Genomic DNA, 57,137 nt, shown 5'->3' with positions numbered 1-57,137 from the left:
TGCTCGCAGTCGGCTTGGTTATCTTTGCCGGGGCCTCTATCTGGGCGGCGTACGCAGGCGATGCAGGCCAGCTGATTGCCGCCCGGGCTGCGATGGGAGTCGGCGCCGCACTGATCATGCCTGCCAACTTTGCCATCCTGTTGTGGACCTTCACCGGCCCCACGCGGGCAACCGCAATCGCCATTTCTTCGACATCCACCGGTGTCGGAATGGCAGCGGGCCCGGTGTTGGCGGGACTCCTGCTCAGCCATTTCTGGTGGGGTTCGGTATTTCTCGTCAACGTCCCCATTGCCGTGCTGGCATTGGCTGGGATCGTCCTGTTGGTTCCCAATTTCCGCAGCCCTACCGTGCGGCCGCTGGACCCGGCCGGGATGTTGCTGTCGATCAGCGGACTCGCGGCGTTGACCTACGGCCTGATTCGCGCGGGGCAGGTGGACGCCTGGAGTCGTTCGGACGTCTGGGCGCCGATCGCGGTCGGGCTTGTCTTGCTGGCCGCTTTCGTGCTCGTCGAATTGAGAGTCAAGGAGCCAAGTTTCGATCCGCGGATGCTTGCGCAGCGGATGTTCGGTGGTGGCAACGTGTCCATGGCGTTGCTGCTCTTTTCTGTGGCTGCCGTCACTTTCTACAATGCGTTCTATATGCAGGGTGCATTGGGCTACTCGCCGATGAAGGCCGGCTTGGCCAATGTTCCGACCGCGATCGGCGCTGTCGTAGGGGCGCCCCTGGGCGCACGTCTGGTCAGCCGATGGTCGCTGCGCCCTGTCGCCGTGCCGGCGCTCACTGTGGCGGCGTTCAGCTTTGGCGCGGTCGGACTTCTCGATCTGCACACCCCACTCGTCTGGATCGAGATCCTGTTGTTGGCGCAGGGCCTTTCCGTCGGCATGGTGATGGCCCCGGTGACCGGAGCACTGCTCAGCAGCCTGTCGCTGGAACGGTCCGGTGCCGGGTCGGCCGTCACCAACACGGCGCGGCAGGTCGGCAGTGTGATCGGGATTGCGGTGGGCGGCACGATCATGTCGATCGCATATCGAGGCGCGATCGAACCCTCGCTGAGCGATGTCCCGGAGGCGCTACAGGACAGCTCCCGGGTTTCCGCAGAACAGGCTCGGCATGTCGCCGCCACTCTCGACCGGCCCACTCTTGCGCAGGCTGCCGATCATGCGTTCATCCACGCCATGCACGTCGGCGCGATCTGGATCATGCTCATCGCACTCTTCGCAGTAGCCGTGCTGGTGTTTGCCTTGCGTCCGGTCGGAAGGCTCAAGGGGTCGCCACAGAAGCCTGACGACGGTCGAGGAGTTAGCCGCTCCGCGGCTGGGGCCGCCCCCCGTGCCGGGACCGATAAAGAATCCACGAATGCGGGCGCTGACATCGACAGCCCCTGACACGATGGGAATCGGGCAAAAGCTTCCAGGTCTCCTGCTTGATAGTCGAGCCACGTACCTGCTCGACCGTCATATGTTCGCGTGGTGGACCTGGTCTGGGCATCATCGTGCGGTGGGGGGCGTCCCACCGCATGGTGATACCCAGAGCGTTGCCTTGCTTTTCCCGACATCGGAATCTGGCGGGTTCGAGGTGTCCGACGTCGACTGCGCGCTGATCGAGCCGGACAAGCTCGCCGGCGCGCTCCTCGACTCGCCCGGTAAGTCGGTCGATGCTTGGCGCGGATTGCGGATTGCGGATTGCGGATTGCGGATTGCGGATTGCGGATTGCGGGCGGCGATGCGGCCCTGCCGATCGCCGGGCATGGTCGCGCAGCATCGCTTGGAAGTCGGGGCGTACGACGCCGCGCTTCGAGGCCGATAGATCGTTGTCGGTCCAGCGGTGGAGGATCACCGCTCCGTGGCGGGCCGCATGCTTGTCGTTACGCCGGTGCTGGTTGGCCACGCCCTTGCCCGCCGCCCACGACGGCGTGGCCGCCTTCTTGCGGTTGTGCTTGCGCCAGTCGTCCGACGGCCCGTCTCATCCGCCGGAGCGGGGTCGAGACTGTCTTGATTGCCTTCTGTGCACCTTGTTACTCCTGGCTCGGCCCCTGGATGTCCGGGCCGGACGCTCCGGATCGTGCGACGATGTCGCTATGAATCGACTGGCTGACGAGCAGTCGCCCTACCTACTCCAGCACGCCTCCAATCCAGTGGACTGGTGGCCATGGGGAGAGGAGGCGATGACGGAAGCTAAGCGGCGGGACGTACCCATCCTCTTGAGTGTGGGCTATGCGTCCTGCCACTTATAGCTTCTGCTAATTCACTGGTGCCACGTGATGGCGCACGAAAGCTTCGAGGACCCGGCCACCGCCGCGCTGCTCAACGACCACTTCGTGGCCGTCAAGGTCGACCGGGAGGAGCGCCCGGACGTCGACGCCGTCTACATGGAGGCCGTGCAGGCCGCCACCGGCCAGGGCGGCTGGCCCATGACCGTCTTCCTGACCCCCGACGCCGAGCCGTTCTACTTCGGGACGTACTTCCCGCCGGAGCCCCGCCACGGCATGCCGTCCTTCGGGCAGATCCTGGAGGGGGTGCGCAGCGCCTGGGCCGACCGGCGCGACGAGGTCGGCGAGGTCGCCGGCCGGATCGTCGCCGACCTGGCCGGCCGCTCGCTCAGCGCTTCGCTGCCCGCCGACCGGCGCCCGCCGCGCGCCGAGGAGCTGCACACCGCCCTGATGGGCCTGACCCGCGATTTCGACGCGGCGCACGGCGGATTCGGCGGCGCGCCCAAGTTCCCGCCGCCCATGGTGCTGGAGTTCCTGCTCCGCCACCATGCGCGCACCGCTTCCGCCGGGGCCCTGGAGATGGTGCAGGCGACGTGCGCGGCGATGGCCCGCGGCGGGATCTACGACCAGCTCGGCGGGGGCTTCGCGCGCTACGCGGTGGACGCCACATGGACCGTGCCGCACTTCGAGAAGATGCTCTACGACAACGCCCTGCTGTGCCGGACCTACGCCCACCTGTGGCGGTCCACCGGCTCGGAGGAGGCCCGCCGTACCGCCGTCGAAACCGCCGACTTCCTGGTCCGTGAACTCCGCACCGACCAGGGCGGTTTCGCCTCCGCACTGGACGCGGACAGCGACGACGGCACCGGCCGGCACGTCGAGGGTGCCTACTACGTGTGGACGCCCGGGCAGCTGCGGGCCGTACTGGGCGAGGAGGACGCGGAGTTCGCCGCCGCCCATTTCGGTGTCACCGAGGAAGGCACCTTCGAGGAGGGCGCCTCGGTCCTGCAACTCCCGGACACCGAGGGCCTGGTGGACGCCGAACGGGTGGCCTCCGTCCGGCAGCGGCTGCTCGCGGCGCGCGAAGAGCGGCCGCGCCCCGGCCGGGACGACAAGGTCGTCGCCTGCTGGAACGGGCTGGCCATCGCCGCGCTCGCCGAGACCGGCGCCTATTTCGACCGCCCGGACCTGATCCAGGCCGCCACCGACGCCGCCGATCTGCTCGTCCGCGTCCACATGGACGGGCAGGCCCGGCTGCACCGCACCTCCCGCGACGGCACACCCGGCGCCAACTCCGGTGTCCTGGAGGACTACGCCGATGTCGCGGAGGGTTTCCTCACCCTCGCCTCGGTCACCGGGGAGGGTGTCTGGGTGGAGTTCGCGGGCTTCCTCCTGGACACCGTGCTGCTCCAGTTCACCACCGAGGACGGCGCGCTCTACGACACCGCGGCCGACGCCGAGGCGCTGATCCGCCGCCCCCAGGACCCGACCGACAATGCGACGCCCTCCGGGTGGACCGCTGCGGCCGGCGCCCTGCTGTCGTACGCGGCGCTGACCGGCAGCGGCCTCCACCGGGACGCCGCGGAGCGGGCGTTGGGCATCGTCACCGCGCTCGCCGGCCGGGCCCCGCGCTTCATCGGATGGGGCCTCGCGGTCGCCGAGGCCGCGCTGGACGGGCCGCGCGAGGTCGCGGTCGTCGGCCCGCCGGGCGATCCGGCCACTACTGCGCTGCACCACGCCGCGCTGCTCGGCACCGCCCCGGGGGCGGTCGTCGCCATGGGCGCCCCCGGCTCGGACGAGGTGCCGCTCCTCCAGGACCGCCCCCTGGTCGACGGCAAACCCGCCGCGTACGTCTGCCGCCACTTCACCTGCGAACGGCCGACCACGGACCCGGCGGAGCTGACGGCAGGGCTCCAGGGGTAGGCGCGCAGGGCCTGTCCGGTGTGGATCAGTGGATCAGCGGGCACCGGACGGGCCGCTGGGCGGGAGGCGCCCGGGGCGCGGCCGGCACGGCCGCCGTCCCGCGGTTCCGGCCTCCGCCCCTCTGCCCCCGCGGCAGTTCGCAGGCCGGGGGTCGGGGGCCGGGGGTCGGGGGCCGCTTCGTACGTCCCGCCACCAGGCGCGGGGTGGAACGACCCTGCCGCGCGCGTCACCGCTCTAGCCTCGGGTCATGACACAGCGCACACACCGTGAAGTTCACCTGGCCGGCCGGCCCCGGGGGCCGCTCACCGAGGACCTCTTCGAGATCGTGGAGGTGCCGGTCCCGGAACCCGGTCCCGGCCAGGTGCTGGTACGCAACACCGTCATGGGTGTCGCCGCCGTGATGCGCACGCTGATGGAGGAGACCAGCGTGGTGCCGATGCCCTCCTACCAGATCGGCGAGCCGCTGTACGGGGCCGCCGTCGGCGAGGTGGTGGCCGCCCCGGGGACCGACTTCACCCCCGGCGACCTGGTGGAACACCACGTCGGCTGGCGCGAGTACGCCCTGCTGGACGCCGACCGGGCGCACCGGCTCGACGCCGGTCTGCTGCCCGACCCGGCCGCCTACCTCTCGCAGGGCCCCACCGCCTGGATGGGCGTGGTGCGCGGCGCCGAAGTGCGCCCCGGGGACACGGTGTTCATCACCGGAGCGGCGGGCGGCGTGGGCTCCCTGGCGGGCCAGATCGCCCGGCTGCGCGGTGCGGCCCGGATCATCGGCAGTACGGGATCGCCGGAGAAGGCGGACCGGCTGATCAAGGAATTCGGCTATGACGCGGTGGTGATCCGTGGCGCGGGCCCCATTGAGGAGCAATTGCGCAAGGCCGCCCCGGAGGGCCTCGACGCGGTCTTCGACAATGTCGGCGGCGAACAGCTCCGGGCCGCCCTCGCCGTCGCCAACCGGCGCGCCCGGGTCGCCCTCGTAGGAGCCCTGTCCGCCCAGCTCTCCCCCGGGGGCGCGAGCACCATCGAGCTCGACACCCTCTCGCTGCTCGCCCGCAGCATCACCCTGCGGGGCGTCGCCCTGTACGAGCACCTGGACCTGATCCCGGAGTGGAACCAGCGGTTCGGCGAGGGGCTGCGCGACGGCTCCCTCACCTTCCCGCACGCCCGGCTGCAGGGCATCGAGCAGGCGCCACGGGCACTGCGCGAGCTGACCGAGGGGCGCCATCTGGGCGCCGTGGTCGTCCAGTTGTGAGCTGACGGCAGCGCGCCGCCGTGCGGGGTGATTCCCCCGCCGCTGTCGGTGGCCGGTTGTAGCCTGCCGGAGTGACGACCTTGCTCGGGTATCGCTCCCTCGTCCAGGAAGCCGCGGCGCTGCGGGCCGGCACGGACGATGCGGTCGCCGCGGTGCACCGTTCGTGTGACCGTATCGATGCCGTCGACCCGCGGGTGCGGGCCTTCGTGCCCGAAGCCGGGCGGCGTACGCGGCTCCTGGAGGCGGCGCGCAAGAGGGCGGCCGCCGGTGCGCGCGAGGCCGCCGGCCGGCTCGCCCTGTACGGCGTACCCGTGGGCATCAAGGACATCGTGCACGCCGACGGACTGCCCACCCGCGCGGGCTCGGCGCTGCCGCCCGAGGTGCTCGGCGGGCGGCAGGCCACCGTCGTCGACCGGCTGTGCGCCGCCGGTGCGCTGATCGCGGGCAAGACCGTGACCGCGGAGTTCGCGGTCACCGCGCCGGGCCCCACCCGCAATCCGCACCATCTCGCGCATACGCCCGGCGGTTCGAGCAGCGGGTCGGCGGCCGCCGTCGCCGCCGGGATGGTGCCGCTGGCCATCGGGACGCAGACCGTCGGCTCGATGATCCGGCCCGCGGCGTACTGCGGAGTGGTCGGCTTCAAGCCGACCTACGGGCGGATACCCGTGGACGGCGTGATCCCCAACGCCGCGAGTTTCGACACCCTCGGCTGCTACGCCACGGACGTCGCCGGTATCGCCCTGGCGGCATCGGTGCTGGTCGACGGGTGGCGGGCGCAGCAGCCGGCGGGGCCAAGCCCGCGCCCCGTACTGGGCGTTCCGGTCGGCCCCTATCTGGAGCGCGCCGGTGACGAGGCGCTGGGTGCCTTCACCGCGCAGCGGGAGGTGTTGCGGGCCGCCGGGTACGCCGTCCACGAGGTGCCGGTGATGGACGACTTCGAGCAGATCGTGGCGCAACTGTTCACGATGAACCGCTACGAGGTCGCCCGGGCCCACGCCGACTGGTTCGCACGCTTCGGGGACGTCTACCGTCCGGAGACCACGGCGGCCATCCGGCAGGGTCACACGATCGGCGACACCGACTACGCAGCGGCCCGCCAACGGCGCAAGGCCTTCCGCGCACGCCTCGCGACGGACCGCGCCACGGCCGGCATCGACCTGTGGATCGCCCCGTCCGCCACCGGCCCCGCCCCCGCCGACCTCACCACCACCGGCACCTCGATCATGTGCCTGCCTTGGAGCAACGCCGGCCTCCCGGCACTCAGTCTGCCCGCGGGGCATGCGGCGAACGGCTTGCCGCTCGGCCTCCAACTCATCGGCAATTTCGGCGCGGACGAGGAACTGCTGACCGCGGCGGCCGGAATCGAGGACGTGCTGAACGCCGCGTCGAACGCCCGCTCGGGATCGAGAACGTCCTGAACGCCGCGCCGAACGCCCCGACCGGGAATGAGGGCGTCCTGAACCCCGCGTCGACCGCCCTGCCCCGCGCCCCCGGCCCTACAGCGTGAGCCCCCGCGCCAGTACGTCCATCGTCCGGTGGACCAGTGCCTCCAGATCGGTCTCCGGGCCGCCCTCGACCCAGGCCAGCATCGCCTCCTGGAGCGCGGCCAGGATGGCGGCACCGATCACCCGCAGCTCCAGGTCGCCGTCCGGGCGGCCGGAGCGTTCCGCCAACACCGCGGCGAGCATTTCGGCGTCCCGCGCTGTGTTCTCCGCCGTACGGCCCCGGATCGCGGGCACCTCACGGATCAGCCGGACCCGCTGGACGAGTTCGCTGCGCTCCTCCGCGGTGAGCCGGCGCAGCGCCTCGACGGTGACCTGACGCATCGACTCGACCATCGGCTCGTCCGCGGGACGGGCCCGCAGCCCGGCCTCCAGCACGGCGTCGTACTCGTCCGTGAGCACGATGTCTTCCTTGGTGGGGAAGTACCGGAAGACCGTGCTCGGTGAGACATCGGCGGCCTCGGCGATCCGGTCGACCGGCGTCGCGTCGTAGCCCTGCTCCGCGAACAGCCGGTAGGCGGCCCGCCGGATCGCCTGCCGGGTCTGGAGCTTCTTCCGCTCCCGCAGCCCGAGCTTCGGCGTCCCGGACGGTGTGGCGGCGGCAGAGGTACGTGCGGAGACCATGGGCAGCATTGTCAGGCATCGGGCGTCCCCGAAACCACGGCCGTGCCCGTGTGCGCGCCGCGCCCCGTACGCGGGTTGGGCAAGAAGGAGGCCGTCAGCAGTGCCGCAATCAGGGCCGCGACACCGCACATCACCAGGGCCAGGCTCATGCCGTGCACGAAGGCGCCGTTCGCGGAGGCGGCCACTTGCGGGGCGCCGATCCGGCCGGCCACCAGGTGGGCGGCCACGACCGAGTCCCCGGCCGCGTCGGCGGCCCACGCAGGCAGCCCCGTGGTGTCGAGCCGCGTGCCGTACGCACCGGCAAGCACACTGCCCAGCAGCGCCACGCCGAGCGCGCCGCCGAACTGCCGCACGGTCATCAGCAGTCCGGAGCCGCTGCCCGCCCGCTCCGGAGGCAGCGCGCCCAGTGCGGCGTCCATGGCCGGGACCATCGTGAAGCCGAATCCGACCCCCGCGAGGGACAGCCACAGGGCGGTGTGGCCGTAGCCGTCGTGCACCTGAGTGGTGGCACCGAGGAAGGCCGCACCGGCCAGGGTGACCAGGCCGCCGGCGATGACGGGGCGCGGACCGATGCATCCGGCGAGCGCGCCGCTGCCCTTGGCCGCGATCAGCAGGCCGGCCATCATCGGCAGCATCCGCAGCCCGGTACCGAAGGCGTCGTATCCCCGAACGGCCTGCAAATACGGCGGGAGAAGGAACATCAGGCCGGAGAGCACCAGGGTGCCGAGCGAGGCCGCGACGGTGTTCCACAGAAAGCTGCGGCCCCGCAGCAGTCGCAGATCGAGCATCGGCCGGTCCAGAACGCGGCCGCGCAGCGCCAGACCGGTGAGCAGGGCGGCGGATGCGGCCAGTGTGGTCACCACGAGCGGGGCACCCCAACCCCGGCCGGGGGCCTCGATGATGCCGAATACCAGCGTGCCGAGCCCCGTGGCGGTGAGCACCGCCGAGAGCGCATCGACCTTCGGGGACGTCGGGTCGCTGGTTTCGGGCAGCAGAAACAGACAGGCGGCGACGCCGATCAGGACCAGCGGAACGTTCACGAAGAAGACCGCACCCCACCAGAAGTGATCCAGCAGCCAGCCGCCGACGAGCGGCCCCAGCGGCATACCGAGCGCCGACGCGGCGGAGATCGCGCCGACCGCTGCGGACCGTTCGGAGGGCGGGAACAGGGAGGGCAGTACGGATATCGCCAGCGGCATGATCAGCGCCGCGCCGGTCCCCATCACCGCGCGAGCGACGATAACGAGTTCGGGGCCGGCGGCGAGGGTGCCGAACAGCGAGCCGGCGAGGAAGATCCCGAGACCGGCGATCAGCATCCGGCGCCGGCCGAACCTGTCGCCGAGCAGCCCGGCCGGGAGCATCAGGGCCGCGAACACCACGGTGTAGGCGTCGGCGATCCACTGTTGCAGGCCGGTGTCGGCGCCGAGTTGGGCGGCCATCGTCGGCAGCGCCACATTGAGGATCGTCGTGTCGAAACCGAGCACCAGCATGGCGGTGATCAGCGCGCCGAGGGCCCACCAGCGCCGGGGGTCGGGTGACGCGGAAGCCGGTAAGGGCGGGGTGGGCGCGGCCGGGGGGACTGGCCGGTCGGTCTGCGATGTCATGGCACACCTCTGGGAGACAGCGGTCCGTGTGGACACAGCGAAGCCGACAGTCAGCTTCAAGTGAGAGTTACTCTCAAAAGAATGTGACTGTCAATCATTGCCGCACTGTCGATTGTCAGTGGCGTGTGTCACGCTGCGGGTGATGATGGTTACTGTCGGTGATGGCAGGTGGCGAGGATGTGCGAGATGTTCGGGAGACGGGGGCGGTAGCCCGGGGGCGGAACGGCACATGGCCGCGACCTCGAAGTCGCGGCCACGGGGATGTGGGGGAGGGTTCCGGCCGCGCGGGCCGGGGGTGTTTCAGGTGTGGGGAGGGGCTGTCAGGCGTGTGTATAAGCCACCAGTGAGATGCCGACGTAGTGCACGACGAAGGCGGCCAGGGTGAGGGAGTGGAAGACCTCGTGGAAGCCGAACCACTGGGGGGAGGGGTTGGGGCGCTTGATGCCGTAGATGACGCCGCCGGCGCTGTAGAGGAGTCCGCCGACGATGACGAGTACGAGGACGGCGATGCCGCCGGTGCGCAGGAAGTCGGGCAGGAAGAAGACGGCGGCCCAGCCCATGGCGATGTAGCAGGGGGTGTACAGCCAGCGGGGGGCGCCGACCCAGAAGACCCGGAAAAGGATGCCGGCCAGGGCGGCCGCCCAGACCGCCCAGAGCAGGGTCTCGCCGCGGGATCCCGGTACGAGCAGCATCGTCAGCGGCGTATATGTGCCCGCGATGATCAGGAAGATATTGGCGTGATCGAGCCGGCGGAGTATGCCGTCGGCCCGTGGGCCCCAATTGCCGCGGTGGTAAAGGGCGCTGACGCCGAACAGCAGGCAGGCGGACATCGTGTAGATGCCGCAGGCCAGGCGGCCCCGGGGGCTGTTGGCGAGGGCGGTGAGGACGATGCCGGAGAGCAGGACGGCGGGGAACATTCCGGCGTGCAGCCAGCCGCGCAGCTTGGGTTTGAGAGGGGTGGCCGCGGCGGTGACAGCCGCGATCGCGGGCGGCGCGGAGGGGGGACGGCTCTCGGCGGCGTCGGGCGCGGAAGTCATGGCCGTAATGCTACCTACGCGACCGTAAGTTACGGATTCGTACCGGAGTGGTGACGGTCACCACAGCGCCCTCTGGACAGAACTCTATCCGGGTCGGATGATCAAATGAGTGCGGTCGGCACCGGATGAGCGGTCACGAAGCATCCGGGTCGCGGCCCCCAAGGGGCAAACAACCAAAAGAAGCGGATGTTCCCGACAAATCGGGTAGACATCCGTCCAGACCCTCATCTAGGAGCGATCGTGGCGCGCGACAACGCGGCTCCCACCATTCCGACCCGTCACCAGGGACTCATCGCCTGGGTCGACGAGATCGCAGCGATCACCCAGCCCGACCGGGTCGTCTGGTGTGACGGCTCGGAGGCGGAGTACGAGCGGCTGTGCGAGGAGCTCGTCGACAAGGGAACGTTCACCAAGCTCGACCCGATCAAGCGCCCCAACTCGTACTACGCCGCCTCCGACCCGTCGGACGTGGCGCGCGTCGAGGACCGCACCTTCATCTGCTCCGAGAAGGAGGAGGACGCCGGCCCGACCAATCACTGGAAGGCCCCCGCCGAGATGCGGGAGATCTTCACCGGTGACAAGGGCATCTTCCGCGGCTCGATGAAGGGCCGGACGATGTACGTCGTCCCGTTCTGCATGGGCCCGCTCGGCTCCCCGCTCTCCGCGCTCGGCGTGGAGATCACCGACTCCGCCTACGTCGCGGTCTCCATGCGCACCATGACGCGCATGGGCCGGCCGGTGCTCGACGAGCTCGGCGAGGACGGTTTCTTCGTCAAGGCGGTGCACACCCTCGGCGCTCCGCTGGCCGAGGGCGAGGCCGACGTTCCGTGGCCGTGCAACTCCACCAAGTACATCTCGCACTTCCCCGAGGCCCGCGAGATCTGGTCCTACGGCTCGGGCTACGGCGGCAACGCCCTGCTCGGCAAGAAATGTTACGCGCTGCGTATCGCCTCGGTGATGGCGCGTGACGAGGGCTGGCTGGCCGAGCACATGCTGATCCTCAAGCTGACCCCGCCGCAGGGTGAGGCGAAGTACGTCGCCGCTGCCTTCCCGTCCGCTTGTGGCAAGACCAACCTCGCCATGCTGGAGCCCACGATCTCCGGCTGGACGGTCGAGACCATCGGCGACGACATCGCCTGGATGCGCTTCGGCGAGGACGGCCGCCTCTACGCGATCAACCCCGAGGCCGGTTTCTTCGGTGTCGCGCCCGGCACCGGCGAGCACACCAACGCCAACGCCATGAAGACGATGTGGGGCAACTCCGTCTTCACCAATGTCGCGCTGACCGACGACGGCGACGTGTGGTGGGAGGGCATGACGGAGGAGAAGCCCGCCCATCTGACCGACTGGAAGGGCAACGACTGGACGCCGGAGTCCGAGACCCCGGCCGCCCACCCCAACGCCCGCTTCACCGTCCCGGCCGGCCAGTGCCCGATCATCGCGCCCGAGTGGGAGGACCCCAAGGGCGTGCCGATCTCGGCCATCCTCTTCGGCGGCCGCCGCGCCAGTGCCGTGCCGCTGGTGACCGAGTCGCTGACCTGGCAGCACGGCGTCTTCCTCGGCGCCAACGTCGCCAGCGAGAAGACCGCCGCGGCCGAGGGCAAGGTCGGCGAGCTGCGCCGCGACCCGTTCGCCATGCTGCCGTTCTGCGGCTACAACATGGGCGACTACATGGGGCATTGGGTCAAGGTCGGTGCTGACAAGGAGCAGTCCAAGCTGCCGAAGATCTACTACGTCAACTGGTTCCGCAAGGACGACAAGGGCCGCTTCGTGTGGCCGGGCTTCGGCGAGAACGGCCGGGTGCTCAAGTGGATCGTCGAGCGGCTGGAGGGCACGGCCGAGGGTGTCGAGACGCCCATCGGCGTGCTGCCCACCAAGGAGGCGCTGGACACCGAGGGCCTCGGCCTCGACGACGCCGACCTCGACTTCCTGCTGACCGTCGACAAGGACGTGTGGCGCGAGGAGGCGGCGCTGATCCCCGAGCACCTCAACACCTTCGGTGATCACACGCCGAAGGAGCTGTGGGACGAGTACCGGGCGCTGGTGCAGCGGCTGGGCTAGGCACGGCACCGCACCGCGTAACGTCCGGCCGGGGCCCTGCACCTGTGGTGTGGGGCCTCGGCTCATGTTTCGTGTGGGGCCCTGGCTCGTGTGGGCCCCCGCTCGCGCGGAGCGTCGGCTCGTGCGTGGCGTCCGCTCGGGCGACTTCGGGCCGGCCGCCGGTTGGGCCTACCGCCGGTTGGCCCGGTGGAGTGAGCCGGGGCTCCGGCCGGTTCGTACGGTGCGCGGTCAGTTCGTACGGCGTGTGCTCAGGCCGTGGCGAGATCCCGGAGGGGTGCGGCGTGCGCCGCCACCCGCTCCGCCGCCAGGGCCATCACCGCGGTGTCGTTCCGGGTCGTGGCGACCGCGAGGGCGTTCCCGGCGAGGGTGTGGGCGCGCTGGTGGAGGGCGCCGGTCCGGGGCGCGGCGGCGCCGTCGGTGGGCTCGGCGCGCAGCGGGTAGTGGCCGCCGCTCAGCCGCGCGACCTGCTCGGCGATGCGCTCGGCGGCGGCGGCCAGCGCGGCGCCGTCCGGCGCGGGAGCGTCCGCCGCGCCGCCGTCCGCCCGCGTCGCCAGCGCATGGAGCTCATCGGTGACGGTGAGCAGCGCGGTCAACTGGCCGGCGAGCCGGATGTCCAGCTCCTCCTCGCGGGAGCGGTGCGGGATCTCCGGGGCGGCGGCCATGGTGTGGACCGACTTGGTGCGGATCGGTTCGTACATGGGACGGCCTCCTGAAAGCGTCAGGAGACCATCCTAGCTTGGACTGTGTCTAAAGTTGAGATCCGTATAGAAATCGCGGCGGGTCAATACTGTCCGTAACCGTCGAGGAAGGAGCCGATCCGGGTGACGGCATCCGTCAGCTCGTCCTTGCCGGGCAGGGTGACCAGGCGGAAGTGATCCGGCTCGGGCCAGTTGAAGCCGGTGCCGTGGACGATCATGATCTTCTCGGCGCGGAGCAGATCGAGCACCATCTGCCGGTCGTCCTTGACCTTGTAGACCTTGGGGTCCAAGCGCGGGAAGGCGTACAGCGCGCCCTTCGGCTTGACGCAGCTGACGCCGGGGATCTGGGTGAGCAGCTCGTACGCCGTGTCGCGCTGCTCCAGCAGCCGGCCGCCGGGCAGCACCAGCTCGTTGATCGACTGGCGGCCGCCGAGCGCGGTGGCCACCGCATGCTGGGCCGGCATGTTGGCGCACAGCCGCATATTGGCCAGGATCGTCAGCCCCTCGATGTACGAGGCGGCATGCGCCTTCGGGCCGCAGACCGCCATCCAGCCGCTGCGGTAGCCGGCCACCCGATAGGACTTCGACAGCCCGTTGAAGGTCAGGGTCAGCAGATCGGGGGCCAGGGCGGCGAACGGGGTGTGGGTGACGCCGTCGTAGAGGATCTTGTCGTAGATCTCGTCGGCGCAGACGATCAGGTTGTGCCGGCGGGCGATCTCCGCGATGCCCCGGAGCAGCTCGTCGTCGTAGACGGCGCCCGTGGGGTTGTTGGGGTTGATGACGACGATCGCCTTGGTGCGGTCGGTGACCTTGCGCTCGATATCGGCGAGGTCCGGCATCCAGTCCGCCTGCTCGTCACAGCGGTAGTGCACGGCCGTGCCGCCGGAGAGCGAGACCGAGGCCGTCCACAGCGGGTAGTCCGGGGCCGGGACCAGCACCTCGTCGCCGTCGTCCAGCAGCGCCTGCATCGACATCTGGATCAGCTCGGAGACGCCGTTGCCGAGGTAGATGTCGTCGACGGAGAGCTCAATGCCCTTGGTCTGGTAGTGCTGCATCACCGCGCGGCGGGCGGACAGCAGGCCCTTCGCGTCGCCGTAGCCGTGGGCGCTGCCGACCGTGCGGAGGATGTCCTCCAGGATTTCCGGCGGGCACTCGAAGCCGAACGCCGCGGGGTTGCCGGTGTTGAGCTTGAGGATGCGGTGACCCGCCGCCTCCAGCCGCATGGCCTCCTCGAGCACCGGGCCACGGATCTCGTAGCAGACGTTGGCGAGCTTCGTTGACTGGATCACCTGCATGTCCGCCACCTTACGGGCGCGTATCCGCGGCCGCTCGGTGTTTTTCCCCACGTTGACCCACGGGGCGGGTGGCTTGCCGCACGCTCAGTGACGTTGGCGGGCGGAGTGGGGGCGACGATTTCCGTGGGGGCGCCGATGCGGTGGGCGCCGGGGTTTTCCACAGGGGGCCACGAGCGGGGCCGCCCGGCGGTACGCTCCGGGCCGTTGCACCGCCGGTGCGCCCGCGCCGGCCACCGCGCACCGAGCACCGCGCACCGAGTACGCCGACGAGCTGACACCGGGGGCCCAAGGATGGCGACCACTCCCACTGGATCGGGACGCGCGGACCTCCCCTTACCCGCGCCGCCCGCTGCCACCACCCCCACCCCGTCCGGCAGCCCGGCCCCCAGCACCCCCGCTCCCACCCCACCCACCCGCTTTGCGCTGCTCAACGACGAACCCGTCACCGACTCCGCGGCGGATCTGCTGGGCACCGGACGGGCCGCGCGGCAGCTCGCCGGGCTGCTGGTCGCCTCCCGGGCCTCCACCCCGTTCACGCTCGCCGTCGACGCCGGCTGGGGGATGGGCAAGAGCACCCTGATGCGGCTGGTCGACGCCGAGCTGGCGCAGGCCCCCGAGGTGCACACCGTCTGGTTCAACGCCTGGACCTCGACCGCCACCGACGCACTGGAGGGGCTGATCAAGTCCGTCCTGATGCGGTTCGACCGGCGGGTGCTGCGGCGCGGGCTGCAGCGCCTCTCCGAGCGGCGGGCGCTGCTGCGGGCCGCCCGGGCCCTGACGACTCTCGCCGCCGGGCCGCTCGGGGTGGCCGGTCTGGTCGACGAGCTGTGGAAGAGCCTGTCCGTCGACTCCCAGGCCCGCAACGAGATGCGCGGGGCGATCGGCGACCTGGTGCAGGAGTGGTCGCAGACTGACGGGCTGCGGCCGCGCCGGCTGCTGGTCGTCTTCATCGACGACCTCGACCGCTGCGAGGAGGAGGTGGTGCTCAAGGTCTGCGAGGCGGTGAAGGTCTCGCTGGACGTGCCGGGGCTGGCGTTCGTCATCGGCTGCGACCGCTCGGCGCTGGCCCCGAACGGGCTGCTGCGTGATCTGTCGCCCGCCGCCTCGGCGTTCATGGAGAAGATCTTCCAGACCAGCTACCGCATTCCGGTGGCCGACCAGCAGGGCGTACGGGAGTACATCGGGCGGTGCGCCCGGAGCGCCGGTATCGATCACATCCTGGACGAGCGGCTGACCACGCTGCTCGCGGAGCGCTCGGCCCGCAATCCGCGCCGTATCAAGCGGCTGGTCAACGGCTTCGTGCTGGAGGCGACGCTCAACCCGATGTGGGACGACTTCCCGCCCGAGGCCGTGGTCCGCACGCTGCTGTTGCAGTACTTCTACCCCGACTTCTACCGGATGGTGGCCGGTGCCCCGGGGGCCGGTACGGGCGATGTGATCGCCGAGTTCCGCACGTACCGGCAGGTGCGCCGGCTGCTGCGGACGCCGGATCCGCTCCCGGCGGCAGAGCTGCCCGCGGTCACCCGTTTCCTGCGCGAACACGACCTGCCCGAACAGGACATGGAACCGCGGGAGCAGACCCTGAGCCGGCTGGAGCGCCAACTGCCCAGCGGCTTCCCGGAGATGGTCACCGACCAGGAGTTCACCTCGCTGCTCGACGGTCTGGTGGCGCTGGACCGGTCCGCGGAGCTGCTGCGGCGATTACGTGAGGGGGCGGAGCTCCCGGCCGACGTCCAGCCGGAGCCCGCCCCGTACGTCGCCACGGCCGCGTCCCACGTGCCGTCGCCGGGGTTCGACCCGTACGTCTCCACGGCCGGGTCCCGCGTGTCGTCATCGGGGTACGGTGCGCCGCCGGCGGCGCGGACCGAGGCGCCCGGTGCGCTGCTGCGGGGGGTGAACATCCTGTGGGTGGACGACTGCCCGAGTAACAACGTGCCCCTGGCCGGGCGGCTGCGGGCGGCGGGCGCGGTGGTGCGGAACGCCGAGGACTCGGAGGCCGCGGACGCCGCCCTCGCCGTCGAGCCGCCGACGCTGATCGTCTCCGACATCGACCGGGGCAGCAACCCGCGGGAGGGCCTGGAGCACATCGGACGGGTGCGGCGCGAGGGCCGCTTCACCGGGCCGGTCATCTTCTACACCGGCCGGGTCACCCCCGAACGCCGCTCTGTGGCGGACGAGTTGCAGGCCCATCTGACCAACAGCGCCGCTGAGGTCGAGCGGCTGGTCCTGCGGCATGCCGGGCCGGATCCGCGGTTCGGCTGACCCTCAGCCCCGGCCCGGTGCCGTCCGCCGCACCGACCGCCCCGCCAGCACCTGCGTCCGCCGGCCGTCCTCGATCACGAACCGGCCGTCGATCAGGACGTGCGGAATGCCCCGGGGCAGGGTGCGCGGGGCGTCGAAGGTGGCCCCGGCGGCGACCGTTTCGGGGTCGAAGAGGACCAGATCGGCGCGGTAACCCGCGCGGACCAGGCCGCGGTCGGCGAGCCGCAGCCGGGCGGCCGGCCGGCCCGTCAGATGGGCGACGCACTCCTCCAGCGACAGCACCCCCAGCTCCCGGACGTAGGTGCCGAGGTAGCGGGGGAAGGTGCCGTACGCACGCGGATGCGGCTTGCGGCCCTGGAGGATGCCGTCGCTGCCGCCGGTGTGCACCCGATGGCGCATGATGCGGCGGACGTTGTCCTCGTGGCCGACGTGCTGAAGGATCGTCGGGCCCAGCCGGTCGTCGAGCAGCAGCCGCCGGGCGGTGGCCCAGGGCTCCTCGCCGCGCTCCGCCGCGCTGCGGGCGACGGTCTTGCCGATGAAGCCGGCCAGCGCCGGGTCGCACACACCGGAGATCTCGACGGTGTCCCAGGAGATCGGTACGCCATGACAGCCGTCCGCACCCTCCACCTCCATGGCATGGCGGATGCGGGCGGCCGTCGCCTCGTCCCGCAGACGGGCCAGGACCGCCTCGGGGCCGCCCTCGCCCGCCCAGCTCGGCAGCATCGCGGCCAGGGTCGTACAGCCGGGGGTGTAGGGGTAGCTGTCGAGGGAGAGGTCCGCGCCGGCGTCCAGCGCGTCGTCCAGCAGAGCGAGCAGCTCGGGCGCGCGGCCCTCGTTGACGCCGAAGTTCAGGGTGGCGTGGGCGAGATGCAGCGCACAGCCGGCCTCGCGGGTCAGGGCGATCATCTCCGCGTACGCGGCCAGGGCGCCGGCGCCGTACGAGCGGTGGTGCGGGCAGTAGTAGCCGCCGTAGCGGGCCACCACCCGGCACAGCTCGGTGAGTTCCGCGTCACGCGCGTACATGCCGGGGGTGTAGGTCAGCCCGGAGGACATCCCGGCCGCGCCCTGTGCGAGGCCCTCGGCGACCAGCTGTTTCATCCGCGCCAGCTCACCGGCGGTGGCCTCCCGGTCGTCCCAGCCGACCGCGAGCATCCGTACGGTGCCCTGCGGGACGAGGTACGCGGCGTTGACCGCGACGCCCTCGCCGCCGAAGCCGTGGTCGAGGCGGTCGAGGTACTCGCCGACCGTGCGCCAGTCGAAGCCGACGGAGGTGTCCCCGGGACCGCCGCCGTTCCAGCCGGTGATCTGGACGCGGACCTCGGCGAGGGTGCGGTCGTCGACCGGTGCGTACGACAGGCCGTCCTGGCCGAGGACTTCGAGGGTGACGCCCTGGGCGGCCTTCGCCTCGTGCCCGGGGTCCCGCAGGAGCGCGAGGTCGCTGTGGGCGTGCATGTCGATGAAGCCGGGGGCCAGGGCGAGGCCGTGGCCGTCCACCAGGCGGGTGCCGCCCGGGCGCCGTCCGCCGCCGGTCTCGCGGTGGATCTCGGCGATCCGGCCGCCGGCCAGGGCGACATCGGCGCGGTAGGACGGGCCGCCGGACCCGTCGACGACGCGGACGTCGCGGAACACGGTGTCCATGGCGGGCCGCCTTTCCGGTTCCGGGCCGCGGGGTGGAGGAGAACTAGAAGAAGGTGCGGACGAAGTCCGTGACCGTGCCGTCCTGCTCGACGAGCGGGATCAGCTGCCACTTCTCGAAGATGGTGCAGGGGTGCGACAGCCCGAGCGCCACCCAGTCGCCGACCTCCAGATCGCCGGCGCGCTCGGTGGTCACCCAGGCGTGCTGGTCGGACAGCTTGGTGAGGCTGAGGCCGTCCGCCGGGCGCTCGCTGCCGTCCCGGCCGGACCGTACGACGTGGGGCTGCGGCAGACCCAGGTCGTACGCCGCGTCGCGCTTGCCCGCGTTGAGGAAGGCCTGCTCGGACGAGGGGCGGGAGACGACCTGTGCCCACAGCCGGAAGGCGGGGTGCAGGGCGCCCTCCTCCGGGATGCGGTTGAACGGGGTGAGGCGGCGGTAGTGGGCGTCGTCGTGCGAGACGTACGCGCCCGAGCGCAGCAGCTTGAGGACCGGCGCCGACAGTTCGGGGATCTCCGCGAACACCTCGGCGACGGCGTCGAACCAGGCGCTGCCGCCGGCGCTGACGACGATCTGGCCGAGGTCGGCGAACCGGCCCGCCTTGTCGAACTCCACGGTCAGCGCGACCAGTCGGCGCAGCCACGCGGTCACCAGCTCCCCGGTGGCGTCGGGCACCTCGGCCTCGTAGCCGGCCATGCCGACCAGGCGCAGGGTGTCCGCTCCCGCGAGGGCGTCGGCGAGTTCCAGGCACTCGGCGTCGGTACGGACGCCGGTACGCGCGCCCTCTCCGGCGCCCAGCTCGATGACCACGTCCACCGGGCGGGTGGCGCCGGCCTCCCGCAGTGCGCGGTCCATCAGCTCGATGCCGCGCAGCGAGTCGACGTAGCAGATCAGGTGGAAGTCGGGGTCGGCGGCGAGTTCGGCGGCGAGCCAGCGCAGCGCGACCGGGTCCACGACCTGGTTGGCAAGGAAGATCTTCTGGATGCCGTAGGCGCGGTAGACGCGGACCTGGTGGGGGACGGCCGCGGTGATGCCCCAGGCGCCGTACTCCAGCTGGCGGGCGAAGAGCTGCGGGGCCATGCAGGTCTTGCCGTGCGGGGCGAAGGCGAGGCCGTGCCGCTCGGCGTAGGTCTCCATCAGGGCGAGGTTGTGCTCGACCGCCTCGGCGGAGAGGGCGAGTACGGGGGTGGTGAAGCCGCCGTCGAAGAGGTTGCGGCGCTCGGCGGCCAGCTCACCGACGGTCAGGCCTTCGGCGTCCGGGGGGAGCGACTTGAAGCGGTGGTCGACCCGCTCCTGGGCGAGTTCCTGCAGTCCCTGCGCGAGCCGTTCGCCCGACATGCGGCCTCCTCGAAAAATTGTGTTGCACCCTCTGCAACGCTCATTGCGCATATCGCTGGCTGCTGTCTAACATCCGGGCCAGCGCCCGGTCAATGGTGACAAAACGCGGTGCGGAAGGGCCGTGAAGCACCGCGCGGCACACCGTCCGGGCACGCACCCCAGCGAAGGAGCGCGAGCCATCGTGACCAGGCCTCCGAACGCCGACGGCGCCCCCGCCCCGGCCGGCGCCCCCGCCCGGGACGCCGAGGTCGTCTGCCTCGGCGAGTCGATGGTCACCTTCCTGCCCCGCGCCCCCGGCCGGCTCGCCGAGGTCCCTGCCTTCGACCGCGCGATCGGCGGCGCCGAATCCAATGTGGCCTGCACCCTCGCCCGTAGTGGACACACCGCCCGCTGGGTCTCCCGGGTCGGCACCGACGGCTTCGGCGACCATCTCCTGGCCGCCGTCGCCGGCTGCGGCGTCGACACCTCCCATGTCCAGCGCGACCCGCTGCGCCCCACCGGCATCTACTTCCGTACCGCCGGCGAGCGCCCCACCGGCCTCGACGGCGAGGCCACCGACCGTGGCGAAGTCCTCTACCACCGCGCCGGCTCCGCCGCCTCCGCCATGACACCCGGCCTCCTCGACCCCGCGGCGCTGCACCGCGCCCGCATCCTCCACCTCACCGGCATCACCGCCGCCCTGTCCGACGGCTGCCTCGGCGTCCTGCGCACCCTCACCCGCCGCACCCCGGACCGCCCGCTGGTCTCCTTCGACGTCAACTACCGCGCCGACCTGTGGCGCGAGCCCGCCCAGGGCCCCGGGCTCCTGCTCGGCCTCGCCCGCGGCTGCGACCTGGTCTTCGTCGGCGAGGACGAGGCCGCGGCCGCCTGGGACCTGCACGGCCCCCGCGCCGTGCGCGCCGCACTGCCCGAGCCCGCCACCCTCGTCGTCAAGCACGGCGCGGCCGGCGCCACCGCCTTCGACCGGCAGGCCGACGGCACCGACACCGTCACCTTCGCCCCCGCGCTCCGGGTCGAGGTCGTCGCACCGGTCGGCGCCGGTGACGCCTTCGCCGCCGGCTTCCTCTCCGGCACCCTGCGCGCGCTGCCCGTCTTCACCCGCCTCCGGCTCGGCCATCTGACGGCCGCCGCCGCCCTCACCGTCCCCGGCGACCTCGGTACCCCGCCCGCCCGGGCCATCGCCGACCGCCTCGCCGCCCTCGGCCCCGACGACTGGGGCACCCTGCGACTCGGCCCCGGCTGGACGGCCGACGGGGCGCACCGCACGACGGGCACCGTGAACGACCCAGGAACGCCGAACCTGCCGGGGGCCGGCCGGGCGAGCACCGCCGCACGGCACGCCCCCGACCGCCACCGGGACAGTGAGGTACGCACATGAGCCAGACCGTCGACCGCGCACTGAGCATCCTCCCGCTGCTCGCGGAGGGCCCGGCCAACCTCGAACAGGTCGCGGCCCGGCTCGGCGTGCACAAATCCACCGCCCTGCGCCTGTTGCGCACCCTGCACGAGCACGGCATGGTCTACCGCCAGGCCGACCAGCGCTACCGCCTCGGCGCCCGCCTCTTCGCGCTCGCCCAGCAGGCCGCCGAGCACCTCGACGTACGGGAGATCGCCCACCCCCACCTCGTCGCGCTCAACGAGTCCTGCGGACACACCGTCCACCTCGCCGTCCTGGAGGAGAACGAGGTCCTCTACATCGACAAGGTCGAGAGCCGCTACCCGGTCCGGATGTACTCCCGGATCGGCAAGCCCGTCGCGATCACCGTCGCCGCGGTCGCCAAGCTGCTCCTCGCCGACCTGCCCGGACCCGAGCGCCGCGCCCTCGCGGAGAAGCTCGACTACCCCCGCTACACGCCCCGTTCGACGCCCGACGCCACGGCCTTCCTCGCCGAACTGGCCACCGTCCGCGAACAGGGCTGGGCCACCGACCTCGGTGGCCACGAGGAGTCCATCAACTGCATCGGTGCGCCCGTCCGCGGCACGGACGGACGCGTGGTCGCCGCGATGTCGGTCTCCGCGCCGAACGTCGTGGTCACCGCCGAGGAACTCCTCACGCTGCTCCCCCTGGTACGCCGCACCGCCGACGCCATCAGCCGGGAGTACTCCGGAACCGCCGTTCCCCCGCCATCCGCCGGCCCCGTACAGGAAGCCTGACCACCATGACCGAGAAGACCGCGCTCACCCCGGCCACCCACACCACCCCGCCCGCGAAGTTCTCGCACGGCGTCAAGAAGGGCAACATCCTCCAGGTCGCCGGCCAGGTCGGCTTCCTGCCCGCCGTCGACGGCCAGGCCCCCACCCCGGCCGGCCCCACCCTGCGCGAACAGACCCTGCAGACCCTCGCCAACGTCCAGGCCGTCCTCGAAGAAGGCGGCGCGAGCTGGGACGACGCGATGATGATCCGCGTCTACCTCACCGACGTGGCGCACTTCGCCGAGCTGAACGAGATCTACAACGCCTACTTCGAGCAGCAGGGCCTCAAGGAGGCCCCCGCCGCCCGCACCACCGTCTACGTCGGTCTGCCGCCCGGCCTGCTCATCGAGATCGACGCCCTCGCGGTGCTGAGCTGAGGCGCCGACTCCCTTGCCCCGCCTGCCGTTAGCGCCACTCGGCGCACCCCATTCGCCGCACGGCACGGCGCCCCGTACCGACGGGTCGCCGTGCCGCGGACCCCCCTGCCCGGGAACACCTGCCAGGGACCCGTGGGCCCCTGCCCGACAACGGAGTCGCCCCATGTTCCTCCCCGCCACGACCGCCCCCGCGCCACCGCCCCCGCACACCGGCGGGCTGCTCGCCCTGATACCCGGCACCGCGGGGCTGCTGACGGTCGCCGCCCTGGGCATCGCCCTGCTCCTCGTCCTGATCATCAAGGTCCGGCTGCAGCCGTTCGTGGCCCTGCTGACGGTCTCCCTCGCGGTGGGCCTGGCCGCCGGGCTCTCCGTCACCGAACTCTTCGGCACGGTGCAGAAGTCCGACGCCGTCTCGCTGATCGAGACCGGGATGGGCGGCATCCTCGGGCACGTCGCCATCATCATCGGCCTGGGCACCATGCTCGGCGCGATCCTCGAAGTCTCCGGCGGCGCCGAGGTGTTGAGCGGTCGCCTGCTCCGCCTCTTCGGCGAGCAGCGCGCACCACTCGCCATGGGCCTCACGGGCCTGATCTTCGGCATACCCGTCTTCTTCGACGTCGGCATCTTCGTCCTCGCGCCGCTGGTCTACGCGGCTGCCCGACGCAGCGGCAGGTCGATCCTGCTCTTCTGTATGCCGCTCCTCGCGGGCCTGTCCATGACCCACGCCTTCCTGCCGCCGCACCCCGGCCCGGTCGCCGCCGCCGGCCTCTTCAAGGTCGACCTGGGCTGGCTCCTCCTCATGGGCCTGGTCTGCGGCCTCCCCGCAGTCCTCGCCGCCTGGGCCTACGCGGCCTGGATCGGCAAGCGCCTCTTCGTCCCCGTCCCACAGGACATGGTGGAGGCAGCCGAGGAGGCCAGGGCCGCGGTCACCGCGGAGAAGCGCGCGACCGGCGCCGGCCCGGACGAGGACCCGGTCTCCCTCGGGACGGTCCTCCTCCTCATCGGCACCCCCCTGCTCCTCATCCTCCTGGCGACCTTCTCCTCCATCGCCCTGCCGCCTTCCACCGGCCGCTCGGTGATCGAGTTCTTCGGCCACCCCTTCGTCGCCCTGACGATCGCCCTGCTGATGTCGTACTACCTGCTGGGCATCCGCCGCGGCTGGTCCCGCACGTCCCTGGAGGCGGTCTCCACCGCCTCCCTCAAACCGGTCGGCAACATCATCCTGGTCGTCGGCGCCGGCGGCATCTTCGGCGCCGTCCTCAAGGCCAGCGGCGTCGCCACCGCCCTCTCCGACACCTTCCACCACGTCGGCCTCCCGGCGATCGTCCTCGCCTACCTCCTCTCCCTCCTCCTCCGCGTCGCCCAGGGCTCGGCCACGGTCGCCATCGTCACCACGGCCGGCATCGTCGTCCCCCTCGTCGAGGGCCAGGGCATGTCGCAGGCCCATCTGGCGCTGATCATCATGGCGATCTCGGCCGGGTCGATCTTCGCCTCGCATGTGAACGACGGGGGCTTTTGGATGGTCAGCAAGTACTTCGGCATCACGGAACGCGACACGCTCAAGTCCTGGACGGTGCTGGAGTCGGTGCTGTCGGTCGCGGGGTTCGCGGTGGCGGGGGTCGTCGGGATCTTCGTGTAGCGCTGCGGTAGCCGGACGGGTCGCCCGACACCGCACCGGGCGACCCCTCGGCTCACGCCGCCTGTCCGTACGCCCGAGCTCCCGCGTGCGGCAGTACGGCCCACAACCGCGTCCCGCCACCGGGCTCCGGCGACTCCCCGAAACCCCAGTCGCCGTCGCAGGTATGCATCACACAGGCCAGCAGCAGGAGCACGGACCGCCGCCTGCCGTCGCAGGCCGCCGCGAGACGGCGGTGGGCATGGCGCGGGTGCCCGTCGTACAGGCTGATGCGCAGCGCGTCGTCGCGATAGCGCAGTGACAGGTAGACGCTGTCGGACGGCGTGAACAGACAGGCGCAGGCGGCCAGTTCACCGATCACCTGGATGGCGGCGGCGGTCACCTCGTGCAGGCCGTGCGCCTCCAGGATCGTACGGGCGGCCGAGCGCGCCACGGCCGGATGGTGGCCATGGCACAGCCCGGCCGGGGCTGGTGGGAGAAGTACCGGGGCAGCCTCCCTGTCGGGCTGCTGGACATCGCCGAGTTCGAGTGGCACGCCGCACGCATGCGCACCGCGCATACGGTGCACATTCCGGGTCTGCTGCAGACCAGCGACCACGCCACCACGATCTTTCGCGTGGGCGTCCCTCCCATGCCGAAGCACGAGATCGCGCTGCGGGTTGCCCACCGGATGGAACGCCAGCAGGTGCTGGACGGCGACGATCCGTGCGGATACGTAGGCATCATCCATGAGGCCGCACTGCGGATGCAGTTCGGGGGCCGGGCGGTCGCCCTCGCCCAGTTGAAGCACCTCATGGTCATGTCCGAGCGCGACAACGTGACCCTGCGCGTCATCCCCTTCGAAGCCGGAGAGTTTCCGGGTGCCGGGCAGACTGTGGTCTACGCGGAAGGCGTGGTGCCGCAACTCGATACCGTGCAGGTCGACAGCACGCATGGGCCGGAGTTCCTGCACCTGGATGTGCAGTTGACCCGCTACCGGTCCCAGATGGACGGAATGGAACGGGTTAGCCTCTCCCCCGAACGCTCGCGCGACTTCATCCAGGTCATCGCGCGCCAACTGTGAGGGGCACTCCATGGCAGACATCCGCTGGGAAGAGCCGTTCTGCGCCGAGGGCTCGGCCTGCTTCCGCCTCGGCACCGACGAAGACGGCAACGCCTACATCGCCGTGGCAGGCGCTGAGGACGCCTACGTAACCGACAGTCGCGAGGCCCTGCGCACTCTCATCCGCGAGATAAAGGCCGGCAAGGCGGATCACCTGCTCTAGCCTCGGCTGCCTGAGACCGTGGAACGGCGGGCCGACCTTGATGCCGTGCCGGTTGACAGCGCGCAGGGGCCGGAGTTCCATCACATGGTTGCGCGGTCTAGCCCGACACCGGCTCCAGGCGGACGGTTCGCGCGACTTCATGCAGGTCATCGCGCGTCATTGGTGAGGGGCACATGGCCGACATCAGCTGGGAAGCGCCCTACTGCGGCGAAGGCAACAACTGCTTTCGCATCGGGACGGATGCCGGCGGTAATGCGTACATCGCCGTGGCGGGTGCCGAGGACATCTACGTGACGGACAGCCGAGAGGCCCTCCGTTCCCTCATTCACGACATCAAAGCCGGCAAGGCCGATCACCTGCTTTAGCACCCCGTAGGGGAATGGCGGGAGGGCGCCCGGCGCCGGTGTGGAGACCGGGCCGGGCGTCCTTCGATTGGCGGTTTGGCGTCACTTCTGCTTGCAGTACTGCCCTTCTTTACCGATCGCGCGGTACGGACAGTCGGCGATGTCCAGCAGCCGGAGCACCGCCTCGCGGTTGCGGGAGGTCTCCTTGGGGATCACCGTGTCCTTCGGGTAGAAGCCGCCGGAGCCGGACGACGACGGGTACATCTCGAAGGTGTAGGCGAAGATCTTCTGGTCGCCCCACAGCCAGTCGTCGATCGCGCCGTCGGTGATGTACAGCTCGCTGGACTGCTCGGGGGTGTAGCCGTTGCTGGCGGCCATGCTCTTGCCGATGGCGGCGAAGGCGTCATGGTCGTCCTGCGTCATCCCGGGGCCGGTGTCGTCGTCGGTGAAGCCGAAGGGCCACAGCACCAGTTCGCTGTAGGTGTGGAAGTCGATGGCGGCCTTGATCTGCTGCTTTCCGCCGACGATGCGGCTGCGGACGAAGGAGGAGACGACCTTCACCTCGGGGGCGGAGGCGGCCGACGGGCCGCGGTAGACCTCGGAGGAGGGGCTGGACGAGGAGCCGCCGCAGCAGCCCCACTTGAAGTCCCAGTTGCGGTTGAGGTCGGTGCCGACGCTGCGGGAACCGGCGTTGGGCTGGCGGTTCTTGCGCCACATGCGGAACGAGCCGGAGGCGATGTCGTACGCGCCGCCGTCCGGGTTCAGGTCCGGGATGATCCAGATCTCGCGGGAGTCCAGCATCTTGGTGATGCGGGGGTCACTCCCGTACTTCGAGGTGAACTCGCCCAGGAGGTACAGGGCCATCTCGACGGTGAGGTGTTCCCTGGCGTGCTGGTGCGCGGTGAAGAGGACCTCGGGCTCCGCCTCGTCCTTGGTGACGTTGCGGCTGACCTTGAGGGCGAGGATGTTGCGGCCCTCCTGGGAGGTGCCGATGACTTTCTTGCTGACGAGCTTCGGGTACTTGGCGACGAGCGCGTCGATCTCCTTCGTGGCCTCGTCGTAGGTGTGGTACTTCGTGTACCCGGCGGGGAAGTCCCTGACCCGGGTACCGGGGGAGACCGGCTGGGTGGCCGGGGGGTCGGGCAACCGGCGGAGTGTGTAGCCCAGTTGGCGTACGGCCGCGGCCTGGGCGCGGTCGGCGGTGATGACGACGGCGCGGGCGTGGACCTCGTCGACGGTGGCGCCGGTCGTGGTGAGCGCGGTGCGCTGGGCGGGCGTGGCGGGGCCGGACACCTCGTACTGGTGCGGGAGTCCGGGGCGGGCCGCGGCACCGGCGGCGGGTTCGCCGGGCGGGGAGGCGGTTGCCTGGGCGGCGGCGACGGGGGCGGCGAGCGCGAGGGAGAGGAGCGCGGCGAGGACGGTGCTCCGTCCGCCGCGGATACGTGGTCGCATGCGGTCTCCTGTGGGGTGTGAGCGAAGCGACGACGTCAGTGTTCGGGCGTTGGCATGGGCTGGTCAATACATGCGGCGGCCAGATGCGCGGCACGGCCGGGCCCCCTGGCCCACTCCGGGCCAACCCGGCAACTTCCCATCGATCCGGGGAAATTGATTGCCACCTGGGGCGGCGGAGCCAACAATGCGCACGACAAATCCGAAGCCCCTGACCGGGCTTCGGTGACAAAAAGCATGAGAGGACCCCCACATGAATCGACCTCTCGTCGGCACCCTGGCCACGGCCGTGCTGGGCGCCGCAGCCCTGGTGGGCACCGTCGGAACGGCCCAGGCGGCGCCGCAGCACCGGACGCTTCCCTCGTCACACAAGACCAAGGCGGTGGACTTCGCCGGCACCGTCGCACTGAGCAACTGCTCCGGCTCGGTCGTGCGGATGCCCAACTCGCAGCCGAACGACCCGGCGCTGGTGATGTCCAACGGACACTGTCTGGAAAGCGGTATGCCCGGCGCGGGCGAGGTCATCGTCGACCAGGCGTCCAGCCGCGGCTTCACCCTGCTGAACAAGTCGGGCGGCCGGGCGGGCACGATCCGGGCCAACCGTGTCGTCTACGCCACGATGACCGACACCGATGTCACGCTCTACCGGACCAGCTCGACCTACGCCCAGATCGAGCAGAAGTACGGGATCAAGCCGCTGGAGCTGGCCACCGACCACCCGGCCAAGGGAGCCGGGATCAGTGTCGTCTCCGGATACTGGAAAAAGATCTACACCTGCAACATCGACGGGTTCGTGCCCACCCTCAAGGAGGGCGACTGGACCTGGAAGGACTCGGTCCGCTACACCCCGCAGTGCCAGACCATCGGCGGCACCTCCGGATCGCCGGTGGTCGACACCGCCACGGGCAAGGTCACGGCCATCAACAACACGGGCAACGAGGACGGCGAGAGGTGCACCGAGAACAACCCGTGCGAGGTGGACGAGAACGGCAATGTCACGGTGCACAAGGGCACCAACTACGCGGAGGAGACCTACGGGATACCGAAGTGCTTCGCCGCCGGCAACAAGCTCGATCTGAACGCCGCCGGCTGCACCCTGCCGAAGCCGGCCGCCACCCGCAGCTGAGCTAGCCGCAGAAGTCCACGTCAGTAGTACGCGAGGTCCCGGGCGCGCTGGTGCCCGGGACCTCGCCGTGTCCCCGGGGCCTCGCCGTGGGCGCGCCTGTTGTGGTGCGGTAGTGCGTCCCAGCGCGCGACTGCCCCCGGGCGCCGGGAAGATGGGACGGGTGGGGCGGTTGTGCGGGCAGTGGCACATGCGCCCGGTGGTGCGTGGTTCAGACCATTACGGCTGTCAAGGCGCTGGTCGGGGGCGGGGGTTACCGGGATTGCCGCTGAGCCGGTATGCGCCAATTCCTCGTGGGGCAGCGGTCATGACAATAGCCCAGAACGTGTTCTCTGGGACGTATCTCTGTGGATAAGGTGCTCAGCGTATGGCGCCGATGGCGCAGAGCTGTGCCGATCCGCGGTCCCGGGACCCCCGGCGGCCGGAGGGAGTGGGGGAGCGACGTGCCGACCGCGATTGCAGTCACCAGCCCTGACCTCGCGCTGTCTCCGTCCGACCGGCAGACCCCCGCCGCCGTCGTCCTCCAGGCCCCGCATCTCCAGCCGCTGGACGAGGCATTGACGGAGACCAGCGCCGTACTGGAGCACCACGGCCATCTCATCGCGCTGTACTCCTCCGCCTGCCCGTCCGCACACGTCCGCCGGCTGCACACCCTGCGGGCCGTCCTGGAGAGCGACCGGATCGCCATCGTGCCGCTGTCCCTCCCGCCGCTCGGCGTGGCCGTGCTGGCCCGTCAGCTGCGGCAGCTGTCGCTGGGCGACTTCAGCCCCGGCGTCCTCGCCAGCGCGGCGCGGCTGCTGACGCACTACATCCACGCCGGCGCCCTGCTGGGCAGCGTCAGCGGCCTGGACCACATCGAGGTCGACCTGCGCTCCCATGTGAAGTCCTGGCTGCCCGGCGTGCACTTCGCGGTGCTCGCCCACCCCGAGCCGCAGCTGGTGCAACTCGACCGGCACGGCAGCGGGCCCGGGCTGCCGGCGCCCGGCTTCACCACCCAGCTCGCGCTCGCCCGCGGCCAGTTCACCGGCGACTGGGTGACCACGACGCTCGCCCCCGCCTGGCAGGTGCAGGGGGTGTACGAGGCACGGCTGCCCGACGAGTCCACCTGCTGGTGGGGGACCCGGAAGCTGATCGAATTCGCCGCGGCCATACCGGACCCGTCGGTCCTCCATCAGCTGGTGAGCTCCGTACGGCGCGAGCAGTGCGGCTGGTGCGGCCAGGAACTCCTCGGCGACCGCTGCGCGTTCTGCGCGGCGCCGCTGTCGCGGGCACGGGCGGCAGGGGGTGGCGGCCCGGCGCAGGGGCCGGCGGCCATAGCCGCGCCCGGGCCCAGGCCAGGGCCCCGTCCCCTACCTCAGGCCGCGGCGGAGGCGCCGTCGGCTGTCCCTGAGGCCCCGTCGGCCGTCCCTGAAGCCCAGGAGGTGCGCGCCCTCCCGGAGGTGGCCGCTGCCCGGGCCACCGGTCCGGCGGCCGGCCCCGGCGCACCGGAACATCCGGCCGTCCGCGGCCCGGAGCGTACGCCGGGTGCCCCGGAACACCCGGCCGGCACCGGCGCACCGGAACATCCGGCCGCCCCGGCCACCCCGGAACACCCCGCTGTCCATGCCCCGGAACACCCCGTCGTCCACGCCCCGGAACACCCCGCCGTCCGCGGCCCCGAGCGCCCGCCCGGCGGCCCGGCCGTCCCCGGCAACCCGTACGGGTCCGGCCCCCCGGTGCCCGGCAACCCCTACGCGTCCGACGCCCCGTGCGCCCCCGCCCGCTGGGACCTGCCCGGCCACGCCTCCTCGCCCGGCCAGGCCTCCTTCGCCGGCCACCCGGACCCGGCCGGCCGGCCGGGCGGCGCCCCCGGTACCCCGCGGACGGTGGCCCGCGTGCGCTGAGTCCGTCCGGGCCGACCGCGGCCCCCGCCCCGCCCCGCCCCGGCCGGCCCGGCAGTCGCCGGCCGTCCGCCCCTGCTCCCCGTCCCCCGATCGAGGTTCCTCCCCCATGAACTCACGCCAGCGCCGCGGAGCGATCCTGCTGCTCCTGTCGGTTCTCTGTGCGATCGGCGCGTTCATCGGCGTGCTGTCGGTGATCAAGAACGTCGAGTCCAAGGTCGGTCCCGAGAAGACGGCGTACCGGCTGAAGACGGATGTCGCCGCCTATAAAGCGCTGGATCCTGGGCAGTTCGAAAAGGTGACGATGCCGCAGCGATGGCTGCCGCCCACCGCCGTGACCGACCTGGACAAGGTCAGCGGCAAGATTGCCGTGACCCCGCTGAAGAAGGGGTCGCTGCTCCAGGACGACATGATCGTCGAGCGGCCCGCGCTGCAGGCCGGGCAGCAGGAGATCGCCATCATGATCGACGCCGCGACCGGAGTGGCCGGCAAGATCAACCCGGGGGCGCGGGTGAACATCTACGCCACCTTCGAGGGCAAGCGCCCCGAGGACAAGCCGGTCTCCAAGGTCATCGTGGCCGGTGCCCAGGTCATCGACGTCGGCAAGCTGACGCCTCTGGAGACCAAGGACCCGGGCGACACCACCGCGGGCCGGCAGGCCGGCGAGGCCGTCCCGATCACCTTCGCCCTCGACACCCGGGACGCCCAACGGGTCGCCTACGCCGAGTCCTTCGCCACCCATGTGCGGCTCGCCCTGCTCGCCCCCGGCAGCGAGACCGCCATCCCGCCCGGCCAGCGCACCTACACCCTCGACGGCGACAAGTGACCCGGAGCCCCTGGTGACCATCCGCATCCTTTCGGCCATCGGCGACCCGGACGCCGCACGCGTGGTCTCCTCGCTGCTCCACCAGCTGCCGGATGCCGAGCCCGCGCCCGCGGTCGCCGACTCCGCCGCGCTGCTCGACGCGCTCGCCCGGGCCGCCGCCCAGGGGGACGGGACAGCGTCCGCCGGCGGGCCGTCCGCGGTCGAGGCGCTCCCCGAGGTGGTGGTCGTCCACGAGCGGATCGGGCCGGCGCCGGCGCTGGAGCTGATCCGGGAGGTGGCGCTGCGCTTTCCCGCCGTCGGCGTGGTGCTGATCACCGCGGATGCCGGGCCCGCGCTGTTCTCCGCGGCGATGGACGCCGGCGCCCGCGGCGTCGTCGGCCTGCCGCTCGGCTACGAGGAGCTGGCCGCCCGGGTGCAGGCCGCCGCCCAGTGGGCGGCCGGCGTACGGGTGCACCTGGGGGGCAGCACGGAGGCGGCGCCCGGGCCGGCCGGCACGCTGGTGACCGTGACCGGTGCCAAGGGCGGGGTCGGCACCACCGTCACCGCCGTGCAACTCGCCCTGGCCGCCCGGGCCGCGGGCCGCAGCGTCGCGCTGGTGGACCTGGATCTGCAGTCCGGCGATGTGGCCTCCTATCTGGATGTGCAGTTCCGCCGCTCGGTCGTCGACCTGGCCGGCATCCAGGACATCTCCGTACGGGTTCTCCAGGACGCGGTGCACGACCACCACACCGGTCTGGGGCTGCTGCTGGCGCCCGAGGAGGGCGAGCGCGGCGAGGAGGTCGACGACCGGGCGGCCCGGCAGATCCTCGGCGCACTGCGCTCCCGCTACGAGGTCGTGCTGGTCGACTGCGGCTCCCAGATGCAGTCCGCGAACGCCGCGGCCGTCGAACTCGCCGAGACGGCGCTGCTGGTGACCACCCCGGACGTGGTGGCCGTACGGGCCGCCAAGCGTCAGGTGCGGCTGTGGGACCGGCTGCAGATCCGCAAGGCGGAGGACACCACGACCGTGGTCAACCGCCTCACCCGCAACACCGAGATCCAGCCGCCGCTGGTCGCCAAGGCCACCGGCACCCAGGTCGCCAGGACCCACGTACCGGCCGCCTTCAAGGAGCTCCAGCCCTGTGTGGACGCGGGCCGGTTGCAGGACCTCGACAACCGCTCGACGGTCAAGCAGGCGCTGTGCGCCCTGGCGGCCGAACTCGCGCTGGTCGAGTCGCCGGCCGCCCGGCAGGGCCGCGGCAGCCACCGGGCGCGTCCGACGCTGACCGGGCGCAAGCGCAAGGCCATAGCGGCGGGGGCGGCTTCCGGTCCCGGGACAATTCCGGGTCAGGCATCAGGGCCGGTCTCCGGGGACGGATCGGGGTCCGGCGGCCGGTTCGCCGGCCGTCGCGGGCCCGCGGCCAGGGGCGGTACGGGGCCGTTCGACCCGGCCGGCCCCTACGAGGAGGGCTGAGCGGTGCGGCGCCCGCTGGGCGGTGACGACCGGGGGCAGGTCTCCGTGGAGTTCCTCGGCATGCTCCCGCTGATCCTGCTGATCCTCGCGCTGCTGTGGGAACTGGTGCTGGTCGGCTACGCCTATGCGCTCGCCGCCCACTCCGCCGACCGGGGCGCGCGGGCCGGCACCGCGACCGAGGGCGGCGGCGCCGGCGCCTGCCGTGCCGCCGCCGAGCACGAACTGCCCAGCTCCTGGCGGGGCGGTGCCACCATCTCCTGCGGCCCCGCGGCAGGTGTGTGGAAGGCGACGGTCCATATCGAGGTCCCGGTGCTCTTCCCCGGCGCGGGCAGCTTCCCATGGACGGCCGAGGGCTCGGCCGGCGCCGCGAAGGAGGACCCCCGGTGAGCGCCGTACGTCTGCCCGCCCGGCTGCGTGACGCCGTCCGTCTGCCCGCCCGGCTCCGCGGCCCCGCCCGGCTCCGCGGCCCCGCCCGGCTGCGCGGCCCCGGCCGCGACCGGGGCCAGGTCTCCCTCGAATTCCTCGGCTTCCTGCCGATCCTGCTGGTCGTCGGGCTGGCCGTGGTCCAGCTCGGGCTGGCGGCGTTCGCCGTCCAGCAGGCCGGTACGGGCGCCCGCGCCGCGGCCCGTACCGCCTCGATGGACCGGGCCGACCACCCGGCCGACCCGCAGGCCGCCGGCCGGGCCGCGATGAGCGACTGGGTCAAGGCGGGGATCACCGTGGGCGGCGACGGCGGCGGTTCGGTCCGCGCGACGGTGCAGGTCACCATCCCCTCGATCATCCCCGGCGTCGCCGACTTCGGCACCGCCCGCCGCAGCGCCACCATGCCCCGCCCGCAGGAACCCGGCGCCCTCGGCCTCGGGGCCGCCGCGGACACGTACGAAGGAGCAGCCCCGCGATGAGCCTGAAAGCCCGGATCGTCGCACCCGAACCGGCCGGTGAGGCGCGCGAGGACAGCCATATGGTCGCCCTCTACCGCGCCAAGCTGCTGGAGGAGATCGACCTCGCCGAGATGTCCTCGCTGGCCGCGGCCGAGCGCCGCTCGCGGCTGGAGCGGGTCCTGGGCCACATCATCAGCCGCGAGGGCCCGGTGCTCTCCACCGCCGAACGCGCCCAGCTCATCCGCCGGGTGGTCGATGAGGCGCTCGGTCTCGGGGTGCTGGAGCCGCTCCTCGAAGACGCCTCGATCACCGAGATCATGGTCAACGGCCCGGACCAGGTCTACGTCGAGCGCTCCGGCCGGGTCGAGCTGCTGCCCGTCCGCTTCGCCTCGCACGAGCAGCTGATGCAGACCATCGAGCGGATCGTCTCCACCGTCAACCGCCGGGTCGACGAGTCGAATCCGATGGTCGACGCCCGGCTGCCGTCCGGCGAACGCGTCAACGTCATCATTCCGCCGCTCGCCCTGAACGGCGCCACCCTCACCATCCGCCGCTTCCCCCGCGCCTACACCCTCGCCGAACTCATCGGCATGGGCACCCTCGACGAGCAGATGCTGATGCTGCTGGCGGGGCTGGTGCGGGCCAAGTTCAACGTGGTGGTCTCCGGGGCCACGGGCGCGGGCAAGACCACGCTCCTCAATGCGCTCTCCGGCCTGATCCCGGACGGCGAGCGGATCATCACCGTCGAGGACGCCGCCGAACTCCAGCTCCAGCAGTCCCATGTGATCCGGCTGGAGTCCCGCCCGCCCAACGTGGAGGGCAAGGGCCGGATCACCATCCGCGACCTGGTCCGCAACTCCCTGCGGATGCGCCCCGACCGCATCATCGTCGGCGAGGTGCGCGGCGGCGAGACCCTCGACATGCTCCAGGCGATGTCCACCGGCCACGACGGCTCGCTCGCCACCGTCCACGCCAACAGCGCCGAGGACGCCCTGATGCGGCTGCAGACCCTGGCCTCCATGTCGGACGTCAAGATCCCCTTCGAGGCGCTGCGGGACCAGATCAACAGCGCCGTCGACTGCATCGTCCAGCTCTCCCGGCACGCCGACGGCTCCCGCCGGATCAGCGAGATCGCCATCCTCGACTCCCGCGGCCACGAGGACTACCGGATCGCCACGGTCTGCCGGTTCGACGCCGAACCCATGGGCGCGGACCGCATCGTGCACGGCCGGTTCCGCTACTTCCCGCTGCCGCGCCGGGTCGCCGAGCGCCTCTTCATGGCGAGCGAACCCACCCCGCCCGCCTTCGGCGTGGCGGCCACCGACGACCAACTCGCCACCCGGAAGGCCACCTCATGACCGGCTGGGCCCCGACCACTGCCGCCGGGGGGCTGACCACGGCCTCCACGACCCCCCTCGCCCTGCTCGCCATCGGGGCCACGCTGCTGTGCGGGCTGCTGGCGATCGCCGGCGTCCGGACGTACGCGGCCGGGCGCGCCCAGCGGCAGGCCGTCGTCGACCGGCTCGCCGACGAGCGGGCGCTGCCGACCGGCGGACGCCGCCGCCGCTTCCCGTCCGTCGACCGGACCCTGCGCGGCACCCGCTTCGGGCGCCGCCTCGAACTGCGGCTGGCCGCCACCGGCCTGGACGTCACCCCCGGCGAGTTCTTCGTCGCCATGCTCGCCGCGGTCGCGGTCCTCTGGCTGGTCGCGCAGGCCACCCTCGCCCCCTTCTTCGGCCCGATCGCCGCCCTGGTCGCAATCTGGGCGGCCTTCGCCTTCCTCAACTGGCAGCGGCAGAAGCGCATCGAGAGGTTCATCAACCAGCTGCCCGAACTCTCCCGGATCCTCGCCAACGCCACCCAGGCCGGGCTGGCGCTGCGTACGGCGCTGGGCATGGCCGCCGAGGAGCTGGAGGCCCCGGCCGGCGAGGAGCTGGCCAAGGTCTCCGACAAGCTCGCCGTCGGCCACTCCATCGACGAGGCGCTCGGCGAGCTGGCCGAACGCCTCCCCTCCCGCGAACTCGTCGTCCTGGTCACCACCCTGGTGCTCTCCAACCGGGCCGGCGGCACCGTCGTCGGCTCGCTGCGCAACCTCACCACGACCCTGGAGGAGCGCAAGGAGACCCGCCGTGAGGTCCGCACCCAGCTCTCCCAGGTCGTGGTCACCGCCTATGTCGTGCCGCTGCTCGGCATCGGCACCCTGCTGCTGATGAACCGGATCGCGCCCGGTGCCATCGACCGGATGACCTCCTCCTTCCTCGGCCAGCTCGCGGTCGTGGTGGCCTTCGCCCTGTACGGCCTGGGGTTCTTCTTCATCCGCCGCCTCTCCAAGATCGACGTCTAGGTATCGCTATGGCAATCGGAATCCTGCTGGCCTTCGCCTTCGCCCTGTCGGTCGTGGGTGTCTGCTGCGGTGTCGCGCTCTACCGCCGGGAGGCCCGGCTGCCGCCCGACCTGGCGCTGTCCCTGGAGGTCGGCGCCACCCGCACCACGGTCGTCGGGTCGGCGGTGGACCGCGCCGGGATGCGCTGGGCCCCGCTGGTCCTGCGGCTGATGGGCGACCGGCGCACCGCCCGGATCCGCCGCCGGATCGATCTGGCGGGCAACCCGGGCGGGCTGACCGTCGACCGCTATGCGGCCCGCCGTGCCGTCTACGGGGCCCTCGGTTTCTTCGGCGCGCTGGTGATGTTCCTGCGCGGTCAGCCGCTGCTCGGGATCCTGATGGTGCTCTTCGGCCTCTTCTGGACCGAGGTCGGCATCTGGTCCGCGATCCGGCAGCGCCGGGACACCATCGAACGCACTCTTCCGGACTTTCTGGACGTGCTGGCCGTCGTGGTCAGCGCCGGCCTGAGCTTCCGTCAGGCCCTGGACCGGGTCGCCGAGCGGTACGAGGGCCCGTGGGCCGACGAACTGCGCATCACACTGCGGCAGATGGACATGGGCGTCAGCCGCCGCGCGGCCTTCGAGGAACTGCGCAAACGCAACGACTCCGAACAGGTCGCCCAGTTCGTCACCGCGCTCCAGCAGGGCGAGGAGCTGGGCTCGCCGATCGTCGACACCCTGATCCAGATCGCCAACGACATGCGCCGCACCGACGCCCAGAACGCCCGGCGCCGGGCCGCCCGCGCGGTCCCCAAGGCCACCATGGTCGTCACCACCTTCATGGTCCCGGCCACGATGATCCTGCTCATCGCGGGGTTCTTCCTGGGCTCGGGCACCAACTTCGGCTCGCTGGTGGGGAAGTGACCGGGCCCCGGGCCGGGACGCGGACGCCCGGCCGGGCCCCGCTCCCGCCCGCCCGGCGCCGGTGGGCCGGGCCCGGCGTTCCCGCGCCGGCGCTCCCCGGCGCGCCCCTCTCCGCCCTCTCGGCCTCGTTCCCCGCCGACACCGTCCCCGACCGCCGCCACGCCGGTCCGTCCTTGCGGTTGCACATCTTCGGGCGGGCGGGCCCCGGCGCGGGACTCGTCGTGCCGGTGCCGCACACCGGGCCGCGCCGGGGCGCACTCCGGCGCGGTCGGGCGTAGCGCCCGGCCGGATGAGTGTGGTTCCCGCCTCGCTTCTCCTCAACTCCTTCGCACCAGCAACGAGTTGTGTCACAGTGGGTGGGCTTACGATTGCGCGCGCACTATGGTGCGGTCGGGCCGTACGGTCCACATGGGCAGTCCACATCGGGCAGGGCAGCGGGCAGGGTCCCGGAGGGGGAGCGGGGGTGGACGGGGTGCGAGGGAGTGGCCAAAATGTGCCGTTGTCTCTGTCGTCCGCGTTCCGGAATCAGGACGGGGTTGGCAATCCCTGTTCCGGGAACGCTGTTCCGGCGTACTTTTCTGGTGTCACGCGCGGGCCCGAACGCGCCGGCACCACGGGGGCAGACCAGCCGGACCAGAGCGGTCCGGCCGCCCATGGAGGGGAACACGATGGCGAAGCGGTTTTTGGGGAACGACCGGGGACAGACCTCGATCGAGTACCTCGGCATCATCGCGGTGGTGGTCGCGATCGTCCTGGTCCTGTCGACCACGGACTTCGGCAGCCAGATCGCGAACGCCATCGCCAACAAGATTTCCGACGTCGTCGGCATTTAAGCCGCGCCGGCGCCACCGCCGTGACGGCCCCTCTCACAGGCCCTACCCGCCGCGGCCGGCGCGATGCCGGGCAGGCCTTTCCCGTCTACATCGTTGTGGTCGGGGGCCTGCTCTTTCTCGCGCTCGCCTTCTTCGCCGTCGGCCAGGCGGCGGCCACCCGTAACGGTGCGCAGACCGCCGCCGACGCGGCCGCGCTCGCCGCCGGTCAGAAGTACCGTGACCTGCTGACCAAGAGCCTGCTCGACGGTCTCCGCGACGGGAGTTACGTCACCGACCGGGCCGCCTGGGAAGACCTGCTGAACGGGCGCGGCGCCCCGTCCGACGCCGCCTGCGAGAGCGCGGACTGGTTCGCCGGACGCAACGGCGCCGAGGTCTCCGGCGCCGGCTGCGTCCCGGACTCCTGGCCCACCTCGTTCGCCGTCACCGTCACCACCCGCAAGACCGTGGGGAATTCGGTCATCCCGATGACCCGCGGCACCCATGCGCAGTCCGAGGCGACGTCCGTCGTCGGCCCCCGCTGCACCCTTGCCGCGCCCGCGGACGACGGCGGCGGGACGGCCGGCACGGGCGATGAAGGGGGCACGGACGGGACGGACGGCAAGGGCAAGGGCGGCAAGGACGACCCCGGGCACGCCCCCGTCGAGCTCCGCTGCGACGGCAAGCGCTGGGCCCTCGACCCCGACCACCTCCAGGACCTCCCGGAAGCCTCCGATCTCTTCTCCGTACGCCTCGCCCATTGACCGGCCGCGGCCCCGCACCCGATCACCACCCCGAGCCACGAATCGACCAGACGACGATCAAAGGAATCGCATCCATGAGCATTCGGCGCACCACGAAGGCCGCCAGAGGAGCGGCCGTCCTGGCCGGCGCTGTCGGCCTGGCTCTCGTCGTGGCCGGCTGCGGTGGTGGCGGCGACGGCGGCGGTGCGAAGGCGTCGGACGGCAACAAGCCGCCGGCCCGCAGCACCGCCCCCAAGGACGGCGGCCCCGGCAGCCCGGCCGCCGACTCCGACAAGGTGATCGGTGAGATGAAGGGCCCGGACGGCGTGGTGGTCACGCTGCACTCCGTGGTCCGGGACTCCGGCGGCTTCGTCACCGTCAACGGCACGGTCGCCAATCACGGCAACCGCCCCTTCAACGCCATCAACTGGCGCTCCAACGAGACCGAGCTGCGCTCCCGTTCCTCGATCTCCGGGGCCACCCTCATCGACAAGGCGGGCAAGAAGCGGTATCTGGTGCTGCGCGACACCAACGGCGAATGCCTGTGCACCACCGGCCTCAGCGGTCTGATGCCGGGCGCCAGCCGCCCCGTCTTCGCGCAGTTCCCGGCGCCCCCCGCCAAGGTCACCGACGTCGACTTTCAGCTGCCGACGATGCCGCCGGCCAGCGTGCAGATCACGGACTGAGCGGGCACCGATGACCGCGACCCAGATGCCCCGACGCCGCCGGGCGCCGCGCAGCGCCGTCACCGCAGCCGCCGTCGCGCTGCTGCTGGTCACGCCGCTGACGGCGCCCGCCGCCCAGGCCGACCCGCCGGGCGTGACCGAGGACTCCGCCCCGCCCGTGCACATCGACCCCACCGACCCCGATCTGCGGATGGTCCAGGGCGCCAAGCTCGCCGCGTCCAAGGTCCTCAACATCAAGTCCATCGTGGAGAGCGACGACGGCTCCGAGCGCCGCCAGGACACCAACGACAATGTGACCTTCGCGCTCCAGGCCGAGGTCCTCTTCGGCAAGGACAGCGCCGACCTGTCCTCGGACGCGCTCTCCCGGATCGGCACCATCGCCGACGAGATCAAGAAGCAGCACGCCACCAGCCTGCGGGTGTTCGGCTTCACCGACAATCTCGGCTCCGCCGGCCACGGCCTGGTCCTGTCCAAGCGGCGCGCCACGGCGGTGCAGGAGGAGTTGGCCAAGGACCTCGGCCCGTCCGTCGGCTTCCAGATCCGCGGTTACGGCGAGCAGTACCCCATCGCCGACAACACCACCGAGGAAGGCCGCAAGAAGAACCGCCGGGTCGAGGTCAGCTTCCCACGCGCGTCATGATCCGGCACCGGGCCGTCGGCGCCGGTCGCCGGCCGGCGGGAGTGCCCGCGCCGGCACGCTCAGCCGGCGGGCTCGACCCTGAGCCGGAGCCCGGGCCGCAGGCCCCAGCGCGCCATCGCACCGGCCTCCGCCTCCAGGACGTGCCGGGCGCGGAGTCGGGGGCGGCCCAGCCGGCCCGGGCGCATGGTGCGGACGGCCAGCACGGTGAAGTCCCGGCTCAGATAGGCGACATCGATCGCGAACCGCATCCGGAAGGTGTGCACCCCGCTCGCCGGGGTCAGCAGCAGCGCCCCCTCGATGCCGTCGCGGCCCAACAGCCCGCGGGCACGGGCGCGGTAGGAGGCCGCGATCTCCACCGGAATGCCCCCCTGTGCGCCCAGCAGCATTCCCGGACCGTTCTTCCAGCGCGCCATCAGGCCCTAGCCAGGGGACGCCCCGCTTTAGCGGGGTGGGGAATGGCTTCTCTGGGCTGTTCTGACCTCAACTCGGTGCACGGATCTGTGCTGTTCACCTGTACTGCCTCTCTGCCGCACTTATAGTGATCGCGTGGCTGTGACCAGGAAGGTTCGCCGGTTCTCCGGCGGTGTGTACGATCTCGGGCTCCGTGTGGTGTGGTGCCCGAAGTACCGCCGCCCGGTCCTCGGCGGCCGGGTCGCGGGACGGCTGGAGGAACCGATCCGGGCCAAGGCCGAGGAGGCGCGGGGGTGATACGCGCCTACAAGTTCCTTCTGCGCCCGACCACCGGACAGGAAGCATCTTTGCGGGCGATGCTGGCCGATCACTGCTCGCTCTACAACGGCGCGATTCAAGAACGCCGCGAAGCCTGGCGGCACGCCTCGAAGACGAGCATCAAGTACGGGGATCAGTCCGCGCAGCTCAAAGAGATCAGGGCCTTCGACCCGGAGCGTCAGGGCCGCTGGTCCTTCTCCTCCCAGCAGGCGACGCTCCGGCGTCTGGACAAGGCGTTCCAAGCCTTCTTCCAGCGCATCAAGGCCGGTCAAGCACCGGGATACCCCAGGTTCAAGGGCGTCGGCCACTTCGACACCGTGACCTTCCCCAAGGACGGGGACGGCTGCCGCTGGGACTCCACCGGGCACGACACCCAGACGCGCGTACGCCTGCAAGGTGTCGGGCACGTCCGTGTGCACCAGCACCGTCCCGTGCGCGGCCGGGTCAAAACGATCAGCATCAAGCGGGAAGGCCGACGCTGGTATGCCGTCCTCGCCTGTGACGAGGTGCCCGCCGAGCCCCTGCCCGCAACGGGCAGCATCGTCGGCCTCGATTTGGGCGTGACGCACTTCCTGACGACCTCGAAGGGCGTGCACGTCGAGAACCCGCGCTTCCTTCAGACGAGGGGCGAGGAACTGGCCGCGGCCCAGCAGCACCTTGCGACGTTCCCCCAGCGCACCCGCCGCCGCACGAAGAAACACCGGGCAGCCGCCCGCAAGGTCGCCAAGCTGCACGCCAAGATCCGCAGGCAGCGGCTCGACCACCACCACAAGCAGGCCCTGGCACTCGTGCGTGAGCACGACGTGATCGGCCACGAGAAGCTGAACACAGCGGGCATGACCAAGACGCCCGCACCCAAACCCGACCCCGAGCAGCCCGGCAGCTTCCTGCCGAACGAGGCCGCCGCGAAGGCCGGGCTGAACCGCAGCATCCTGGATGCGGGTTGGGGCCTCTTCCTCGGAATCCTGGCGCAGAAGGCTGAGAGTGCCGCTCGCCGCGTGATCCCGGTGAACGCCCGCAACACCTCCCGCGAATGCCCCGCATGCGGGCACACCGCGAAGGAGAACCGCACCACCCAAGCAAAGTTCGAGTGCGTCCAGTGCGGCCACGTCGCCAACGCCGACCACGTCGGCGCACTCAACGTGCTCAAGAGGGCCGGGCTGGTCCTCTGCGCGGAGGCCTAGCCGCCGACGCAGGAAGCCCGCCGCTTCAGCGGTGGGTGGAGTCACGGACAGCGTTCTATCAGTTCCCCGCCCTCCAGGGGCACCGCACAGACCTAAGGTCGGCCCGTGGCACTGATGTTGATCGTTCTCGCCGCCGCCTACGGGGCCGCGGCCGGGCTGTTGATCCCGCGGCCGGCCCACCGGATGGCCGTCGAGCCCGAGGAGGAGTGGCGCGCGGCCTGTCCCGGAGGGCATGCGATCACCGGGCCGGCCCGGGGCTGGCTGGGGCGCGGGCACTGCCGGGACTGCGGGGCGTACGGTCCGGGCGGGCTGCCGACGGCGACGGTCACCGCGCTGGCGTGTGCGGCCCTGGCGGCGGCCACCGGACCCCGGCCGGAACTCGTCGCCTGGCTGCTGATGGCGCCGCTCGCGGTGCTGCTGGCCGCCGTCGACCGGCGGGTCCGGCGCCTCCCGGACTCGCTGACGCTGCCGCTGGCCGTGGTGAGCGCGGGGGCGCTGGGGCTCGCCGCCCGGCTCACGGGGGAGACCGGGGCCTGGCGGCGGGCGCTGCTGGGCGGTCTGCTGCTCGGCGCCTGCTACCTCCTGCTCTATGCCGTCAATCCCCGGGGGATCGGGCTGGGGGACGTCAAGCTGGCGGTCGGGCTGGGCGTCGCCCTGGGGTGGTACGGCTGGCGCACCCTGGTCACCGGCGGTGCGGCGGGGGTGCTGAGCGGGGCGCTCTACGGCGCCGGGCTGCTGCTCTTCCGGCGCGGCGCGCGGGACACGGCCATGCCGCTCGGACCTTTCATGATCTTCGGTGCGTTCTGCGGACTGCTCCTGGGGGCCGCCGCGACCGCCGCCTGACCGCGCCGTACCCGTGCCGGGGCGCCGCCGGCACCCGCGCACGGGAGGACCGGGTCCGTACGCCTGCACACCCGCGAGCCACGCCGCGGCGCGCGCCGGTGCACACAGCACCCCGTCCGCGGGGTTATGGTGGAAACCCCCCCTCGGGCCGGTCCGTATCCCCCCCACGGACCGGCCCGCTTTTTGTTGCCCGGGCAGGCCGCACCAGCAAGGCGGCGTGCGGAGCTCGCGGCGTACGGGCCGAGGGGCCGCTACCGCCGGGCCCAGATGTTCACGCCGTCCGTCGTCCTGGCGAACTCGTCGATCTCGGCCAGCTCGGCATCCGTGATCGCGGGGGCGTCCAGGGCCGCGATATTGGCCTCCAGCTGGGCGACGCTGCTGGCACCGATCAGCGCGGAGGTCATCCGCTCGTCGCGCAGCACCCAGCCCAGGGCGAGCTGGGCCAGGGACTGGCCGCGGCGGGCGGCGATGTCGTTGAGGCCGCGGAGCCGGCGGACGACGTCGTCGGACAGCAGGCCCGGGTCCAGGGACTTGCCCTGGGAGGCGCGCGAGCCCTCGGGGACGCCGTGCAGATAGGTGTCCGTCAGCAGGCCCTGCGCCAGTGGCGCAAAAGAGATGCAGCCCATGCCCTCGGCTTCGAGGGTGTCCAGCAGCAGGTCGTCCTCGGTCCAGCGGTTGATCATCGAGTACGAGGGCTGGTGGATCAGCGCCGGTACGCCCATGGAGCGCAGGATTCCGGCCGCGTCACGGGTCTGCTCGGCGTTATATGAGGAGATACCGGCATAGAGCGCCTTGCCCTGCTGGACGGCGGACGCCAGCGCACCCATCGTCTCCTCGAGCGGAGTGTCGGGATCGAAGCGGTGCGAGTAGAAGATATCGACGTAATCGACGCCCATCCGCTTCAGCGACGCATCCAGCGACGAGAGGAGATATTTCCGCGAACCCCATTCGCCGTAGGGACCGGGGTGCATCAGATATCCGGCCTTCGTCGAGAGAATCATCTCGTCGCGGTAGCGGCGGAAGTCCTGCGCGAAGATCTTCCCGAAGTTCAGCTCGGCGGACCCGGGCGGCGGACCGTAGTTGTTGGCCAGATCGAAGTGGGTGACGCCCAGGTCGAAGGCCCGGCGCAGGATGGCGCGCTGGGAGCTCAGGGTGCGGTCGTCACCGAAGTTGTGCCAGAGTCCAAGGGAGATAGCGGGGAGTTTGAGTCCGCTGCGACCCGTTCGCCGGTACTTCATCGAGTCGTAGCGGGATTCCGCCGCGTGGTAGTCGGTGCCAGTCATACTCATCTCCCTATCACGTACTTGTGACCACCTGATTGGGCTGCCGAGACAGCCGAGAAGTAAAGTTGCTCCCTTGAGGCGACGGGGGTGACCGCCATTGGTACGGAGGGGTTGGACCACACATGCTGCGATCTTCCGGGATGCGCATCCCTTATCCGCCCGCACTGCGCAATCTGGTCTATCGGCTGTATGCGCGCAGGGTGGAGGGTCGCCTGGATCACACCCAGGTGCCCAAGCACATCGGCGTCATCCTGGACGGCAACCGGCGCTGGGCGCGGGCCGACGGGCGGACGACAGAGCAGGGCCACCAGGCGGGCGCGGACAAGATCAGTGAGCTGCTCGGCTGGTGTGAGGAGACCGATGTCGAGGTCGTCACGCTCTGGCTGCTGTCGACGGACAATCTCGACCGGCCCGAGGCCGAGCTGAAGCCCCTGCTGGGCATCATCGAGAACACCGTCCGCGGGCTGGCCGCCGACGGCCGCTGGCGGGTGCATCACGTCGGCAACCGCGATCTGCTGCCCACCGCCACCCAGCGGGTTCTCAAGGAGTCCGAGCAGGCCACCGTCGACAACAAGGGCGTGCTGGTGAACGTCGCGGTCGGCTACGGCGGCCGGCAGGAGATCGCCGACGCGGTGCGCTCGCTGCTGCTGGAACACGCCGCGCGCGGCACCTCCTTCGAGCAGCTCGCCGAGATCGTCGACATCGACCTGATCTCCGAGCACCTCTACACCCGCGGCCAGCCCGACCCGGACCTGGTGATCCGTACCAGCGGTGAGCAGCGGCTGTCCGGCTTCATGCTGTGGCAGAGCGCCCATTCGGAGTACTACTTCTGCGAGGTCTTCTGGCCGGCGTTCCGGAAGGTCGACTTCCTGCGCGCGCTGCGCGACTACGCCGCCCGGCACCGGCGCTACGGCTTCTAGGCGCGCCGTTCCGGTACCTGCGTGACGGGACAGCAGGCTGGGCCGTTCGAGTCCTCTCTCACTTTCGTCCCGTATGACCCTTACGTCCCGATATTTCCGTAGGGCGTCCTGTGCCCCGCCGGTCCCACGAACCCCCGGCGGGGCCCCTTCTGACCCAGCATTCCCCTGAGGTGACCCCGGCCACCCCGGCGGGCAGGTGTCACCAAAGGTTCACCGACCGTGCGTCATATGCCGTGGCATGGCTGCGGGCGTTCGAGGGAATATCCCTTCCAGGTCGGCGTCCGGAACAAGCCATCGGGCGCCGCATCTCAGCGGACGGCATGGAGTCGTCCGCCCGGGAGGCCCTTTGCACATCACGGAGGCCCGTGCGTACCGCACGGTCGACGCGGAGGGCCGGCGTTCGGCCCGCGCAAGGTGGTCCGAGCCCGGTCCGGTCACGAGATGGCCGGGGGTCCTGGGGACGCCGCCCAGCGGTCGCTGGGGGCGTGGTCGCCCCAGGAGCACACCGCCCCGCGACGCCGTCGCACCCCGACCTCATCCGAGGGGGTTCGTCCCACCGTGGTGAACAGCAAGCAGCGCCGTGACAACGACCGGCGCACTTATGTCCTCGACACCAGTGTCCTGCTGGCGGATCCAGGCGCCATGTCCCGCTTCGACGAGCACGAGGTCGTGCTGCCGGTCGTCGTGGTCACGGAACTGGAAGCCAAGAGACACCATCCGGAGCTCGGCTACTTCGCGCGGCAGGCGCTGCGTCTGCTGGACGAGTACCGGGTGCAGTTCGGGAGGCTGGACGCGCCCATCCCCATCGGGGATCTGGGCGGGTCGCTCCGGGTCGAGCTGAACCACTCCGACCCCGGGATCCTGCCTGCGGGCTTCCGGCTCGGCGACAACGACTCGCGGATCCTCGCGGTGGCGCGCAATCTGCAGGCCGAGGGGTACGACGTCACGGTCGTCTCCAAGGATCTGCCGCTGCGCATCAAGGCGTCCTCGGTCGGGCTGCTGGCCGAGGAGTACCGCGCCGAGCTGGCGATCACCGACTCCGGCTGGACGGGGATGGCCGAACTCACCCTCTCCGCGGAACAGGTCGACGAGCTGTTCGCCGCCGAGACCGCCCAGGTGCCGGAAGTGTCCGAACTTCCGGTGCATACCGGACTTGTGCTGCAGTCCGAGCGCGGCAAGGCGCTCGGGCGGGTCACGTCCGAGGGCGGGATCCGGCTGGTGCGGGGCGACCGGGAGGCCTTCGGCATCCACGGCCGCAGCGCCGAGCAGCGGATCGCGCTGGACCTGCTGCTCGACCCGGACGTCGGCATCGTCTCGATGGGCGGGCGGGCCGGTACGGGCAAGTCGGCGCTGGCGCTGTGTGCGGGCCTGGAGGCCGTATTGGAGCGCCGGCAGCACCGCAAGGTGATGGTGTTCCGCCCGCTGTACGCCGTCGGCGGGCAGGAGCTGGGCTATCTGCCGGGCAGCGAGGCGGAGAAGATGAGCCCCTGGGCCCAGGCCGTCTTCGACACGCTGTCCGCGGTGACCACCAAGGACGTCATCGAAGAGGTGGTGGGGCGCGGCATGTTGGAGGTGCTGCCGCTGACCCATATCCGGGGGCGGTCGCTGCACGATGCGTTCGTCATCGTGGACGAGGCCCAGTCGCTGGAACGGAACGTCCTTTTGACGGTTCTGTCCCGTATCGGCGCCAACTCCCGGGTGGTGCTGACCCATGACGTCGCCCAGCGCGACAACCTGAGGGTCGGGCGGTACGACGGCGTGGTGGCCGTGGTGGAGAAGCTGAAGGGGCATCCGCTGTTCGCCCACGTCACGCTGAACCGCTCGGAGCGCTCGCCGATCGCGGCGCTGGTGACCGAAATGCTGGAGGACGGCAGGATCTGACCCGTTGTGAACGGGGCGCCGCCCGGCGAAGCGAAGGAGCTTAGCCGGGCGGCGCCGTGCTGTGCGCGGTTATCCGAAAATACTTGACGGTAAACGGGGTGTGAGCTTTCACACCCAGCGGGGAATTGATTCCCGGCGTGCCGTTCGGGCAGAGTCTGGGTCCTGTCAGGCCCCGCATACGGCACCCAACACCCCCAGCGGTGTAGAACGATCGAACTTCATAGCGAGTCGCCGTATGCCGCCCGAGCACCACGCGGACCCCGAGGGGGACGTACCGGGCCAGTGCCTCCCGTGACCAGCCGGTCCCACCCGCTCAACCGGGTCCGGAACAAGGGGAGACCAGCGTCAGGGGCACGATTGCGCCCGCGAGGTCACCTATGCGGGCGATGCTGGAAGGAAAACGTGTGAGCCGGATCTCGGTCCGGGGATTCGCCGTGGCATCCGCCACCGCGGTCACCACCGTCGGCGCCGTGGTCGGCGTCGCTGCAGGCAACGAGGCACCCTCGGTGGGCAACACCGAGGCGACCGCTGCCGACGCGACGATCGCTGACATCCCCGCAGGCGCTCAGGCACAGGTGCAGACGGCTTCCCTGACGCAGCAGGCGGACGACCAGTCCACCCAGGCGGATGCGGCAGCCCTCAAGTCTGCACAGGAGTCGGCTCGCAAGGCCGCCGCTGAGACCGCGAAGAGCAAGAAGGACGCCGCGGACGAGGCGAAGGCCAAGAAGGACGCCGAGGCGCGCAAGAAGAAGGAGCTGGCCGCGTCCCGCTCCTCCTCGCGCGACGTGGGCGACCTGCTCGGCAAGAGCTCGTACACCATTGCCGAGACGCAGGCCATCGCGCGCCAGATGATGGCCGGCGACCAGTTCCAGTGCTTCAGCAACATCGTGGACCACGAGTCCGGCTGGAACTACAAGGCCACCAACGCCGGCTCCGGCGCCTATGGTCTGGTCCAGGCGCTGCCCGGCTCCAAGATGTCGTCGGCCGGTTCCGACTGGCAGACGAACCCGGCCACCCAGATCAAGTGGGGCCTGAACTACATGAACGACCGCTACGGCAGCCCCTGCGGCGCCTGGTCCTTCTGGCAGGCCAACAGCTGGTACTAGGCCCGTCGGCCTACCACGCACCTCCGAAACCCCCGAACGCGGCAGCGTCGGGGGTTTCGTGCGTCCGGCGCAGGTAACGTCGTGCCCGTCAGGTTGTGGCGTGCGGGAGGGGAAGAGGAAGGCACATGTCCAAATTGCCTCAGTGGGTCGGTGGCCTCGGCGCCGGTCTGACGCGGCTCTCGGAGCGGCTGGAGCAGCAGCGCCGGCTCGCGGAAGCCGCGGCGGAAGCCGACGACCCGGAAGAGCTGAGGCGTGCCGGGCACGCGGACGCCCCCGCGGCCGACGGTCCGGCCGACGGCGGTCCGGTGTGCGAGGGTGCGCTGGGCACGCTCACCGTTCCCCGTACCCAGCTGCCGGAAGCGACGGACGGGGTGCCGCACCCCGCGGCCGAGCTCGCGCCGTCCGCCGACCGGCCCGCACCGCCGGATACCGTTCCTCCGCCGCCCTCCTACGCCCCGGCCGTTGCGGCGCGCCCCGATCCGGTCGACGCGGTGCCGTGGGGCGTCCGGGTCGCCGCCGAGGCGGGCTGGCGGCTGCTGGTGCTGGCTGCCACGCTCTGGGTGCTCGCCCGGGTCATCACCACCATCGAACTGGTCGTACTGGCCTTCATCGCGGCGACGCTGATCACCGCACTGCTGCAGCCCACGGTGGGCTGGCTGCGCCGGCGCGGGCTGCCGCGCGGGCCGGCCACCGCGCTGACCTTCATCGGCGGGTTCGTCGTCATGGGCCTGGTCGGATGGTTCGTGGTCTGGCAGGTCCAGGACAACATCGACTCGGTCTCCAGCCGCATCCAGGAGGGCATCACCGAGCTCAAGGGCTGGCTGCTGAAGAGCCCGTTCCATGTGACCGAGTCTCAGATCACCCATATCGCCAAGAACCTCCAGGACGCGATCGGCGCCAACACCGAGGCGATCACCTCGGTCGGGCTGGAGGGCGTCACCGTCGTCCTGGAGGTCTTCACCGGCATCCTGCTGGCGATGTTCACCACGCTCTTCCTGCTCTACGACGGCCGCCGGATCTGGAACTGGCTGCTCAAGCTGGTCCCCAGCGCGGCCCGGGAGGGCGTGGCGGGTGCCGGGCCGCGGGCCTGGCGGACGCTGACGGCCTATGTGCGCGGCACGGTCGTCGTCGCCCTGATCGACGCCATTTTCATCGGCATCGGGCTCTATTTCCTCAATGTGCCGCTGGCCGTTCCGCTCGCCGTCTTCATCTTCCTGTTCGCGTTCATTCCGCTGGTCGGTGCGGTGGTCTCGGGGGCGCTGGCGTGTGTGATCGCCCTGGTGGCCAACGGGGTGTTCACGGCGCTGATGGTGCTGGCGGTCGTGCTGGCCGTGCAGCAGATCGAGGGCCATGTCCTGCAGCCGTTCATCCTGGGCCGGGCGGTGCGGGTGCATCCGCTCGCGGTGATCCTCTCGGTCGCCGCGGGCGGGCTGATCGCCGGCATCGGCGGTGCGGTCGTCGCGGTCCCGCTGGTGGCGGTCACCAACACGGTGGTCGGCTACCTCCGTTCCTTCTCCAGGGAGCAGGCGCTGCGGATGTCGGTGGCCCCGCGCGGTGCCACCGCGCTCGCCGTCGCACCGACGCCGCCCCCGGCGCCGCAACCGTCCGGGGAGGTGCGGGAGTAGCCCGCCGCGCGCACGGAAACACAGAACCCCGCAGACGTCAGGTCTGCGGGGTTCTGCGTTGCGTGTGTCGCGCGTACCGGAGTTACTCGGCGAGCGCGGCCTCGGCGTCCAGGGTGGCGCCGACGGCCTGCAGGACGGACGCGATCTTCACGGCCTCCTGGATCGTCTCGCGGTCCACACCGGCCTTGCGCAGCACCTGCTCGTGCGAGTCCAGGCACATACCGCAGCCGTTGATGGCCGAGACGGCCAGCGACCACAGCTCGAAGTCGACCTTGTCCACGCCCGGGTTGCCGATGACGTTCATCCGCAGACCGGCCCGCAGGTTGCCGTACTCCGGGTCCGACAGCAGATGCCGGGTCCGGTAGAAGACGTTGTTCATCGCCATGATGGCGGCCGCCGACTTGGCGGCGGAGTACGCCTCGGCGGAGAGGTTGGCCTTGGCCTCCGGCTCCAGCTCGCGCAGCACCTTCGGCGAGCGCGAGGCGATCGCGCAGGCCAGGACGGTGCCCCACAGCTGCTGCTGCGGCAGGTCGCTGTTGCCGATGACCGAACCGAGGTTCAGCTTGAGGTCCTTGGCGTAGTCCGGTACGGCGGACTTCAGCTCGTCGAGAGCCATGTCAGATCAGCCTTCCAGTTCGCTAGCGGAGAGTCACTCGCCCGAGAGCAGCGCGACCGGGTCGAGGGTGTCCTCGCCCTTGCTCCAGTTGCACGGGCACAGCTCGTCGGTCTGCAGGGCGTCGAGGACCCGCAGGACCTCCTTGGGGTTACGGCCGACGGAGCCGGCGGTCACCATGGTGAACTGGATCTCGTTGTTCTGGTCGACGATGAAGACGGCGCGCTGCGCGAAGCCGTCCTCGCCCTCGATGCCCAGGTCGCGCATGAGCTCGTGCTTGGAGTCGGCGAGCATCGGGAAGGGCAGGTCGGTCAGGTCCGGGTGGTCCTTGCGCCAGGCGTGGTGCACGAACTCGGAGTCGCCGGAGAAGCCGAGGACCTGGGCGTCACGGTCGGCGAACTCGTCGTTCAGCTTGCCGAAGGCGGCGATCTCGGTGGGGCACACGAAGGTGAAGTCCTTGGGCCACGCGAAGACGATCTTCCACTTGCCCTCGTAGGTCTTGTGGTTGATCTGCTCGAACTCCTGGCCCTTCTCCAGCGAGACGCAGGCGGTCAGGTCGAACTCGGGGAACTTGTCACCGACAGTGAGCACGTACTCTCCTTGTTGCGCAGAAAGTCCCTTTTGAGGTCTTTCCTTGAGGCTTGGACGGGTCTCACAGTGCCACAGGAGGCATTGATCAGTGAAATAGCTAGACTGGTGGATGTTGATCGGAGGTGGTTATCAGTGGCGTCACCGGCGAGTCAGGGCGGCCGGCCCCGCCAGCCCAGCCTGGCCCAGTTGCGGGCGTTCGCGGCGGTGGCCGAGCATCTGCATTTCCGCGAGGCGGCGGCCGAGATCGGGATGAGCCAGCCCGCGCTGTCCGGGGCGGTCTCCGCGCTGGAGGAGACCCTCGGTGTGCAGCTGCTGGAGCGTACGACGCGCAAGGTGCTGTTGTCGCCCGCGGGGGAGCGGGTGGCCGCGCGGGCCCGTGCGGTCCTGGAGGCCGTCGGGGATCTGCTGGAGGAGGCGGAGGCGGCCCGCGCGCCGTTCACGGGCGTGCTGCGGCTCGGCGTCATCCCGACCGTCGCACCGTATCTGCTGCCGGCCGTGCTGCGGCTGGTCCATGACACCTATCCCGCGCTGGACCTCCAGGTGCACGAGGAGCAGACCGCCTCCCTCCTGGAGGGCCTGGCCCAGGGCCGGCTCGACCTGCTGCTGCTCGCCGTGCCCCTCGGGGTGCCCCAGGTCACCGAACTCCCGCTGTTCGACGAGGACTTCGTCCTGGTGGCCCCCAAGGAACACTGGCTCGGCGGCCGCGGCGACATACCGCGCCAGGCCCTCCAGGAGCTGGATCTGCTGCTGCTCGACGAGGGCCACTGCCTGCGCGATCAGGCCCTGGACATCTGCCGGGAGGCCGGTCGGGACGAGAACACCCCCGTGACGACCAGTGCGGCGGGCCTGTCCACCCTGGTGCAGCTGGTGGCCGGCGGCCTCGGGGTGACCCTGCTGCCGCGCACCGCGCTCCGGGTCGAGACCGGCCGCAACGACCAGCTCACCACCGGGTACTTCGCGGATCCGGCGCCGTCGCGGACCATCGCGCTGGCCATGCGGACCGGCGCGGCACGCCAGGAGGAGTTCGAGGAGTTCGCCCGGGCGCTGCGGGGCGCGCTGCGCGGCCTGCCGGTGCGGATAGCCACGGACTGAGCCCGCTCCTCACGCCGCCGCAGGACGGGTGTACGTCAGGAAGGCCGCGCCGCTCTGCAGGAGGGTGTGCTCGGTCAGCTCCCAGGTCCGCGGGTCGAAGGCGGTGCCGGGGGAGAAGAGCGGGATGCCGTGGCCCAGGGTGAGCGGGCTCAGCTTGAGGAGCAGCTGGTCGATCTCCGGGTAGAGCGCACCGGCGAGTTCGCTGCCGCCCAGCAGCCAGATGTCCTTGCCGGGCGCGGCCTTGAGCGCGCGGACCGTCGCCACCGGGTCGTCGGCCACCAGCTCCACCGCCGGGTCCGGGCTCTGCGTCAGGGTCCGGGAGAAGACGAGGTGCCGCAGATGGGGGTAGGCGTCGGTGAGGCCGGCCTTGAGGCCGATCTCATAGGTGCGCCGGCCCTCCAGGACGGTGTCGAAGCGGATGTTGTCCGCGGTGATGCCGAGCGCCGACCGGGCGTGGACGGGCAGGATCTCCGGGAGTTCGGCGGCCAGGTGTCCCAAGTAGTCCTCGGGGACCTGCCAGAAGCCGTCCGGGCCGGTGGGGTCCGCACCGTCGGGCCCGGCGATGAAGCCGTCGAGCGTGGACGCGATGCAGTAGACGAGCCTGCGCATGAAGAGTCCCCCTGGGGCAGTTGGTTGGCACTGCGTGGCGAAATGATCTCGCAGTTTCACTCCGTACGCAGCCCATCCGGGCGCATCAGGCGCCACAGCAACGGCAGGGAGAGCGCGGTGACGCCCAGGATGACGGCGGCCGCGGTGCCGGTGAGGGCGAGGATGCTCCACCAGGCGGGCCGCGGCGGGCGGCCGGCCATGCGGACCAGCAGCGCGCCGAGCGCCAGCCCCCAGCCGACCGCCAGGGTCAGGCCCGTGACCACCGGGACGGCCGTCTGCCACAGCACCGAGCGGCCCAGCAGGGCGCGCGGGGTGCCGAGGGCGTCCAGTGCGGACAACAGGCGGGCGCGTGCGCGGAGTTGCTCCAGGGCGGTGAGCAGCAGACCGCAGCCGATCAGCAGCAGCACGGCGGTGGCGCAGGCGGTCAGGCCACCGCTGACCAGAGCGGCGGCTTCGTCGGGGCCGGCCTCGCCGTAGCGGTACACGACGGCCCGCGGGGAGAGCCGGGCGGCCGCGTTGCGGACATATTCGATCGCGTCGGGGGTGTGCGGATCGAGCCGCAGCAGGCAGGTGAGGTCGGCGTGCGGCAGCAGCGCGGGGGGCAGCGCCTCGGGGGTGGCGAGCAGACCGCGGCCGGTGCGGCCGGGCACGGGGCGCTCGGGCCCGGCCGCGGTGCGGTGGGCGGTGCGCGGGACGGTCCAGCGGGCGGGCACCCGGTGGTCGCTGCGGCTGCCGACCGGGTCGAGCACCAGCCGTTCGCCGGGGCGGGGGGCGGCGTCGTCCGGGCCCGCGACGAGAAAGACATCCCCGGCGGAACAGGCGCCGAGCGGGGCCAGTTGGCGCAGGGTGGCGCAGTCGGCGACGGTCACCGGATACGGCTCGCGGTCCTCGTCGTCGCCGGAGGCCGCAGGGTTCCGGTCCGGTTGGTGGCGGTCGGGGCCGGCATGGCCGGCGACCAGCGTGTGCGCCGTACGGACGCCCGGGGCGGCGCGCAGCAGGGCGGACATCTGCCCGGCACGGGCGGTGGGCACCGCGCCGTCGTAGGAGTCCACCTCGGTCCACGCGGCGGTACGGGTCTGCTGCGCTTCGGGGAGGCTCAGGGAGCCGGTCAGCAGCATCTGCACGGCGATCGCAGCGGCCACCGCCACGGTGATCCCGCTGACCGAGCGGGCGGCCGCGGTGCTGCTCAACTGGAGCCGCCGCAGCGCAAGATGCCACGACCGGCTGCCGCCTCCCGTGCCGTCGAGCCGGGCCACCACGGCGTCCAGCAGCCAGGGCAGCACGGCCGCCACGCCCAGCAGCAACAGCGCCGTGCCGAGGATCAACTCGACGCTCGCGGCATCGCCGGAGCCCGGCCCGTCGATCGCCTGCGGCAGCAGCAGCGCCACCCCGGCGGCCGGCAGCAGCAGCCGCCACCACAGCCGGCGGCGCGGCGGGCGCGCGGTGCGGGTGACGCCCAGCGGCTCGACGGTGACCCGCCGCATGGTGACCAGCGTGGTGCCGACCGCGCACAGCAGCACGGCCGGTGCCACGAGGGCGGCCACCCGCGCGTCGGGGACCACGTCGGAGGGGAAGACGCCGAGGCCGAAGAGGGAGATCCCGGCGAGCGGGACCCGGCCGGCCAGGAAGAGGGCGGCGCCGGTGAACAGCCCGAACAGCGCGCCGGCCAGCGCCTCGCCCGCGGCGATCCGCCGGGTGGTGGCCCGGTCGGCGCCCACCAGCCGCAGCGCGGCGAGCCGCCGGTCGCGGCGCTCCCCGCCGAACCGCACCGCGGTCGCGAGGAACACGGCGACGGGGACGAGCAGCGCGACACAGCTCACCGCGAGGAGCAGCACCGTCGGCACACCGGCCCGGAACGGCTCCCCGTGGTCGCCGAACGCGGTGATCCGCTCGACCCCGAAGCCGGGCCGCCGCAGGGCGTCGCTGCCCTGGTAGAAGGCGAGTTCGCCGGGGTGGGTGAGGCCCTCGTCGCGGATCGTGGCGGTGATGCGCAGATGGGGGAAGCGGTCCTTGAGCAGCGCGCCGTCGGGCGAACGGAGCAGGTCCCCGAGGGCGGGGGAGACGGCCAGTTCACCGGGGCCCGGCAGCCGCGACAGACCCGGCGGGACGGGCGCATGCGGTCCTTCGGCCGTCACGATCCGGCCCTGCACCGGCAGGTCGCGGTACGCGGTGTCGGCCGCGGCGGTCAGCAGCGACCGGTCCGAGGGGCCGGCCCCTTGCGCGGCGGGGACGGCGGCCCGCGCCCGGTGCCGCTCCTGCGCGCCGTTCAGCAGGTGCGGGACGGAGGCCGCCAGCAGCAGGACGGCGACCCCCAGGCCGACGCCGAGCGCGGTCAGGGTCGTACGGATCCAGCCCTCGCGGCCGCCGGTGACGGCGAACCGGGCGCCCATGGCGAGGTCGGCACACCAACGGCGGGCCGTGCGGCCCCGGTAGGGCGCCGGACGGGAACGGCCGGACATCGCGGGGCTCACTCCGTCCGCAGCCCGTCGGGCCGCATCAGGCGCCACAGCGCCGGCAGGCTCAGCGCCGTCACGAAGAGAATCACCGCGCCGCCGATGCCGGTGATCCCGGCCACCACCGGCCAGTTCACCGTCACCGCGCTGTCGATCATCGTCAGCACCAGCGCGCCCAGCGCCAGCCCGCAGCCCAGCGCCAGGCCCAGCCCGAGCACGACCGGGACGGCGGTCTGCCACAGCACCGACCAGCCCAGGGTGGCCCGGCGGGTGCCGTGGGCATCGAGGGCGGACAGCAGCCGGCGGCGCTCGTGGAGCTGCTCGACGGTGGAGATGATCAGGCCCGAGCCGATCAGCAGCAGCGTCACCACGGCGCCCGCGAACAGCCCGTCGAGGATGCTGGCGTACTGCGCGTCATGCGGATTGTCGACCGCGGAGACCTCGTTCATCGTCGGGTCGATGCGGGCGGCGGTGTTGCGGAGGTGCTCCACCGCGTCCGGGGCGCCCCGGTCGAAGTCGACCTTGAGCTCCGTGGTGGGGCCGTCGAGCTTGCCGATGTCGAGCGCGGACGGGGTGGCCAGCAGGTCGTAGACGACGCGGTCGGGACTGCGCCGGTGCGAGACCAGCGGGACCGTACGGGCGGTGCGGGGGACCGTCCAGGGGTGCGGCCGCACCGCCTCGTGCAGGTCCCTCGGCGGGTGCAGGTCGAGGGTCGCGCCGGGCGTGACGGCGCCGTCGCGGCCGGTGGCGGTGACGAACACGGAGCCGTCGTGGCAGGAGTCCAGCCGGGCCAGGGTGCGCAGTTCGGCGCAGCTGCCGATGGCGACCGTCGTGCGGGCGGCGTCCGCCGGGTTCCTTGCAGGTCTCGGCAGCGGGCCGACCAGGGCGTCGACCGTGCCGCGGGCCGCGGTCACCCCCGGGGTGGCGCGCAGCGCGGTGAGCGCCCGCTGGGTCTGCGGCCAGCCCGCGGCGTTGCCCCACAGGCCGATCCGCGGCTCCTTGCCGGACTCCGCGTACGCCCGGGCGTAGCCGGCCTGCATCCCGGTCATCAGCATGTGGATCGTGATGGCGCCGGCCACCGCGACGGTGATCCCGCTGACCGCGCGGGTGGCCGAGCCGCTGCTCAACTGCAGGCGGCGGACGGCGAGTTGCCAGGACACCGGGCCGCGGTGCAGCCGGCCGACCACCGCCTGCACCAGCCAGGGCAGCAGCGCGGTGACCCCCAACAGCAGCAGCATCGCCCCGGCCGCGAGCCGGATGGTGTGCAACGGGGTGTCGGTCCACGGCCGTTCCCAGGCCAGCGGCACCAGCAGCAGGGCGCCCACGGCGGGCAGCGCCACCCGCCACCACAGCCGGCGGCGCACCGGCGGGCGGTGGCGGACGACGCCCAGCGGCTCGACGGTGACGCCGCGCTGGGCGAACAGCGTCACCAGGACCGCCGCCGCCGGCACCAGCACGGCGATCAGCGCCGCGGCGAGCGGGCCGGGCGCCACGTCCGAGGGGAAGACATTGACGTCCCACAGCGTGACCACCGAGGCGAGCTGCCGCCCGGCGAGGAACAGCGCCCCGCCCGCCACCAGCCCCAGCAGCGCACCGAACAGCGCCTCACCGGAGGCGATCCGGCGGGTGGTGTGGACATCGGCGCCGACCAGCCGGAGCGCGGCCAGCCGGCGCTCCCGGCGCTCGTTGCCGAACCGTATGGAGGTGCCGATGAAGACCATCACCGGCGTCAGCAGCGCCACACACACCATGATCACCAGGAGCACGACGGGCGCCCGCAGCGGCGCCGGGTGCCACTCCGTGCCGAAGTGGTCGATGCGGTAGCCGTCGGCCGCGGCGAGGGTGACGGGGCGGGCGACGTAGGTGAGTTCGCCGGGGCCGAGCAGGCCGGCGTCGCCGATGGTGCCGGCCACCCGGTAGTCCAGCCGCCGGCGCAGCAGGCTGCCCTCGGGGGAGTCCAGCAGCTTCTTGAGCGCCGGGGAGACCAGCATCCGGCCGGGCCCGGGGAGCCGGTCGATGCCGGGCGGTACGGGCGGATGCGCGCCGTCCGGGCGCACCAGCCGGCCGCGGATCGGGGTGCCGTGGAAGACGGTGTCCGACGAGGCGTAGCGCAGGGTGTCGTCGGCGGCGCGCGGCGGGTGGGCCTGGCCCAGGTTCTCGCGGGCCTTCTCCCGGCCGTGCAGGGAGTCCAGCACGCTCGGCACGGACGCGCCGAGCAGCAGGACGGCCACGCCCAGGGCGACACCGGCGGCCGTCAGCGTCGTACGGATCCAGCCCTCGCGGCCGCTGCCGGCCGCGAACCGCATCCCCATCGCGAGGTCGCGCGCCCAGGCGGCGGGGCCGGTGGGCGGAGTGCCCGGCGCGCTGGGGCCACGGTCGCCGGTGCGCCCGCCGGCTGCGGGGGCGTGCGGGCGCAGCAGGCTCATCGCAAGCCCGCCAGTATGTCCTTCACTTTGCCGTCGCGGACCACGATCTCCCGGTCGGAGTAGGCGGCGACCCGGGCCTCGTGGGTGACCAGGACGACCGCGGCGTTGGTGTCCCGGGCGGCGCCGGTCAGCAGGCCGAGGACGCGTTCGCCGTTGAGCGAGTCCAGGGCGCCGGTGGGCTCGTCCGCGAAGATGACCCGCGGACCGGTGACGAGCGCGCGGGCGACCGCGATCCGCTGGCCCTGGCCGCCGGATATCTCACCGGGCCGCTGGGCCGCCGCCCCGTCCACCTCCAGCCGCTCCAGCCACTCGCGGGCCTGCCGCTCGGCCTCCTTGCGCCGGGTGCCGTTCAGCCGCAGCGGCAGCGCGACGTTCTCCAGTCCGGTCAACTCCGGTACCAGCTGGCCGAACTGGAAGACGAAGCCGAAGTCGCTGCGGCGCAGGGCGCTGCGCCGGGCGTCGCTGAGGGCGGTCAGCTCGTGCGGGCCGTAGCGGACGGTGCCGGCGTCCGGGCGGATGATCCCGGCGAGACAGTGCAGCAGGGTCGATTTGCCGGAGCCGGAGGGGCCCATGACGGCGACGACCTCGCCGGGGTGGACGGAGAACTCCACGCCGTCCAGCGCCGGCGTCGCCCCGTAGGTCTTGCACAGTCCTTCCGCCGCGAGCAGGGATCCCTCCGGCGTCATACGCGGACCGCCTCGGCGAGTTTGTCCAGCCGGGCGGCGGTCAGCTCCAGCCAGCGCAGATCGGCTTCGAGGTGGAACAGCGCATGGTCGCAGATCAGCTGGTCGGC

50 protein-coding genes and 3 pseudogenes (2 of these 53 running past the window's edge) are annotated in these 57,137 nt (G+C 71.7%); 35 read left to right on the top strand and 18 right to left on the bottom strand.

The features are described 5' to 3' along the window. The 5 genes and pseudogenes from CPH93_RS12225 to CPH93_RS12205 form a co-directional block, all read left to right on the top strand. Positions 1 to 1,385: the 3' portion of an MFS transporter gene (locus CPH93_RS12225; protein WP_231977289.1), read on the top strand. The gene continues 346 nt to the left of window position 1, outside the view; 1,385 of the gene's 1,731 nt are visible here — the last part of the coding sequence; its start codon lies off the left edge, out of view; it ends in the stop codon at positions 1,383 to 1,385. Between the two features lie 190 nt (positions 1,386 to 1,575). After that, a complete protein-coding gene (locus CPH93_RS36365; protein ID WP_143048083.1) occupies positions 1,576 to 1,806 on the top strand; it encodes a hypothetical protein in 231 nt (76 codons plus the stop codon). 271 nt (positions 1,807 to 2,077) lie between these two features. Next, positions 2,078 to 4,132 (top strand): annotated as a pseudogene (locus tag CPH93_RS12215) (thioredoxin domain-containing protein). Between the two features lie 247 nt (positions 4,133 to 4,379). Further along, the gene (locus tag CPH93_RS12210) at positions 4,380 to 5,384 is read left to right on the top strand and encodes an MDR family NADP-dependent oxidoreductase (protein ID WP_096212848.1); all 1,005 of its coding nucleotides are present in this window, start codon (positions 4,380 to 4,382) and stop codon (positions 5,382 to 5,384) included. Positions 5,385 to 5,455: 71 nt separating this feature from the next. Further along, positions 5,456 to 6,802 (top strand): amidase, encoded by a 1,347-nt coding sequence (locus tag CPH93_RS12205; protein ID WP_173909791.1) that lies wholly within the window; start codon positions 5,456 to 5,458, stop codon positions 6,800 to 6,802. 78 nt (positions 6,803 to 6,880) lie between these two features. On the opposite strand, the gene CPH93_RS12200 is transcribed toward CPH93_RS12205, so the two are convergent. From CPH93_RS12200 to trhA, 3 genes are all read right to left on the bottom strand, one after another. Continuing rightward, complete coding sequence (locus CPH93_RS12200; RefSeq protein WP_443031439.1) at positions 6,881 to 7,510, bottom strand: TetR/AcrR family transcriptional regulator; 630 nt, start codon at positions 7,508 to 7,510, stop codon at positions 6,881 to 6,883. An 11-nt stretch (positions 7,511 to 7,521) separates the two neighbouring features. Beyond that, positions 7,522 to 9,114: a DHA2 family efflux MFS transporter permease subunit gene (locus CPH93_RS12195; RefSeq protein ID WP_096212843.1), complete on the bottom strand. Its 1,593-nt coding sequence runs from the start codon at positions 9,112 to 9,114 to the stop codon at positions 7,522 to 7,524. 320 nt (positions 9,115 to 9,434) lie between these two features. After that, positions 9,435 to 10,151 (bottom strand): PAQR family membrane homeostasis protein TrhA, encoded by a 717-nt coding sequence (gene trhA, locus CPH93_RS12190; protein ID WP_093484883.1) that lies wholly within the window; start codon positions 10,149 to 10,151, stop codon positions 9,435 to 9,437. Between the two features lie 240 nt (positions 10,152 to 10,391). Here trhA and CPH93_RS12185 point away from each other — a divergent pair, with 240 nt between their 5' ends. Continuing rightward, positions 10,392 to 12,212 carry a phosphoenolpyruvate carboxykinase (GTP) gene (locus CPH93_RS12185; RefSeq protein ID WP_096212842.1) on the top strand — a complete coding sequence of 607 codons (1,821 nt, stop codon included), beginning with the start codon at positions 10,392 to 10,394 and terminating at the stop codon, positions 12,210 to 12,212. A gap of 248 nt (positions 12,213 to 12,460) precedes the next feature. Here CPH93_RS12185 and CPH93_RS12180 read toward each other — a convergent pair whose 3' ends face one another. Both CPH93_RS12180 and CPH93_RS12175 read right to left on the bottom strand, forming a co-directional pair. Then, the gene (locus CPH93_RS12180; RefSeq protein ID WP_093484885.1) at positions 12,461 to 12,910 is read right to left on the bottom strand and encodes an SCO4983 family protein; all 450 of its coding nucleotides are present in this window, start codon (positions 12,908 to 12,910) and stop codon (positions 12,461 to 12,463) included. Between the two features lie 83 nt (positions 12,911 to 12,993). Then, positions 12,994 to 14,205: a pyridoxal phosphate-dependent aminotransferase gene (locus CPH93_RS12175; RefSeq protein WP_093484886.1), complete on the bottom strand. Its 1,212-nt coding sequence runs from the start codon at positions 14,203 to 14,205 to the stop codon at positions 12,994 to 12,996. 291 nt (positions 14,206 to 14,496) lie between these two features. Here CPH93_RS12175 and CPH93_RS12170 point away from each other — a divergent pair, with 291 nt between their 5' ends. Continuing rightward, positions 14,497 to 16,467, top strand: a complete 1,971-nt coding sequence (locus CPH93_RS12170) for a KAP family P-loop NTPase fold protein (protein WP_096212840.1) — start codon at positions 14,497 to 14,499, stop codon at positions 16,465 to 16,467. A gap of 3 nt (positions 16,468 to 16,470) precedes the next feature. On the opposite strand, the gene CPH93_RS12165 is transcribed toward CPH93_RS12170, so the two are convergent. Continuing rightward, entirely contained in the window at positions 16,471 to 18,105 is a 1,635-nt protein-coding gene (locus CPH93_RS12165; RefSeq protein WP_096212838.1) for an N-acyl-D-amino-acid deacylase family protein, read from the bottom strand. A 43-nt stretch (positions 18,106 to 18,148) separates the two neighbouring features. Beyond that, positions 18,149 to 19,438, bottom strand: a complete 1,290-nt coding sequence (locus CPH93_RS12160; RefSeq protein ID WP_096212836.1) for an amino acid deaminase — start codon at positions 19,436 to 19,438, stop codon at positions 18,149 to 18,151. A 181-nt stretch (positions 19,439 to 19,619) separates the two neighbouring features. Here CPH93_RS12160 and CPH93_RS12155 point away from each other — a divergent pair, with 181 nt between their 5' ends. From CPH93_RS12155 to CPH93_RS12140, 4 genes are all read left to right on the top strand, one after another. Then, the gene (locus CPH93_RS12155; RefSeq protein WP_096212834.1) at positions 19,620 to 20,816 is read left to right on the top strand and encodes a sugar kinase; all 1,197 of its coding nucleotides are present in this window, start codon (positions 19,620 to 19,622) and stop codon (positions 20,814 to 20,816) included. After that, positions 20,813 to 21,592: an IclR family transcriptional regulator gene (locus CPH93_RS12150; RefSeq protein WP_093484891.1), complete on the top strand. Its 780-nt coding sequence runs from the start codon at positions 20,813 to 20,815 to the stop codon at positions 21,590 to 21,592. Before CPH93_RS12155 ends, CPH93_RS12150 begins: the two co-directional genes overlap by 4 nt. Positions 21,593 to 21,597: 5 nt before the next feature. Then, complete coding sequence (locus CPH93_RS12145; RefSeq protein WP_096212832.1) at positions 21,598 to 22,008, top strand: RidA family protein; 411 nt, start codon at positions 21,598 to 21,600, stop codon at positions 22,006 to 22,008. A gap of 163 nt (positions 22,009 to 22,171) precedes the next feature. Then, the gene (locus CPH93_RS12140; protein ID WP_096212830.1) at positions 22,172 to 23,647 is read left to right on the top strand and encodes a GntP family permease; all 1,476 of its coding nucleotides are present in this window, start codon (positions 22,172 to 22,174) and stop codon (positions 23,645 to 23,647) included. Between the two features lie 52 nt (positions 23,648 to 23,699). Here the strand turns inward: CPH93_RS12140 and CPH93_RS12135 are convergent, their stop codons facing one another. Then, complete coding sequence (locus CPH93_RS12135; RefSeq protein WP_231977288.1) at positions 23,700 to 24,077, bottom strand: ATP-binding protein; 378 nt, start codon at positions 24,075 to 24,077, stop codon at positions 23,700 to 23,702. Positions 24,078 to 24,083: 6 nt separating this feature from the next. Here CPH93_RS12135 and CPH93_RS12130 point away from each other — a divergent pair. The 3 genes and pseudogenes from CPH93_RS12130 to CPH93_RS12120 form a co-directional block, all read left to right on the top strand. Continuing rightward, positions 24,084 to 24,707: pseudogene (locus tag CPH93_RS12130) on the top strand (DUF5753 domain-containing protein); the annotation flags it as partial. Between the two features lie 10 nt (positions 24,708 to 24,717). After that, positions 24,718 to 24,909, top strand: coding sequence for a hypothetical protein (locus CPH93_RS12125; protein WP_096212828.1), 192 nt, complete (start codon positions 24,718 to 24,720; stop codon positions 24,907 to 24,909). A 173-nt stretch (positions 24,910 to 25,082) separates the two neighbouring features. After that, the gene (locus CPH93_RS12120; protein ID WP_096212826.1) at positions 25,083 to 25,274 is read left to right on the top strand and encodes a hypothetical protein; all 192 of its coding nucleotides are present in this window, start codon (positions 25,083 to 25,085) and stop codon (positions 25,272 to 25,274) included. A gap of 81 nt (positions 25,275 to 25,355) precedes the next feature. Here the strand turns inward: CPH93_RS12120 and CPH93_RS12115 are convergent, their stop codons facing one another. After that, positions 25,356 to 26,705 (bottom strand): M14 family metallopeptidase, encoded by a 1,350-nt coding sequence (locus CPH93_RS12115; protein WP_096212824.1) that lies wholly within the window; start codon positions 26,703 to 26,705, stop codon positions 25,356 to 25,358. Positions 26,706 to 26,955: 250 nt separating this feature from the next. Between CPH93_RS12115 and CPH93_RS12110 the strand changes: the two genes are divergently transcribed. The 13 genes from CPH93_RS12110 (at position 26,956) to CPH93_RS12060 (ending at position 38,989) form a co-directional block, all read left to right on the top strand. After that, the gene (locus CPH93_RS12110; protein WP_096212822.1) at positions 26,956 to 27,828 is read left to right on the top strand and encodes a S1 family peptidase; all 873 of its coding nucleotides are present in this window, start codon (positions 26,956 to 26,958) and stop codon (positions 27,826 to 27,828) included. Between the two features lie 440 nt (positions 27,829 to 28,268). Further along, a complete protein-coding gene (locus CPH93_RS12105) occupies positions 28,269 to 29,708 on the top strand; it encodes a hypothetical protein (protein ID WP_096212820.1) in 1,440 nt (479 codons plus the stop codon). 106 nt (positions 29,709 to 29,814) lie between these two features. Beyond that, on the top strand, positions 29,815 to 30,531 hold the full coding sequence (gene cpaB, locus CPH93_RS12100) for a Flp pilus assembly protein CpaB (RefSeq protein ID WP_006603419.1): 717 nt from the start codon (positions 29,815 to 29,817) through the stop codon (positions 30,529 to 30,531). A 13-nt stretch (positions 30,532 to 30,544) separates the two neighbouring features. Further along, on the top strand, positions 30,545 to 31,984 hold the full coding sequence (locus CPH93_RS12095) for an AAA family ATPase (protein ID WP_231977286.1): 1,440 nt from the start codon (positions 30,545 to 30,547) through the stop codon (positions 31,982 to 31,984). Positions 31,985 to 31,987: 3 nt separating this feature from the next. Next, on the top strand, positions 31,988 to 32,371 hold the full coding sequence (locus CPH93_RS36725; RefSeq protein WP_231977285.1) for a TadE/TadG family type IV pilus assembly protein: 384 nt from the start codon (positions 31,988 to 31,990) through the stop codon (positions 32,369 to 32,371). Positions 32,372 to 32,412: 41 nt separating this feature from the next. Continuing rightward, positions 32,413 to 32,886, top strand: a complete 474-nt coding sequence (locus tag CPH93_RS12090; protein ID WP_443031461.1) for a TadE/TadG family type IV pilus assembly protein — start codon at positions 32,413 to 32,415, stop codon at positions 32,884 to 32,886. Next, entirely contained in the window at positions 32,883 to 34,223 is a 1,341-nt protein-coding gene (locus tag CPH93_RS12085; protein ID WP_006603415.1) for a CpaF family protein, read from the top strand. The genes CPH93_RS12090 and CPH93_RS12085 overlap by 4 nt, the downstream gene beginning before the upstream one ends. Further along, complete coding sequence (locus tag CPH93_RS12080) at positions 34,220 to 35,209, top strand: type II secretion system F family protein (RefSeq protein WP_173909790.1); 990 nt, start codon at positions 34,220 to 34,222, stop codon at positions 35,207 to 35,209. Before CPH93_RS12085 ends, CPH93_RS12080 begins: the two co-directional genes overlap by 4 nt. An 8-nt stretch (positions 35,210 to 35,217) precedes the next feature. Next, positions 35,218 to 36,111: a DUF5936 domain-containing protein gene (locus CPH93_RS12075; RefSeq protein ID WP_093484901.1), complete on the top strand. Its 894-nt coding sequence runs from the start codon at positions 35,218 to 35,220 to the stop codon at positions 36,109 to 36,111. Between the two features lie 668 nt (positions 36,112 to 36,779). Further along, entirely contained in the window at positions 36,780 to 36,944 is a 165-nt protein-coding gene (locus CPH93_RS36145) for a hypothetical protein (RefSeq protein WP_006603411.1), read from the top strand. A 20-nt stretch (positions 36,945 to 36,964) separates the two neighbouring features. Then, positions 36,965 to 37,684 carry a pilus assembly protein TadG-related protein gene (locus CPH93_RS12070; protein ID WP_096212818.1) on the top strand — a complete coding sequence of 240 codons (720 nt, stop codon included), beginning with the start codon at positions 36,965 to 36,967 and terminating at the stop codon, positions 37,682 to 37,684. Positions 37,685 to 37,758: 74 nt separating this feature from the next. After that, positions 37,759 to 38,349, top strand: coding sequence for a hypothetical protein (locus CPH93_RS12065; RefSeq protein ID WP_096212817.1), 591 nt, complete (start codon positions 37,759 to 37,761; stop codon positions 38,347 to 38,349). Positions 38,350 to 38,359: 10 nt separating this feature from the next. Further along, entirely contained in the window at positions 38,360 to 38,989 is a 630-nt protein-coding gene (locus tag CPH93_RS12060) for an OmpA family protein (RefSeq protein ID WP_093484905.1), read from the top strand. A 59-nt stretch (positions 38,990 to 39,048) separates the two neighbouring features. Here CPH93_RS12060 and CPH93_RS12055 read toward each other — a convergent pair whose 3' ends face one another. Next, the gene (locus tag CPH93_RS12055) at positions 39,049 to 39,375 is read right to left on the bottom strand and encodes a DUF192 domain-containing protein (RefSeq protein WP_096212815.1); all 327 of its coding nucleotides are present in this window, start codon (positions 39,373 to 39,375) and stop codon (positions 39,049 to 39,051) included. A gap of 160 nt (positions 39,376 to 39,535) precedes the next feature. Here CPH93_RS12055 and CPH93_RS12050 point away from each other — a divergent pair. The 3 genes and pseudogenes from CPH93_RS12050 to CPH93_RS12040 all read left to right on the top strand — a co-directional run. After that, a pseudogene (locus tag CPH93_RS12050) lies at positions 39,536 to 39,685 on the top strand (transposase); the annotation flags it as partial. 8 nt (positions 39,686 to 39,693) lie between these two features. Further along, on the top strand, positions 39,694 to 40,902 hold the full coding sequence (locus CPH93_RS12045; RefSeq protein ID WP_096212813.1) for an RNA-guided endonuclease InsQ/TnpB family protein: 1,209 nt from the start codon (positions 39,694 to 39,696) through the stop codon (positions 40,900 to 40,902). Positions 40,903 to 41,016: 114 nt separating this feature from the next. Beyond that, entirely contained in the window at positions 41,017 to 41,745 is a 729-nt protein-coding gene (locus tag CPH93_RS12040) for a prepilin peptidase (RefSeq protein WP_096215400.1), read from the top strand. 251 nt (positions 41,746 to 41,996) lie between these two features. Here CPH93_RS12040 and mgrA read toward each other — a convergent pair whose 3' ends face one another. Continuing rightward, positions 41,997 to 43,028, bottom strand: a complete 1,032-nt coding sequence (mgrA, locus tag CPH93_RS12035) for an L-glyceraldehyde 3-phosphate reductase (protein WP_093484908.1) — start codon at positions 43,026 to 43,028, stop codon at positions 41,997 to 41,999. A gap of 140 nt (positions 43,029 to 43,168) precedes the next feature. On the opposite strand from mgrA, the gene CPH93_RS12030 reads away from it, so the two are divergent. The 4 genes from CPH93_RS12030 (at position 43,169) to CPH93_RS12015 (ending at position 48,560) form a co-directional block, all read left to right on the top strand. Further along, the gene (locus CPH93_RS12030) at positions 43,169 to 43,948 is read left to right on the top strand and encodes an isoprenyl transferase (protein WP_096212811.1); all 780 of its coding nucleotides are present in this window, start codon (positions 43,169 to 43,171) and stop codon (positions 43,946 to 43,948) included. Between the two features lie 558 nt (positions 43,949 to 44,506). Further along, entirely contained in the window at positions 44,507 to 45,829 is a 1,323-nt protein-coding gene (locus tag CPH93_RS12025) for a PhoH family protein (RefSeq protein ID WP_093484909.1), read from the top strand. A gap of 404 nt (positions 45,830 to 46,233) precedes the next feature. Further along, a complete protein-coding gene (locus CPH93_RS12020) occupies positions 46,234 to 46,935 on the top strand; it encodes a transglycosylase SLT domain-containing protein (protein ID WP_093484910.1) in 702 nt (233 codons plus the stop codon). 125 nt (positions 46,936 to 47,060) lie between these two features. Beyond that, positions 47,061 to 48,560, top strand: a complete 1,500-nt coding sequence (locus CPH93_RS12015; protein WP_096212810.1) for an AI-2E family transporter — start codon at positions 47,061 to 47,063, stop codon at positions 48,558 to 48,560. Positions 48,561 to 48,642: 82 nt separating this feature from the next. On the opposite strand, the gene CPH93_RS12010 is transcribed toward CPH93_RS12015, so the two are convergent. Both CPH93_RS12010 and CPH93_RS12005 read right to left on the bottom strand, forming a co-directional pair. Further along, complete coding sequence (locus CPH93_RS12010; RefSeq protein WP_018089322.1) at positions 48,643 to 49,176, bottom strand: alkyl hydroperoxide reductase; 534 nt, start codon at positions 49,174 to 49,176, stop codon at positions 48,643 to 48,645. Positions 49,177 to 49,209: 33 nt separating this feature from the next. Then, positions 49,210 to 49,764, bottom strand: a complete 555-nt coding sequence (locus CPH93_RS12005; protein ID WP_006603399.1) for a peroxiredoxin — start codon at positions 49,762 to 49,764, stop codon at positions 49,210 to 49,212. A 132-nt stretch (positions 49,765 to 49,896) separates the two neighbouring features. On the opposite strand from CPH93_RS12005, the gene CPH93_RS12000 reads away from it, so the two are divergent. After that, on the top strand, positions 49,897 to 50,856 hold the full coding sequence (locus tag CPH93_RS12000; protein ID WP_096212808.1) for a hydrogen peroxide-inducible genes activator: 960 nt from the start codon (positions 49,897 to 49,899) through the stop codon (positions 50,854 to 50,856). A 9-nt stretch (positions 50,857 to 50,865) separates the two neighbouring features. Here the strand turns inward: CPH93_RS12000 and CPH93_RS11995 are convergent, their stop codons facing one another. The 5 genes in view from CPH93_RS11995 to CPH93_RS11975 are tightly spaced (at most 56 nt apart) and all read right to left on the bottom strand, a layout consistent with a single transcriptional unit that may run on beyond the window. Further along, entirely contained in the window at positions 50,866 to 51,465 is a 600-nt protein-coding gene (locus CPH93_RS11995) for a dihydrofolate reductase family protein (RefSeq protein ID WP_093484913.1), read from the bottom strand. Between the two features lie 56 nt (positions 51,466 to 51,521). Further along, positions 51,522 to 53,924, bottom strand: a complete 2,403-nt coding sequence (locus tag CPH93_RS11990) for an FtsX-like permease family protein (RefSeq protein WP_096212806.1) — start codon at positions 53,922 to 53,924, stop codon at positions 51,522 to 51,524. An 8-nt stretch (positions 53,925 to 53,932) separates the two neighbouring features. Continuing rightward, complete coding sequence (locus CPH93_RS11985; RefSeq protein WP_096212804.1) at positions 53,933 to 56,344, bottom strand: FtsX-like permease family protein; 2,412 nt, start codon at positions 56,342 to 56,344, stop codon at positions 53,933 to 53,935. Beyond that, the gene (locus CPH93_RS11980) at positions 56,341 to 57,030 is read right to left on the bottom strand and encodes an ABC transporter ATP-binding protein (protein ID WP_093484916.1); all 690 of its coding nucleotides are present in this window, start codon (positions 57,028 to 57,030) and stop codon (positions 56,341 to 56,343) included. The genes CPH93_RS11985 and CPH93_RS11980 overlap by 4 nt, the downstream gene beginning before the upstream one ends. Beyond that, on the bottom strand, positions 57,027 to 57,137 hold the final stretch of the coding sequence (locus tag CPH93_RS11975; RefSeq protein WP_093489107.1) for a PadR family transcriptional regulator. 414 nt of this gene lie beyond the right edge of the window; only the last 111 of its 525 coding nucleotides appear in the window; its start codon lies off the right edge, out of view — the gene reads right to left on this strand; its stop codon occupies positions 57,027 to 57,029. Before CPH93_RS11975 ends, CPH93_RS11980 begins: the two co-directional genes overlap by 4 nt.

The sequence above is a fragment of the Streptomyces sp. 2323.1 genome (assembly GCF_900221035.1).
GTDB lineage: Bacteria > Actinomycetota > Actinomycetes > Streptomycetales > Streptomycetaceae > Streptomyces > Streptomyces sioyaensis.
This window is presented reverse-complemented; position numbering and strand designations above follow the sequence as displayed.

Coding starts and splice junctions, on each gene's coding strand:
- CPH93_RS12210 (WP_096212848.1), top strand. CDS start 4,380: ATGACACAGCGCACACACCGTGAAGTTCACCTGGCCGGCCGGCCCCGG.
- CPH93_RS12200 (WP_443031439.1), bottom strand. CDS start 7,510: ATGGTCTCCGCACGTACCTCTGCCGCCGCCACACCGTCCGGGACGCCG.
- CPH93_RS12195 (WP_096212843.1), bottom strand. CDS start 9,114: ATGACATCGCAGACCGACCGGCCAGTCCCCCCGGCCGCGCCCACCCCG.
- trhA (WP_093484883.1), bottom strand. CDS start 10,151: ATGACTTCCGCGCCCGACGCCGCCGAGAGCCGTCCCCCCTCCGCGCCG.
- CPH93_RS12180 (WP_093484885.1), bottom strand. CDS start 12,910: ATGTACGAACCGATCCGCACCAAGTCGGTCCACACCATGGCCGCCGCC.
- CPH93_RS12175 (WP_093484886.1), bottom strand. CDS start 14,205: ATGCAGGTGATCCAGTCAACGAAGCTCGCCAACGTCTGCTACGAGATC.
- CPH93_RS12170 (WP_096212840.1), top strand. CDS start 14,497: ATGGCGACCACTCCCACTGGATCGGGACGCGCGGACCTCCCCTTACCC.
- CPH93_RS12165 (WP_096212838.1), bottom strand. CDS start 18,105: ATGGACACCGTGTTCCGCGACGTCCGCGTCGTCGACGGGTCCGGCGGC.
- CPH93_RS12160 (WP_096212836.1), bottom strand. CDS start 19,438: ATGTCGGGCGAACGGCTCGCGCAGGGACTGCAGGAACTCGCCCAGGAG.
- CPH93_RS12150 (WP_093484891.1), top strand. CDS start 20,813: ATGAGCCAGACCGTCGACCGCGCACTGAGCATCCTCCCGCTGCTCGCG.
- CPH93_RS12145 (WP_096212832.1), top strand. CDS start 21,598: ATGACCGAGAAGACCGCGCTCACCCCGGCCACCCACACCACCCCGCCC.
- CPH93_RS12140 (WP_096212830.1), top strand. CDS start 22,172: ATGTTCCTCCCCGCCACGACCGCCCCCGCGCCACCGCCCCCGCACACC.
- CPH93_RS12125 (WP_096212828.1), top strand. CDS start 24,718: ATGGCAGACATCCGCTGGGAAGAGCCGTTCTGCGCCGAGGGCTCGGCC.
- CPH93_RS12120 (WP_096212826.1), top strand. CDS start 25,083: ATGGCCGACATCAGCTGGGAAGCGCCCTACTGCGGCGAAGGCAACAAC.
- CPH93_RS12115 (WP_096212824.1), bottom strand. CDS start 26,705: ATGCGACCACGTATCCGCGGCGGACGGAGCACCGTCCTCGCCGCGCTC.
- CPH93_RS12110 (WP_096212822.1), top strand. CDS start 26,956: ATGAATCGACCTCTCGTCGGCACCCTGGCCACGGCCGTGCTGGGCGCC.
- cpaB (WP_006603419.1), top strand. CDS start 29,815: ATGAACTCACGCCAGCGCCGCGGAGCGATCCTGCTGCTCCTGTCGGTT.
- CPH93_RS12085 (WP_006603415.1), top strand. CDS start 32,883: ATGAGCCTGAAAGCCCGGATCGTCGCACCCGAACCGGCCGGTGAGGCG.
- CPH93_RS12080 (WP_173909790.1), top strand. CDS start 34,220: ATGACCGGCTGGGCCCCGACCACTGCCGCCGGGGGGCTGACCACGGCC.
- CPH93_RS12075 (WP_093484901.1), top strand. CDS start 35,218: ATGGCAATCGGAATCCTGCTGGCCTTCGCCTTCGCCCTGTCGGTCGTG.
- CPH93_RS36145 (WP_006603411.1), top strand. CDS start 36,780: ATGGCGAAGCGGTTTTTGGGGAACGACCGGGGACAGACCTCGATCGAG.
- CPH93_RS12065 (WP_096212817.1), top strand. CDS start 37,759: ATGAGCATTCGGCGCACCACGAAGGCCGCCAGAGGAGCGGCCGTCCTG.
- CPH93_RS12060 (WP_093484905.1), top strand. CDS start 38,360: ATGACCGCGACCCAGATGCCCCGACGCCGCCGGGCGCCGCGCAGCGCC.
- CPH93_RS12055 (WP_096212815.1), bottom strand. CDS start 39,375: ATGCTGCTGGGCGCACAGGGGGGCATTCCGGTGGAGATCGCGGCCTCC.
- CPH93_RS12040 (WP_096215400.1), top strand. CDS start 41,017: ATGTTGATCGTTCTCGCCGCCGCCTACGGGGCCGCGGCCGGGCTGTTG.
- mgrA (WP_093484908.1), bottom strand. CDS start 43,028: ATGACTGGCACCGACTACCACGCGGCGGAATCCCGCTACGACTCGATG.
- CPH93_RS12030 (WP_096212811.1), top strand. CDS start 43,169: ATGCGCATCCCTTATCCGCCCGCACTGCGCAATCTGGTCTATCGGCTG.
- CPH93_RS12015 (WP_096212810.1), top strand. CDS start 47,061: ATGTCCAAATTGCCTCAGTGGGTCGGTGGCCTCGGCGCCGGTCTGACG.
- CPH93_RS12010 (WP_018089322.1), bottom strand. CDS start 49,176: ATGGCTCTCGACGAGCTGAAGTCCGCCGTACCGGACTACGCCAAGGAC.
- CPH93_RS11995 (WP_093484913.1), bottom strand. CDS start 51,465: ATGCGCAGGCTCGTCTACTGCATCGCGTCCACGCTCGACGGCTTCATC.
- CPH93_RS11990 (WP_096212806.1), bottom strand. CDS start 53,924: ATGTCCGGCCGTTCCCGTCCGGCGCCCTACCGGGGCCGCACGGCCCGC.
- CPH93_RS11985 (WP_096212804.1), bottom strand. CDS start 56,344: ATGAGCCTGCTGCGCCCGCACGCCCCCGCAGCCGGCGGGCGCACCGGC.
- CPH93_RS11980 (WP_093484916.1), bottom strand. CDS start 57,030: ATGACGCCGGAGGGATCCCTGCTCGCGGCGGAAGGACTGTGCAAGACC.